The 57,671-nt window shown below is 40.4% G+C and carries 45 protein-coding genes (2 of these 45 cut by a window edge); 28 read left to right on the top strand and 17 right to left on the bottom strand.

What is annotated here, in order from left to right:
- From fmt to DFQ04_RS02260, 6 genes are all read left to right on the top strand, one after another.
- Positions 1-223: the final stretch of a methionyl-tRNA formyltransferase gene (gene fmt / locus DFQ04_RS02285; protein ID WP_262709419.1), read on the top strand. The gene continues 704 nt to the left of window position 1, outside the view; 223 of the gene's 927 nt are visible here — the last part of the coding sequence; its start codon lies beyond the left edge, outside the window; the stop codon is at positions 221-223.
- 77 nt (positions 224-300) lie between these two features.
- Positions 301-1,146: a DUF4412 domain-containing protein gene (locus DFQ04_RS02280; protein WP_133552275.1), complete on the top strand. Its 846-nt coding sequence runs from the start codon at positions 301-303 to the stop codon at positions 1,144-1,146.
- Between the two features lie 83 nt (positions 1,147-1,229).
- Positions 1,230-1,724, top strand: a complete 495-nt coding sequence (locus tag DFQ04_RS02275) for a dihydrofolate reductase (RefSeq protein WP_133552273.1) — start codon at positions 1,230-1,232, stop codon at positions 1,722-1,724.
- A 4-nt stretch (positions 1,725-1,728) separates the two neighbouring features.
- The gene (locus DFQ04_RS02270) at positions 1,729-2,514 is read left to right on the top strand and encodes an SDR family oxidoreductase (protein ID WP_133552271.1); all 786 of its coding nucleotides are present in this window, start codon (positions 1,729-1,731) and stop codon (positions 2,512-2,514) included.
- A 12-nt stretch (positions 2,515-2,526) separates the two neighbouring features.
- Positions 2,527-3,783: a competence/damage-inducible protein A gene (locus tag DFQ04_RS02265; protein ID WP_133552269.1), complete on the top strand. Its 1,257-nt coding sequence runs from the start codon at positions 2,527-2,529 to the stop codon at positions 3,781-3,783.
- A gap of 86 nt (positions 3,784-3,869) precedes the next feature.
- Positions 3,870-5,159: a dihydrolipoamide acetyltransferase family protein gene (locus tag DFQ04_RS02260; RefSeq protein WP_133552267.1), complete on the top strand. Its 1,290-nt coding sequence runs from the start codon at positions 3,870-3,872 to the stop codon at positions 5,157-5,159.
- Positions 5,160-5,191: 32 nt separating this feature from the next.
- On the opposite strand, the gene DFQ04_RS02255 is transcribed toward DFQ04_RS02260, so the two are convergent.
- From DFQ04_RS02255 to DFQ04_RS02235, 5 genes are read right to left on the bottom strand one after another with little or no spacing between them, the layout of a single operon-like run.
- Positions 5,192-8,041, bottom strand: coding sequence for a PAS domain-containing hybrid sensor histidine kinase/response regulator (locus DFQ04_RS02255; RefSeq protein ID WP_133552265.1), 2,850 nt, complete (start codon positions 8,039-8,041; stop codon positions 5,192-5,194).
- A complete protein-coding gene (locus tag DFQ04_RS02250; protein ID WP_133552263.1) occupies positions 8,041-9,045 on the bottom strand; it encodes a hypothetical protein in 1,005 nt (334 codons plus the stop codon). Before DFQ04_RS02250 ends, DFQ04_RS02255 begins: the two co-directional genes overlap by 1 nt.
- Before the next feature lie 23 nt (positions 9,046-9,068).
- A complete protein-coding gene (locus DFQ04_RS02245) occupies positions 9,069-9,308 on the bottom strand; it encodes a hypothetical protein (RefSeq protein ID WP_133552261.1) in 240 nt (79 codons plus the stop codon).
- Positions 9,308-9,724 (bottom strand): OsmC family protein, encoded by a 417-nt coding sequence (locus DFQ04_RS02240; protein WP_243739620.1) that lies wholly within the window; start codon positions 9,722-9,724, stop codon positions 9,308-9,310. The genes DFQ04_RS02245 and DFQ04_RS02240 overlap by 1 nt, the downstream gene beginning before the upstream one ends.
- Before the next feature lie 19 nt (positions 9,725-9,743).
- Positions 9,744-13,121 (bottom strand): methylmalonyl-CoA mutase family protein, encoded by a 3,378-nt coding sequence (locus DFQ04_RS02235; RefSeq protein ID WP_133552259.1) that lies wholly within the window; start codon positions 13,119-13,121, stop codon positions 9,744-9,746.
- Between the two features lie 290 nt (positions 13,122-13,411).
- Between DFQ04_RS02235 and DFQ04_RS02230 the strand changes: the two genes are divergently transcribed.
- Positions 13,412-14,755 carry a sugar porter family MFS transporter gene (locus tag DFQ04_RS02230; protein ID WP_133552257.1) on the top strand — a complete coding sequence of 448 codons (1,344 nt, stop codon included), beginning with the start codon at positions 13,412-13,414 and terminating at the stop codon, positions 14,753-14,755.
- Positions 14,748-15,626 carry a carbohydrate kinase family protein gene (locus DFQ04_RS02225; protein ID WP_133552255.1) on the top strand — a complete coding sequence of 293 codons (879 nt, stop codon included), beginning with the start codon at positions 14,748-14,750 and terminating at the stop codon, positions 15,624-15,626. The genes DFQ04_RS02230 and DFQ04_RS02225 overlap by 8 nt, the downstream gene beginning before the upstream one ends.
- Here DFQ04_RS02225 and DFQ04_RS02220 read toward each other — a convergent pair whose 3' ends face one another.
- Positions 15,627-16,094 (bottom strand): SixA phosphatase family protein, encoded by a 468-nt coding sequence (locus DFQ04_RS02220; protein ID WP_133552253.1) that lies wholly within the window; start codon positions 16,092-16,094, stop codon positions 15,627-15,629.
- A 156-nt stretch (positions 16,095-16,250) separates the two neighbouring features.
- On the opposite strand from DFQ04_RS02220, the gene topA reads away from it, so the two are divergent.
- A complete protein-coding gene (gene topA / locus DFQ04_RS02215) occupies positions 16,251-18,578 on the top strand; it encodes a type I DNA topoisomerase (RefSeq protein WP_133552251.1) in 2,328 nt (775 codons plus the stop codon).
- A 140-nt stretch (positions 18,579-18,718) separates the two neighbouring features.
- Here topA and DFQ04_RS02210 read toward each other — a convergent pair whose 3' ends face one another.
- On the bottom strand, positions 18,719-19,513 hold the full coding sequence (locus DFQ04_RS02210) for a hypothetical protein (RefSeq protein WP_133552249.1): 795 nt from the start codon (positions 19,511-19,513) through the stop codon (positions 18,719-18,721).
- Between the two features lie 241 nt (positions 19,514-19,754).
- Here DFQ04_RS02210 and DFQ04_RS02205 point away from each other — a divergent pair, with 241 nt between their 5' ends.
- The 6 genes from DFQ04_RS02205 (at position 19,755) to DFQ04_RS02180 (ending at position 26,557) form a co-directional block, all read left to right on the top strand.
- Positions 19,755-20,453 carry an SIR2 family NAD-dependent protein deacylase gene (locus DFQ04_RS02205; protein WP_133554316.1) on the top strand — a complete coding sequence of 233 codons (699 nt, stop codon included), beginning with the start codon at positions 19,755-19,757 and terminating at the stop codon, positions 20,451-20,453.
- A gap of 101 nt (positions 20,454-20,554) precedes the next feature.
- Positions 20,555-21,889 carry a flavin-containing monooxygenase gene (locus DFQ04_RS02200; protein WP_133552247.1) on the top strand — a complete coding sequence of 445 codons (1,335 nt, stop codon included), beginning with the start codon at positions 20,555-20,557 and terminating at the stop codon, positions 21,887-21,889.
- 5 nt (positions 21,890-21,894) lie between these two features.
- Positions 21,895-23,007, top strand: coding sequence for a serine hydrolase domain-containing protein (locus DFQ04_RS02195; protein WP_133552244.1), 1,113 nt, complete (start codon positions 21,895-21,897; stop codon positions 23,005-23,007).
- Positions 23,004-24,338, top strand: coding sequence for a YfcC family protein (locus tag DFQ04_RS02190; protein ID WP_133552242.1), 1,335 nt, complete (start codon positions 23,004-23,006; stop codon positions 24,336-24,338). Before DFQ04_RS02195 ends, DFQ04_RS02190 begins: the two co-directional genes overlap by 4 nt.
- Positions 24,339-24,362: 24 nt before the next feature.
- A complete protein-coding gene (gene mgrA / locus DFQ04_RS02185; protein ID WP_133552240.1) occupies positions 24,363-25,382 on the top strand; it encodes an L-glyceraldehyde 3-phosphate reductase in 1,020 nt (339 codons plus the stop codon).
- Positions 25,382-26,557 carry an MFS transporter gene (locus DFQ04_RS02180; RefSeq protein ID WP_133552238.1) on the top strand — a complete coding sequence of 392 codons (1,176 nt, stop codon included), beginning with the start codon at positions 25,382-25,384 and terminating at the stop codon, positions 26,555-26,557. The genes mgrA and DFQ04_RS02180 overlap by 1 nt, the downstream gene beginning before the upstream one ends.
- A gap of 45 nt (positions 26,558-26,602) precedes the next feature.
- Here the strand turns inward: DFQ04_RS02180 and DFQ04_RS02175 are convergent, their stop codons facing one another.
- On the bottom strand, positions 26,603-27,394 hold the full coding sequence (locus DFQ04_RS02175; RefSeq protein ID WP_133552236.1) for a hypothetical protein: 792 nt from the start codon (positions 27,392-27,394) through the stop codon (positions 26,603-26,605).
- 198 nt (positions 27,395-27,592) lie between these two features.
- On the opposite strand from DFQ04_RS02175, the gene DFQ04_RS02170 reads away from it, so the two are divergent.
- From DFQ04_RS02170 to pfkA, 4 genes are all read left to right on the top strand, one after another.
- Positions 27,593-28,717: a pyridoxal phosphate-dependent aminotransferase gene (locus DFQ04_RS02170; protein ID WP_133552234.1), complete on the top strand. Its 1,125-nt coding sequence runs from the start codon at positions 27,593-27,595 to the stop codon at positions 28,715-28,717.
- Positions 28,717-29,253 (top strand): GNAT family N-acetyltransferase, encoded by a 537-nt coding sequence (locus tag DFQ04_RS02165; RefSeq protein ID WP_133552232.1) that lies wholly within the window; start codon positions 28,717-28,719, stop codon positions 29,251-29,253. Before DFQ04_RS02170 ends, DFQ04_RS02165 begins: the two co-directional genes overlap by 1 nt.
- A gap of 131 nt (positions 29,254-29,384) precedes the next feature.
- Positions 29,385-29,765 carry a methylglyoxal synthase gene (locus DFQ04_RS02160; protein WP_133552230.1) on the top strand — a complete coding sequence of 127 codons (381 nt, stop codon included), beginning with the start codon at positions 29,385-29,387 and terminating at the stop codon, positions 29,763-29,765.
- Entirely contained in the window at positions 29,755-30,741 is a 987-nt protein-coding gene (pfkA, locus tag DFQ04_RS02155) for a 6-phosphofructokinase (RefSeq protein WP_133552228.1), read from the top strand. The genes DFQ04_RS02160 and pfkA overlap by 11 nt, the downstream gene beginning before the upstream one ends.
- 30 nt (positions 30,742-30,771) lie before the next feature.
- On the opposite strand, the gene DFQ04_RS02150 is transcribed toward pfkA, so the two are convergent.
- From DFQ04_RS02150 to DFQ04_RS02135, 4 genes are all read right to left on the bottom strand, one after another.
- Positions 30,772-32,325, bottom strand: coding sequence for an alpha-amylase family glycosyl hydrolase (locus DFQ04_RS02150; RefSeq protein WP_133552226.1), 1,554 nt, complete (start codon positions 32,323-32,325; stop codon positions 30,772-30,774).
- Positions 32,326-32,390: 65 nt separating this feature from the next.
- Positions 32,391-33,452, bottom strand: a complete 1,062-nt coding sequence (gene fbaA, locus DFQ04_RS02145) for a class II fructose-bisphosphate aldolase (protein ID WP_133552224.1) — start codon at positions 33,450-33,452, stop codon at positions 32,391-32,393.
- 18 nt (positions 33,453-33,470) lie between these two features.
- A complete protein-coding gene (locus DFQ04_RS02140; protein ID WP_133552222.1) occupies positions 33,471-36,269 on the bottom strand; it encodes an alpha-amylase family glycosyl hydrolase in 2,799 nt (932 codons plus the stop codon).
- A 77-nt stretch (positions 36,270-36,346) separates the two neighbouring features.
- Positions 36,347-37,381 (bottom strand): SusE domain-containing protein, encoded by a 1,035-nt coding sequence (locus tag DFQ04_RS02135; protein WP_243739619.1) that lies wholly within the window; start codon positions 37,379-37,381, stop codon positions 36,347-36,349.
- Positions 37,382-37,717: 336 nt separating this feature from the next.
- Between DFQ04_RS02135 and DFQ04_RS02130 the strand changes: the two genes are divergently transcribed.
- The 4 genes from DFQ04_RS02130 to DFQ04_RS02115 all read left to right on the top strand — a co-directional run bounded on the left by DFQ04_RS02130 (position 37,718) and on the right by DFQ04_RS02115 (position 43,657).
- Positions 37,718-38,749 carry a LacI family DNA-binding transcriptional regulator gene (locus tag DFQ04_RS02130; protein WP_133552220.1) on the top strand — a complete coding sequence of 344 codons (1,032 nt, stop codon included), beginning with the start codon at positions 37,718-37,720 and terminating at the stop codon, positions 38,747-38,749.
- 196 nt (positions 38,750-38,945) lie between these two features.
- Positions 38,946-41,384 (top strand): glycoside hydrolase family 31 protein, encoded by a 2,439-nt coding sequence (locus DFQ04_RS02125; protein ID WP_133552218.1) that lies wholly within the window; start codon positions 38,946-38,948, stop codon positions 41,382-41,384.
- A 27-nt stretch (positions 41,385-41,411) separates the two neighbouring features.
- The gene (locus DFQ04_RS02120) at positions 41,412-42,737 is read left to right on the top strand and encodes an MFS transporter (protein WP_243739618.1); all 1,326 of its coding nucleotides are present in this window, start codon (positions 41,412-41,414) and stop codon (positions 42,735-42,737) included.
- A gap of 71 nt (positions 42,738-42,808) precedes the next feature.
- Entirely contained in the window at positions 42,809-43,657 is an 849-nt protein-coding gene (locus DFQ04_RS02115; RefSeq protein WP_133552216.1) for a type 2 periplasmic-binding domain-containing protein, read from the top strand.
- Here DFQ04_RS02115 and DFQ04_RS02110 read toward each other — a convergent pair whose 3' ends face one another.
- The 5 genes from DFQ04_RS02110 to dnaG form a co-directional block, all read right to left on the bottom strand.
- Positions 43,658-45,517, bottom strand: a complete 1,860-nt coding sequence (locus DFQ04_RS02110; RefSeq protein WP_133552214.1) for a tetratricopeptide repeat-containing sensor histidine kinase — start codon at positions 45,515-45,517, stop codon at positions 43,658-43,660. It abuts the gene before it with no gap.
- Between the two features lie 162 nt (positions 45,518-45,679).
- Positions 45,680-46,462, bottom strand: a complete 783-nt coding sequence (gene surE, locus DFQ04_RS02105; RefSeq protein WP_133552212.1) for a 5'/3'-nucleotidase SurE — start codon at positions 46,460-46,462, stop codon at positions 45,680-45,682.
- A 6-nt stretch (positions 46,463-46,468) separates the two neighbouring features.
- Positions 46,469-47,104: a hypothetical protein gene (locus DFQ04_RS02100; RefSeq protein ID WP_133552210.1), complete on the bottom strand. Its 636-nt coding sequence runs from the start codon at positions 47,102-47,104 to the stop codon at positions 46,469-46,471.
- Positions 47,105-47,193: 89 nt separating this feature from the next.
- Positions 47,194-48,405, bottom strand: coding sequence for a bifunctional 3,4-dihydroxy-2-butanone-4-phosphate synthase/GTP cyclohydrolase II (locus DFQ04_RS02095; protein WP_133552208.1), 1,212 nt, complete (start codon positions 48,403-48,405; stop codon positions 47,194-47,196).
- An 80-nt stretch (positions 48,406-48,485) separates the two neighbouring features.
- Complete coding sequence (gene dnaG, locus DFQ04_RS02090; RefSeq protein WP_133552206.1) at positions 48,486-50,423, bottom strand: DNA primase; 1,938 nt, start codon at positions 50,421-50,423, stop codon at positions 48,486-48,488.
- Positions 50,424-50,577: 154 nt separating this feature from the next.
- On the opposite strand from dnaG, the gene DFQ04_RS02085 reads away from it, so the two are divergent.
- The 5 genes from DFQ04_RS02085 to DFQ04_RS02065 form a co-directional block, all read left to right on the top strand.
- Positions 50,578-51,672 (top strand): Mrp/NBP35 family ATP-binding protein, encoded by a 1,095-nt coding sequence (locus DFQ04_RS02085; protein ID WP_133552204.1) that lies wholly within the window; start codon positions 50,578-50,580, stop codon positions 51,670-51,672.
- Positions 51,673-51,678: 6 nt separating this feature from the next.
- Complete coding sequence (locus tag DFQ04_RS02080; RefSeq protein ID WP_133552202.1) at positions 51,679-51,927, top strand: NifU family protein; 249 nt, start codon at positions 51,679-51,681, stop codon at positions 51,925-51,927.
- 71 nt (positions 51,928-51,998) lie between these two features.
- Positions 51,999-55,022, top strand: coding sequence for a M43 family zinc metalloprotease (locus tag DFQ04_RS02075; RefSeq protein ID WP_133552200.1), 3,024 nt, complete (start codon positions 51,999-52,001; stop codon positions 55,020-55,022).
- A gap of 121 nt (positions 55,023-55,143) precedes the next feature.
- The gene (locus DFQ04_RS02070) at positions 55,144-55,899 is read left to right on the top strand and encodes a PASTA domain-containing protein (protein ID WP_133552198.1); all 756 of its coding nucleotides are present in this window, start codon (positions 55,144-55,146) and stop codon (positions 55,897-55,899) included.
- 4 nt (positions 55,900-55,903) lie between these two features.
- Positions 55,904-57,671, top strand: partial view of a T9SS type A sorting domain-containing protein gene (locus DFQ04_RS02065; RefSeq protein WP_133552196.1) — the 5' portion only. The gene runs 71 nt beyond the window's last position; only the first 1,768 of its 1,839 coding nucleotides appear in the window; the start codon lies at positions 55,904-55,906; its stop codon lies beyond the right edge, outside the window.

The following is a 57,671-nucleotide window of genomic DNA, read 5'->3' as shown; positions in this document are numbered from 1 at the left end:
TCCTGCTGCATGGACAGAATTTTTAGATAAAACCTGCAAAATTTTCAAGACAAAGGTTTCATCAAAAAATCTATCCGGAAAATCCCCAGGAGAATGGGAATCGGATGGAAAGTCGTTTTTAAAATTTCAAACCGGTGATGGGGTTTTAGAAATTTTGGAACTCCAACTCGAAGGAAAAAAACGAATGAAAACAGAAGAATTGCTTAGAGGACTCAAATTATGAGTCCTATTTTTTTACAATTGATTTTTATATAAATCTCATTTTTAGGAAATTGTAGCTGAATTTTTAAAGATACTATCATGAAAAAATCAATTTTAGGATTACTTGTTTTGGCTGCCGTTTCCTTTTCCACAACAGCACAAGCCCAACTATTAAAAAAAATCCAAAATGCGGCTCAGAATGCCGCTACCAATGCCGCAAGTTCGAAAGCCGAAAAAGAAAGTTCGGACAAAATGGGTGATCTGATTGGTGGGATGATGCAACCTGCTCCTACGGAATCTGCATACCAGTTTACAGGGTATATGGTTATGGAAGTGACCGCCACCGACAAAAAAGGGAAATCTGACCCTCCATCTCGGATCAATTATCTTTTAGGCGATAATGTGGAATTTATGGGCATGTCTTTTTCTGATCCTAAGACCCCACAAAACACCACAACAACTATCATGGACACCAAAAACCAAGCAATGGTGATGCTTTTGGACAATGAGGGTCAAAAGTCCAGTATGGCCATGAAAATGGATTATGACAAAATCCAGGATATGGTGGATGAAGAAGCCTCGGACCAGATGAAAACCGAAGACTATCAAATCACAAAAACAGGGAATACCAAAGATATCTTAGGCTATCCTTGCGAAGAATTTCTGGTCAAAACCGAAGACGGGGAAGGCAGATATTGGGTGACCAAAGAGCCGATTAAGGGTTTTTCCATGTTTTCTCCCCAAAGCAATCCTATGGTCTCCAATAAAACTGTGGAACGCTACAATTCATTCTTTTCCAATGCTCCAAAAGGGACTTTCCTGGAAATGATTTTCACCTCAACTGACGGCTCTGTCACAGACATGAAAGTCGTGGAGATTGAATTAAATTCTCCGCTAAAGTTCACCATGTCGGAATATCCCAACATGATGTCTGGCATGAATTAAATCCAAAAGAAAGGGCAGTTTTTCTGCCCTTTTTCATTTTTGAGTCCCAAAGACTGGTAAATTCAGGGCAAAGAAAATTCCCTGTGAAAATTATCCTTATTGCCGCTGTTGCAGAAAACCGAGTTATTGGAAAAGACAACCAACTGATCTGGAAGCTTTCCGCTGATTTAAAACGCTTTAAAAATCTGACTTCCGGTCATTACATTCTTATGGGACGGAAAACCTTTGAATCTTTAGGAAGGCCGCTCCCAAACAGAACACATCTCATTATTACCCGCAATCCTGATTTTGAAACACTGGAAGGTCATTATAGCTTCAGGACGATTGAGGATGCGATAATTTTTTGTAACAAAATCGAAGTGGAAAAGCTTTTCATCATCGGAGGCGGAGAGATTTACAGACAAACCATCGACCTCGCAGACGAATTGGAAATCACTGAAGTTAATACCGAACCCGAGGGAGATACCTTTTTTCCAGAAATCAAAGATTCACTCTGGATTGAAACCTACCGAGAGGAGTTTCCAGCAGATGAAAAGAATGAGTTTGACTACGCCTTTGTGACTTACGAGAAAAAATAATTTCATGACAAAACCGGTTATTTGGATCACTGGAGCATCCTCAGGAATTGGAGAAGCTGCTGCGAAAAAATTCTCTTCTGAGGGTTTTCGAGTGATTATCTCAGCCCGACGAGAAGCTGAACTTATCCGAGTTCAATCCGCCTGCGCCAATCCTAACTTGGTAAAAATCCTTCCATTGGATTTGGTAGAAATTGAAAGCTTTGAAACAAAAGCAAAAGAGGCGATCAGCTTTTTTGGACAGATTGACATCATGCTCCATAATGGAGGAATCAGCCAGAGGTCTTTAATTAAGGAGACTAGTCTGGAAGTCGACAGAAAACTAATGGAGGTCAATTATTTTGGAACCATTGCCTTGACCAAGGTTCTTCTTCCTCATTTCATCCAAAGAAAATCCGGTCACTTTGTGGTGATTACTTCTCTTGTCGGAAAATTTGCCTCGCCTTACCGATCCTCTTACGCTGCGTCCAAGCATGCTCTTCATGGATTTTTCGATACGCTTAGAGCCGAGCTTTTCCAAGAAAATATCCATGTAAGTCTGGTTTGTCCGGGTTTTATTAAAACAGAAGTTTCAATCAATGCTTTGACAGCCGATGGTACACCTTTAGGCTCAATGGATGAGGCCCAAGCGAAAGGAATGTCTGCTGAAAAATTTGCAGATAAACTATTCTCAGTCATTCAAAAGAAAAAACAAGAAGTTTATATCGGAGGAAAAGAGGCATTGGCTGTATACGTCAAGCGATTTTTCCCTGGATTATTTTCCAAACTCATCAGAAAAGCTAAAGTCAGATAATTACCCCTTGCTATGCAATTAGTCAAAGCTGAAATCATTGCCATTGGAGACGAACTGCTCTATGGACAAATTATGGACACCAACTCGCATTGGATCAGTCAGGAGCTGGATCTCATTGGCGTCAAAGTTGTCCATAAAACAACTGTTGGAGATAACAGGGAAGATATTCTAAAGGCTTTTTCTGATGCTGAGAAAAGAGCCCATATTATCCTTATCACTGGAGGCTTAGGCCCTACTCAAGATGACTTAACCAAGCCCTTGATGGCAGAATATTTTGGCTGCGAAATCATCGAATTTCCAGAAGCGGTGGAGGCTGTGTCGGAATTTTTCAAAAGAAGAGGACGTGAAATCACTCCATTAAATATTCTTCAAGGCCACCTACCTTCCTGTTGCACTTATGTTCCCAATGTAGTTGGAACCGCACCGGGGATGTGGTTTGAGAAAAATGGCACCTATTGGATGTCTATGCCAGGAGTTCCACATGAGATGAAAAAGCTGATGAAGGATTTTGTTCTACCAAAGCTTCCAAGTCTATTTGAATTACCTGTGATTTTCCACAAAGTGGTAAAAACCGTTGGAATAGGAGAAAGCTGGCTAGCTGATTTAATAAGAGACTGGGAAAATGCTTTGCCTTCACATATTCGTTTGGCTTATCTTCCTTCCCTTGGGCATGTTAAACTCAGACTCACGGCTTTTGGAACAAATAAGGCGGAGCTAGAAAAAGAGGTCGACCAGCAAATTCAAAAAGTAATGCCGTTAATCGAGAAATACGTTTACGGCTACGATGAGGAAACCCTTGAAGCTGCAATAGGCAAACTTTTGAAGAAAGCAGGGAAAACTTTAGCTTTAGCCGAAAGTTGCTCGGGAGGATACGTCTCCCATTTGGTCACCACTATTCCTGGTAGCTCCAATTATCTTCAAGGCTCGGTAATCCCTTATCACAATCAATTCAAAGAAAAGATTTTGGGAGTAAAAGCTGAAACCCTGGAGAATTTCGGTGCGGTCAGTGAGCAAACCGTAATAGAAATGGCCGAAGGTGTAAAGAACTTATTCAGTGCCGATTTTGGGATTTCCACTAGCGGAATAGCAGGGCCAGATGGAGGAACGGAAGAGAAACCAGTAGGCACAGTTTGGATTGCCTGTGCTGGTGAGGGATTTGTCGAGGCAAAAAAGCTCCAATTGACTCAGGACCGGATGCTAAATATTCAATTAACTGCCGTTTCCGTTCTGAATTTGTTAAGAATTTGCTTCGATCAGAATAACAAATAAAATTTTACAGTTAAGGTTTGGGTAGGTCTCCAATAAAATTTAATTTTAAATCTTGGATATAAACCCAATTTAATTACCGATTAACTATGGCAAGTATAGAAATGCTGATGCCCAAAATGGGCGAAAGTATCATTGAAGGAACCATCCTGACTTGGCTAAAAAAAGAAGGAGATACCATCGAGCAAGATGAATCTGTTTTGGAAGTAGCCACAGACAAGGTGGATACCGAGGTACCTGCAACTCATGCTGGGGTACTGAAAAAGATTTTAGCCAAAGAAGGAGAAGTCGTAGCCGTGGGTTCCGCTATTGCAATAATCGAAACCTCAGGAGAAGTTGAAAAAGCTCCAAAAGCTGAGGCAAAACCAGAAAAGTCTTCGAAAGAAGAATTGGTAGCCACTGCTCCTGCCCATACCCAAGAAATACTAGCTAAGCCTGAATCTGTTCAGGAAACTGCTGAAGACGGAAGATTTTATTCTCCGCTGGTAAAAAGCATCGCCAAAGAAGAGGGAATTTCTGCTTCTGAACTTTCTAAAATCCCAGGTACAGGAAAAGAAGGAAGGGTAACCAAGCAAGACATGCTGGATTATCTTAAAACCAGAGGAACTGCTCCAAGTCAAGTTAGCGCTCCTTCCATTTCCGAACCTAAGGTTCAGGTTAGCATTTCGGCAACCGACGAAATCATGGAAATGGATCGCATGAGAAAAATGATCGCTCAGCGAATGGTGGACTCCAAGCGAATTTCTCCTCATGTGACTTCCTTCGTAGAAGCCGATATGACCAATATTGTGCTTTGGAGAGAGAAAAATAAGGAAGCTTATCGAGCTAAATATGGAGAATCGATCACCTATACTCCTTTCTTTATCGAGGCTGTTTCTAGGGCCATTCGGGATTTCCCGATGATCAATATTTCCGTGGACGGGGATAGAATAATCAAGAAGAAAGACATCAACGTAGGTATGGCTGTTGCCTTACCTTCAGGAAATCTAATCGTTCCAGTAATTAAAAATGCTGATCAGTTGAATTTGGTTGGGATTTCTAAAAAGGTAAATGATCTCGCAAACCGAGCAAGAAATAATAAGCTCACTGCGGATGATTTGGCTGGAGGAACTTATACCGTTTCAAATGTGGGCTCTTTCGGCAATGTCATGGGAACTCCGATCATTATGCAGCCTCAAGTGGCTATTTTAGCTGTTGGAGCGATTGTTAAGAAGCCTGCCGTAGTTGAAACACCAACCGGGGACGTAATCGCAATTCGCCATAAGATGTTCTTATCCCATTCCTATGATCACAGAGTGGTAGATGGATCTTTGGGAGGAATGTTTGTAAGAAGAGTTGCTGATTACCTAGAATCCTTTGATATAAATTCTGCTTTATAAATAGAAAGCTCCGATAGTAATCGGAGCTTTTTTTATGAATTGTTTTCTCTTGTCTTTCTGAAATAATATTCCAGCTTATCCGCCAAAATAGCCAGTCTGATGGGCTTGGTCAGGTAGTCATTCATGCCTGATTGCAGCGCCTTTTTCCGATCTTCCTCAAATACGTTTGCAGAAAGCCCGATGATCACCAAATCCTCCTTCCCCGGTATTTCTCTGATTTTCCTTGTGGTATCCAATCCATTCATTACGGGCATTTGAACATCCATAAGGACAACATCAAAATCTGAGGATTTCACCTTTTCCAAAGCTTCCAACCCATTTTTTGCAATATCAAATTGGAAACCTAACTGCTCAAACATCAAAGTCATCAGTTGTAAATTCAGGTCATTGTCCTCAGCCAAAAGAATTTTTAATGGAAATGCCGCCCCCATTTCTTTCACATCTTTCCAGGTAAGCGGATGAGATTCGTTATGTTCTATTTTTTCATTGGACTTCCTTACCAAAATAGTAAAGCTAAATTCAGATCCTTTTTCAGGTTCACTTTCGATAATCAGTTCACCGCCCAATAACTCTACAATCTTTTTTGCTATGGCCAAACCCAAACCCGTGCCTTGAAAATTTCTGGAAATAGAACTGTCCACTTGATAAAAAGGCTTGGTAAGGTTTTTTAGATTTTCCTGTGAAATCCCAATCCCCGTATCCTTTACCTTATAAGACAAAAATGACAAGTTCTCGTCAAGATCATCCAGGTCCAACCTCACCTCCACTAAGCCATTTTCAGGAGTAAACTTAAGGGCATTACTTATCAGGTTAAGTAAAACCTGATTGATCTTATTTTTATCTCCTTCCAGAAAAACAGCTTCTTGAAGATTGTGAGCTAGGGTTAGCTGAATATTCTTCTTTTTTGCCAGACCGGATAAAATTTCAACCTGAGCATTTAATTCGGTTAAAGGATTGAAAACTGTTGTTTCAATTTCAATTTCTCCGGCTTCAATTTTAGAATAGTCCAAAATATCACGGATAATATTGAGCAAGGAGCTCCCAGAATTTTTAATAATTTCTACATACTGCCTTTGGATTTTATCCAGTTTGGTTCCTTCCAAAAGGTCAATGATCCCCAAAAGTCCATTCATCGGGGTGCGAATCTCGTGACTCATATTGGCCAAAAATTCAGACTTCGCCCTACTGGCTTTATCTGCAGCATTCATAGCTTCCACCAAACCTTTTTCCCAGATTTTTTGTCCAGTGATATCCTTTGAAATCGACATCACTTGATTTTCATCCAAAGGGAAAATCCTCATTTCTAGATGTCTTTCACCTTTTTCCCTAATTTTTGTGACCTCAATGGTCTGAATATTTTTATGCGTTTTGGCGTAATTAAATGCGTTTTTGAGCTCTTCAGCCTGTTCTTGAGGAACCAGATCGGATATTTTCTTTCCTATGGGATTATGAATTTTATACCAATTGGATTTTCCTTCCTGACTATGGAAGTCAATTACATTTCCTTCATAGTCATAGATGAAAATGGTATCAGGAATATTCTCAATCAAGGTTCGAAGCCTTTCTTCACTTTGAACAATTTCCTCTTGTGCTTTAAACTGTTCGGTGATATCGGTACATAAACCAAGCCCTCCTTCAAACCTTCCTTCCGGGGAATAAATAAGTTTAGAAAAGATCCTTAATCTGATCTTTTCGCTATTGGACCTAACGAAATCAATCTGGAGATCAAGTAAATCCTTTTTTTGAACCAAACTATCAATCACCTGATCTCTCAAAAAACTAGCCTCGGGATGCAGGTTATCTGGATTAAAAGCCTTAATAAAATCACTTTTTGGATAGCCTAAAATCTGCTCTACTTCATCACTTACCCGGATCATCCGACCTTTGTAATCATGGTAAAAAATAAAGCCCTTAAGTTCTCTCATCAATAGGCTTTGCTGTTCAAAAAGCGCTGAAATTTCCTTTAAATTCTCCTCACGGATTTTTTCAGATTGGAGATTATTACGAAGGGATATCACAAAAAACTCCACAATCCCAATCAGTAAAAGTGTAATCACGAGAAATGTGAAAAGGAAAGTAGAATAAATCCCTGAAGTAAGGCTTTCAGAAGGAACAATGAAGACCAAAGAGGTGGGACGCTTTGAAGGAGAAAAATTAAAAGGATATTGGACAAGAATCCCGGCTACAGGATCATCTTCATAATTGAGCCATGAGATTTCATGGAGCCCCTTAAGCCCCATATTGACTTCTCTTCTTACTTCGACTAAAAATTCATCGGGTATATTGGATGAATAAGGGCTTTCGCCTCGAGAGATGGATGATAAAGTATCATTGATCAAAAGGAATTTTCCTCCACCCGGATTGAGGTAAAAGTTTGCCACATAATCTGTTGCAAAACTTCTCAAGTTCAATAAATAGAGGATTTTAAACTTTCCATCTTGTAGAAAAATATAATCCAGATCATCGGAAAGAACAGGAAACCTATCTCTATTTCTCAGAAAGTCATTTCTTTCATTTTGTGAAAAAACCAAAACCGAATCCCCAAAATCAATCCAGATCTTTTCAAGCATTCGTGGATAGGAATTGAAAAATCTTCGGGTATAGTCTGTGAGTTCATCTCCAAAATCCTCGGGATCCATATCTGGATCAATAAGGTATTTCATTAGCGAACCAGATTCTGTTTGAAATCTCCCTACCTCAGTCTCAAGTCCTCTTGCAGCTAATGCTGTCTGTTGAGTTAAAAAATCCTTTCTGGATTCTATTTGAGTATTATAAATCGCATTAAAAAACCCAATACCCAACACAATCACTAAAATCAACAAAACCGAACCCGCTAAGGTAATCAGCCAAAAATTGCTTCGGTTTTTATAGTTGAAATTCATTATTGCTCTGGAAAAATTTGAATCAGATACCAATCAATACCCGGCACCATCTTACAAATTGCTTTATTTATCCCTTTCTCTTCTTCAAATTCAAATCTATCTTTTTTATTAAGCAGAAATTCCTGGGCCATTTTTCTTACCTCAAGGCTTTTGCTATTGAATAGATTAAAGTCGGAAATTCTGAATGACTCAGACTTGACAGTTTCTCTGTATACATGGTTTTTCAAGGCCGGCATACTCAATAGCTCAATAGCCCCATCTTCCCCTCCTATAATATCTCCTTTTCCATTGACCAAAAGGTAATCTCCTGGATATCTGTCAAAATATTCATAGATAAAATCATCGACTGTAAAATCAGCACCCAATACTGCAAAAAGTTTTTCTCCCTGATAAACCGGATGTATCAAGGAAAGTATCCAACCCTTGCCGGCAGGATCTATATAGGCATCTTGTATCCATACAATCCCTTTGGAAGGATTATTTATCTCATCCGCAGCATAGTAAAAATTAAAATCTTTTACATCAAGATTGGGTTCTACAATATTTTTATGATCAAAAGCTGGATAAACTCTACTTACCTGATTGGCAGAATTAGAATATACCTGAACAACTAGTGGGAAGCTCTTTTGAAATCTAGAAAAGAGAGAATCCAGAAAGTTGGTTGCCGCTGCCTCCTCTAAGGCCCTATCTCGATCTGGCGTAGTATTCAGAATCATTACAGAGCTCAAAGCTGAATCTTCACCTGGCAAATTGGTTGAATAGGCTCTAGTAAAGGTGTATTTGGAAAAATCAGCGGTTTCCCTCAGCGAATCGTAGCGATTGATATGATCAATGTATTGGTGTGCAATGGTATCCAATGCATCGCTTAATTCTTGACCTTGGCTCACCATTTCGGTAATCAAACGGTCAATCTCTTCGAAGTCCCTGCCATACTCTGATTCTGAGTCATTGCAGGAGAAAATGATTAAGAGAAATAAAAAAATACTAAATGATTTTACGCGCATAGGTTAGTTGATGTCCTAGAAAATTAAAGATTTTCTAGTTGTCTTCGAAAGGAAATTCCCATTTCTTCAAACCTATCTTTTACTTTTTGAAAAAAATCACCAATCAAAAAAGCATCCAATTCTGTCTCTTCCAGGACATCCATTTCACTGAGCTTGAAGGTTTGCTCTAAAGGTCCCAATTCAAATTTGAGGATGTATTTATTGTTCCAGGAGAATACACTGACTCGAATATCCTCCTGGACTAATTCTTTGACTACTCTCATTATGGCCTTTGGACTACTGCCTTGTAGGAAATATTCGATTTTAAGGAAGAAGCTACCGAACAATATTTATCGACGGATAGAGCCACCACTTTTTCAAATTCCTCCTCTTTTGCATTTGGAGAAACCAAGACAAATTTCAATTCTATATCTGTGTAAAATGCCGGAACTCCATCATTTCGGTTTCCTTCCACTTCCACATAAAAATCCAAAATCTCTCTTCGCTTCTTTTTCATCATCAATACGGCATCTACCGAAGCGCATCCACCCAAAGCCGAAAGCAGCAAATCCATGGGAGACTGTGCGTGCTTATGCTCAGGATCATACATGTCAATATTCACCACATTCCCCTGAGGGTTTCGGGCTTCGTATTCCAAGTCCGCTTTCATTCGGACAGTTACATTTCGCTTATTTGCCATATTTCTAATGAATTCAATACTACATGTTTCTTCTATACTGACCACCTACCTCATACAAAGCATTGGTGATTTGGCCTAAAGAACAATATTTCGCAGCTTCCATCAAACGCTCAAAAACGTTCTCATTCTTCACTGCTGCCTTTTTTAAAGCCATTAACTGATTTTTCTCCAAACCAGCATACGCTTGATGTAAGTTCCTTAAGGTTTGAATTTGATCTTCTTTTTCGTCTACTGTCGCCCGGATTACCTCTCCAGGAATGATCGTTGGTGAGCCTTCGGAAGAAAGGAAAGTATTCACCCCGATAATAGGATATTCTCCAGTGTGTTTCAGCATTTCGTAATGGAGACTTTCTTCCTGAATCTTTCCGCGTTGATACATCGTCTCCATCGCTCCTAAAACTCCTCCCCTTTCGGTAATTCTATCAAATTCAGCATAAACTGCCTCTTCAACCAAATCAGTCAATTCCTCGATGATGAAGGAACCCTGAAGCGGATTTTCATTTTTCGCCAATCCCAACTCCTTATTGATAATCAACTGGATGGCCATCGCCCTTCTCACAGAAGCCTCTGTCGGGGTAGTAATGGCTTCGTCATAAGCATTGGTATGAAGCGAATTACAGTTATCATAAATCGCATACAAAGCTTGTAGCGTAGTTCGGATATCGTTAAAATCAATTTCCTGAGCGTGAAGGGATCGTCCTGAAGTCTGGATATGGTACTTCAGCATTTGAGAACGCTCATTTGCTCCATACTTTAATTTCATGGCTTTCGCCCAAATCCTTCTTGCCACTCTTCCAATCACTGCGTACTCTGGATCAATCCCATTGGAAAAGAAGAAGGAAAGATTAGGAGCGAAATCATCCACTTTCATTCCTCTGGAAACATAATATTCTACATAAGTGAAGCCATTGGAAAGTGTCAAAGCCAATTGGGTAATTGGATTGGCACCCGCTTCTGCAATGTGGTATCCAGAAATAGACACAGAATAGAAGTTCCTGACTTTATTTTGAATAAAATAGTCCTGAACATCTCCCATCAATCTCAAGGAAAATTCAGTGGAGAAAATACAGGTGTTTTGAGCCTGATCTTCTTTAAGAATATCAGCTTGAACTGTTCCCCTTACTTTTGATATCGTATCAGCCTTGATTTTTTGATAAACTTCCTGCGGCAAAACCTGATCACCGGTTACTCCCAAAAGCATCAATCCCAAACCATCGTTTCCCTCAGGAATTGGCGCATTGTATTTAGGTCTTGGTAAACCCTTTTCTTTATAAATCGCCTCGATTTTTGAGTTTATTTCCTCTTCCAATCCATTTGCCTTGATGTATACCTCACACTGCTGGTCAATGGCAGCATTCATGAAAAACGCAGTCATTGTCGCCGCCGGACCATTGATAGTCATGGAAACTGAGGTCATCGGATCCACCAGATTAAACCCAGAGTAAAGCTTCTTGGCATCATCCAAGCAGCAGACATTCACCCCTGAGTTACCGATTTTGCCATAGATATCAGGTCTATAGTCTGGATCTTCCCCATACAAAGTCACCGAGTCAAATGCCGTTGACAGACGCTTTGCAGGCATGGATTTAGAAACGTAATGAAACCGCTTGTTGGTCCGCTCTGGGCCACCTTCACCGGCAAACATTCGAGTTGGATCTTCCCCTTCTCTTTTGAAAGGGAAAACTCCAGAGGTATACGGGAATTGTCCTGGAACATTTTCTCTTAAACCCCACTTGAGCAATTCTCCCCAAGCCTCATACTTCGGCAAGGATACTTTTGGAATTCGGGTATTCGCCAAGGAAGAGGTAAACGTCTGTACTTTGATTTCTTTGTCCCGAACTTTAAAAACATAAAAATCCTCAGAATACCTTCCCGATTCACTAGCCCAGTCCTCCAACCACTTTTTGTTTTTGGGATCAAGATTCAATTCTACCTGAGCAAAAACCTCCTGAAGTTCTTTAATCAGCCTATCCTTATCAGCAACTTGGGTACTTTGGATGGCTTCGATAGATTTATTGATGGAGTATAGTTGCTGGGCAATTTCCTTTTGCTCCTCAACCCACTTGTCATAGTTTCTATTGACTTCAGAAATCTCGCTGAGGTATCTTGTTCTCGCTGGCGGAATAATATAAATCTTCTCCGAAGTCCCTGCAGTCAATTCAAATCCGCTTTGCCAATTCCCGAACTTCTCATTTACTTTCCCAATGATAGCTCGGTACAATTGATTCATTCCTGGATCATTGAATTGAGAGGCAATAGTGCCATACACAGGAATATCTTCATCAGAAATATCCCACAAATTATGGTTGCGCTTGTATTGCTTTTTGACATCTCGGATTGCATCCAGCGCGCCTCTTTTGTCAAACTTGTTCAAGGCGATGACATCCGCAAAATCAAGCATGTCAATCTTTTCCAATTGAGAGGCAGCTCCATATTCCGGAGTCATCACATAAAGAGAAAGGTCAGAGTGTTCGATGATTTCGGTATCAGACTGCCCAATTCCGGAAGTTTCCAAAATCACCAAGTCAAACCCAGCTGCTTTAACGGTATCCACCGCATCCTGCACATATTTAGATAGTGCCAAATTGGATTGCCTGGTGGCCAAGGATCTCATGAAAACTCTTGGATGATTGATCGAATTCATTCTAATCCTATCTCCAAGCAAGGCTCCACCGGTTTTTCTTTTTGAAGGGTCGACCGAAATGATTGCCAAGGATTTATCAGAAAAATCTATCACAAATCTTCTGACTAATTCATCAACCAAGGAAGATTTTCCAGCCCCACCTGTTCCTGTGATTCCTAGTACTGGAGTTACCTGAGCCTTACTTTTTGCCCTTACTTCATTCAATAAACCAGAGGATTCCTCAGGGAAATTTTCAAAAGCAGAAATAGCTCTGGCTACATGTCCTTTTTTATCTTTATTCAGGTCAAAATCTTCAGGAAAACTATCTCCAACAGGGAAATCACACTTTTCTACCAAATCATTGATCATCCCCTGCAAGCCCATAGCACGCCCATCATCTGGAGAATAAATCCTTGAAATTCCATATTCATGCAATTCCTTGATTTCATCCGGAAGGATGGTTCCACCTCCTCCACCAAAAATTCTGATATGGCCTGCCCCTTTTTCTTTCAACAAGTCAAACATATATTTAAAAAATTCCACGTGACCACCTTGATAGGAAGTAATCGCAATAGCCTGAACATCCTCCTGAATGGCGCAATCCACGATTTCTTGTACGGAACGGTTATGTCCCAAGTGAATCACTTCACAGCCTGTAGCCTGAATGATCCTACGCATAATATTGATTGCCGCATCATGTCCGTCAAACAATGATGCTGCTGTTACGATTCGGATGTGGTTTTTGGGTTTGTAAATCTCTGTTGGGTTAGTCATGACTTTGGGTTTGTAATCTGCAGACTTTGAAATTTTAGCCGAATTTTATTCAATTCTGTGCCTGCGAATATAAGAAAAATAGTGCTCTAGAAGCCGATCCATCCCAAGTAGACAAAATTTTATTTGGCAAATAAGAAAGATGTTTTCTGGTTTTTGACAAACAGAAAAGGACATTCTGATAGGATTAATTTTGGCAGAATCTAGTTCTTTAAATCATGGAATAATCCTGCAGGTATTTTGAAATGAATTCCTTCTCTTTAGTTTAGTGATTCATTCTACCCGAATAACCTATGTCCACAAAGAGCTACGCATTTTTTGTCTCCATTACAGCCGCACTGGGAGGCTTTTTATTTGGTTTTGACACTGCAGTAATCTCAGGAGCGGAAAGGGCAATACAAGAAGTCTGGCAACTCAGTGATTGGACACATGGGTTGGCCATTGCATCGGCACTTTACGGAACAGTAATCGGAGCTCTTTTTGGAGGAATTCCTGCTGATCGATTTGGAAGAAAGAAAAGCTTGCTTTGGATTGGCCTTTTCTATTTCATTTCAGCTTTAGGATCCGGAATTGCCTGGGATGTGACTTCATTTACCTTTTTTAGATTCTTGGGAGGTTTGGGAGTAGGTGCCTCTTCGGTGGTTGCTCCCATGTATATTTCTGAAATTGCCCCAGCCAAAAACAGAGGACTTCTGGTCGCTCTCTATCAATTTAACATCGTCTTTGGGATTGTGGTCGCCTATGTTTCCAACTATCTGATCGGAACAGCAGAATTACCAGAGGATTGGAGATGGATGCTGGGTGTCGAAGCTGTGCCTGCTTTGATCTATAGCGTAATGATCTTCAGCATTCCTGAAAGTCCACGCTGGCTAATTGCCAAATTCAACAACCAAATCCTGGCAAGGGAAATCCTCACCAAAACCGATCCTGTAGGGGTGGATGAAGCCATACAACTAGCCATTGAGGAAGAAAAAAGTATGAAAAAGAAGACCGGATTTGGAGTGCTCTTTAGCCCAAGGTTTTTCTCCAGCACTTTTCTGGCTGTTTTGATCGCATTTTTCAACCAAGTTTCTGGAATCAATGCCATTATTTATTTCGCTCCTAGGATCTTTGAAATGGCAGGAATCTCAACCGAAAATGCCCTGATTTCTACGATTGGAATTGGCTTGGTGAATTTGGCCGCGACCTTTTTTGGACTATACCTCATTGACCGATTAGGAAGGAAAAAGCTAATGTATATAGGTTCATTTGGCTATATCATTTCTCTGAGTTTAATGGCGTATAATTTTCTTGGGCCAGGAATCCCTGCTTTTTGGCTTCCGATTTTCGTGTTTGGATTTATCGCCTCGCATGCTGTAGGCCAAGGATCTGTGATCTGGGTTTTCATTTCAGAAATGTTCCCCAACGAACTCCGGGCTTCTGGACAATCCTTGGGTTCATTTACCCATTGGATTCTTGCTGCAGTAATTGCGAATGTTTTTCCTTTTTTCGCAAATACCTTCGGCCCGGGCTATATCTTCGCATTTTTCTGCTTAATGATGATTCTTCAGTTAATTTGGGTAAGATTTAAAATGCCTGAGACCAAGGGAAGAACTTTGGAAGAAATTCAAAAAGACTTACAAAAAAACCATGCGTAATAACGTAGTACTCTTCGGAGAAATGCTTTGGGATTGCCTGCCAACCGGACCTGTAGCCGGAGGCGCTCCTATGAATGTAGCGCTCAACCTCCACCAATTGGGTCTAACCTCAAAACTAATATCAGCAGTAGGGATTGATGAAGATGGGAAAAAACTATTATCCTTTTTAAGTGATTTTGGTCTTCCTCTTGACCTGATTCAGACAACCGAAGAACACGAAACTTCCAAAGTCTTGGTGGACACTTCTGATCCAGAAAACATCAAATACACCATAGTTTCTCCTGTTGCTTGGGATTTTATAGAATGGACAAAGGAGCTTGACAATGCCGTAGAAGAAGCGGATGCATTTGTTTTTGGCACCTTGGGAGTCAGAAATATTCAGAGTTTAAAAACATTGCTCAAACTTCTACATCATCCGACTTTACGGATCTTCGATGCCAATCTCCGCCCTCCATTCTATGATTTCGAAGTGATTGAGACTTTGCTGGGCTTTGCTGATATTCTAAAAATCAACGAGGACGAACTGGAAATTTTCGCAGATTACTTTGAAACAGAGCCTACCATTGAAGGGCTTTGTCATTTTCTCGATCAGCATTTTCCCATGGAAATCATTTGCATTACCCGAGGGTCAAAAGGAGCTATTTTGTATCAAAAGGGAAAAATCACCGAACACCCAGGCTACAAAGTCAAATTCCAAGACTCAATCGGAGCAGGTGACGCATTTTTAAGTGGATTTATCAAAACCTACTTGGAAGAAAAATCTCCTGAGGAGATTTTGGACTTTGCCTGCAAATTGGGAGGATATGTGGCTACCCAAAAAGGAGCAACTCCAAAATACACCGAGGCAGATGTCCATCGGGAAATCCAGTAATTATTGAAGAACCTCCTTAAGTGTAGCTGTATTGTGACCAATTAGGTACCAATCGGAAATTTCAAGTTCCAAAATTCCCATCATTCCGGGCTGAAGCCCAACATAATTTCCGTCAGTAAGGTGAGCCATAAGCAAACTTATGGTAGGATTATGGCCTACAAGGATACAGGAATTGACATGACTTGGGGTTTCTTCCAAAATCTCCAAGAGGATTTCCAGATTGGCTGAATAGATTTTCTTTTCAAAAACCTCCTCCGCAATTGGTACATATTTTTTGATGATTTCTGCAGTTTCTTGGGTTCGGGTAGCCGAAGAACACCACATATAGTCTATCTCCATCCCTTTATTTTGGAGAGTTTGACCTAATTTTTCCAAATTTTCCTTACCTCTAAAAGTCAATTGGCGCTGGAAGTCTATCCCATCCGAAAATCCTGCTTCACCGTGTCTTAAAAGAATTAATTGTTTCATTTGCGTAATCGATTTAGCTCAAAAATTCAGGTATATTTCATTCAAAAATCCAACCAATTAAAAAAGTATCGGGAAAGTTGGATTTGGAGGAGAAAACAATGCCCTCTATTTTTAGCTTCTCATTAACGGCAATTGTGCTCGTAAATATTGTTTTTTATGTCAAAAAATCTAGTAATCGTCGAATCTCCAGCAAAGGCCAAAACTATTGAAGGCTATCTGGGGAAAGATTTTAAGGTAGTTTCCAGCTACGGCCATGTCCGGGATCTACCCAAAGGCGATAAGGCAATAGATATCAAGAACCGATTCAAACCTACTTACGAAGTCACTCCGGATAAGAGAGAAGTCATCAAAAATCTAAAATCATTAGCCAAAGACGCCGAAACGGTCTATCTGGCAAGTGATGATGACCGTGAAGGGGAAGCTATTTCCTGGCATTTGAAGGAAGTTTTGAAGTTGGAAGAAGATCGAACCAAACGAATCGTATTCCGGGAAATCACCAAAAATGCCATTACCAAGGCTATTGAAAATCCAAGGGGAATTGATTACGACTTAGTCAATGCCCAGCAAGCCAGAAGGATTTTGGATCGATTGGTGGGTTTTGAGCTCTCTCCAATTTTATGGAAGAAAATCAAAACTGGACTTTCTGCCGGACGTGTTCAGTCCGTTGCGGTAAGATTGATTGTTGAGCGAGAAAGAGAAATTGAGGCATTCAATTCCAAATCAAGCTTCAGGATAACTGCCCAGTTTGAAGTAGAGGGAAAAACTTTCCAGGCTGAATTGCCCAAAAAGTTTGAGACCAAAGCAGAAGCAGAAGAATTTCTTAAAAACTGCCTGAATGCCAACTTCGCTGTTGGTAATCTGGAAAAGAAACCAGCTAAAAAATCTCCTGCACCACCTTTCACTACTTCTACTTTACAGCAGGAAGCATCCAGAAAACTTTACTTTTCTGTGGCCCAAACCATGTCTGTGGCTCAAAAGCTTTACGAAGCGGGAAAGATCACTTACATGAGAACTGACAGTACTAACCTCTCTCAGGAGGCTTTGGGTGCTGCAAAAAATGCGATTGATTCCTCATTCGGATCCAATTACCATAAATCCAGACAATACTCCACCAAAAACGAAAGCGCACAGGAAGCTCACGAAGCGATCAGGCCAACTGATTTTGCTCAAAATCATATTTCCGGAGACAGAAATGAGCAGCGCTTGTATGAATTGATCTGGAAAAGAGCAATCGCCTCACAAATGGCGGATGCGGAACTTGAGCGAACCGTAGTAACCATAGATATTTCCAACTCCAGCCAAAAGTTGGTAGCCAATGGAGAAATCATAAAGTTTGATGGTTTTTTGAAGGTATATCTCGAAGATACCGATGATGAACCAGAGGAGGATGAAGAAGGTGGAAAGGCCCTATTACCTCCGATGACAATTGGTCAAGGTCTTTCTTTAAGAGAAATGAAAGGAAGAGAAACCTTCAGCAGACCAGCTCCAAGATATACAGAAGCTTCTTTGGTTAAAAAGCTAGAAGAACTTGGGATTGGCCGACCTTCCACTTACGCTCCCACCATTTCTACCATCCAAAAAAGAGATTATGTGGTTAAGGAATCCAGAGATGGAACTCCTAGAAACTACATGGAAATGACTATTTCGGGAGGAAATTTCAAAGAAGTTACCAAAACCGAAAACACAGGAGCGGAAAAAAATAAACTCTTCCCTACCAACATTGCCATGGTCGTCAACGACTTCTTGGTAGAGCATTTCCCTAATGTGATCGACTTTAATTTTACAGCCAAAGTAGAAAAGGAGTTTGACGAAATCGCTGCAGGAAGTCAGGATTGGCAGGATATGATCGATGGATTTTATGGAAAATTCCATCATAGCGTGGAGGAAACAGAGCAAGTTTCCAGACAAGACGTCAATAGTAGCCGATTAATTGGTAAGCATCCTGAGAATGGAAAAAATGTCTATGCTCGCCTTGGACGATTTGGGCCACTGGTTCAGATAGGAGAAAATGAGGATGAGGACAAGCAATTTGCTTCGCTGAAAAAAGGCCAGTTTATTGAAAATGTCACCATGGATGATGCCTTGGAACTTTTCAAACTTCCTCGTGAAGTCGGCTTTTTTGAGGATAAAAAGATGACTGCGGCGATCGGAAGATTTGGCCCATATATCCGTCATGACAATGCTTTTTATTCTTTGCAAAAAGGACAAGACCCTATGGCAATTTCAGAAATAGAAGCCATTGAGCTAATCCAGGCAAAAAGAGAAGCTGACGCGAATAAGCATATCAAAACATTTGAGGAAAATCCTGAAATCCAAATCCTAAATGGAAGATGGGGTCCTTATATCAAATTCGGCAAAAACAACTTCAAAATTCCAAAAGGTAAGGAAGCTGAAAAACTCAGCTATTCAGAGACGATAGAAATTATCGAATCCCAACCGGATGCTGGAAAGAAAAAAGGAAGATTTGCCAGTAAAAAGAAATAAAAATAGAGGCTCAGAATTCTGAGCCTCTATTTTGTTTATGCAATGTTGAAACAATATAAAAATTGATTTCCTTCTTAGATTGCAGATAAGGTTTTTAGGCATTTATATTATTAAATAAAACTCTTTTCTCAAATGGAATACTATTTTGGAAAAAGAAGGACAAATACCGCCCTCCATCCCCAATCAGCTTTTCCTCCCTCCGGAGCAGCTAAATTTAATCGTGGTCCCAAGCCAAATGAAGCTTTTTGTTTTCCAAGCGAAGTGACTGCGCTCACTGTAGGATTGAGCCAGATGGTCGTAGTCGAAGATTTCCAGTTTTGGGTGATTTCCATATTGGCACCAATCCCTGCTCCTGACTTCCAGTTGTATGCAAAAAAAGGTTGAATAAACATCTGGCTAATATCCGGTCGTTCCTCTGCTCCAGCCACTGACCAGATTTGATTAATCAATCCTCCTACTGTCCATCCATTCATTTGCTTAAGAGCTACAGCTGTTGGCCCCATTCCAAATTTTTTGGTGGTTAAAAAATCATTGGTTCCAATAGGTACAAGTAATGCTGGCCCTACGCCCCAGGTCAATTTTTTAGAATTAGTTGGTGAAAAAAATGCGGAAACCACCGCATCACCCAAACCACCCTGCTGTTCTCCACGACCCGTGATATTGTACTGGCTGACAATAGGCAGCACCACCCGGGTAATCATGTTTAAGTTTTCATTGATTGAGATGGGAATTACAGGCTGGAAATTCAAGGTGTTTCGAGTTCCTTTCAATTCACCAATCCCGTAGTCTGTATTATTTTGAAATGGTACCGAAATCAGGGATGCGATTGGATTGGCAAGTTTTTTCGCTAATTCTGCCGCATCATCCTGAGCGACCACTTGCCTAGAAAAACCTATCAGAAATAATAGGATTGCTAAAGAGTAGATATTTTTCATTCAATAGAATAATTGTTCATAAAAATCAAAAATACGAAAGAAAGCTAACCCAAAACATTGATTTTGCTTTAATAAATTACTTATTCCTTCAAACTAAACAAAGCTATTTTATCCAAAATTCTAAAAGATTAATTTTTCTAAAGCCTTTCAACTTGGAGGCGGAAATCCTATCTATAGATTAGTTTTATTTTTGATTTACCAAGTAATCTCTCAAACCTATTAGACCATAATTAAAGTGACTATAAAAAAGTTAATCGTCCTTTCTGGAGCAGGAGTTTCGGCTGAAAGTGGCATCAGTACCTTTCGAGATAGCAATGGACTTTGGGAAAATCATGACGTAATGGAAGTGGCTTCTCCAGAAGGTTGGAGAAGAAATAGAGCTTTGGTTCTGGATTTTTATAATCAAAGAAGAAAGCAAGCGAGAGAATGCCAACCCAATGCAGCCCATCTTGCTTTAGCTGCACTTGAAAAATATTTTGAAGTACAAATCATCACACAAAATGTAGATGATCTTCATGAGCGAGCCGGATCCACCAATGTCCTTCATCTTCATGGGGAACTAAGTAAAGCCCAAAGTACTGCAGACCCAAAGTTGATCTACCCTTTAGATCATTGGGAAATCAAGGAAGGGGACAAATGTGAGAAAGGAAGTCAATTGAGGCCTTTTATAGTTTGGTTTGGGGAAGCTGTACCCATGATGATTCCTGCCATGAAACTAGCTAAGAAGGCAGATTACTTTTTGATTCTTGGAACTTCCTTACAAGTTTATCCAGCGGCGGGATTGATTGATTATGTCCCTCAAACCAGCAAGAAATTTCTTATTGATCCGGGATTCTCCGAAAATCATTTTGGCGGAAAAATCCATTGCATCCCTAAAAAAGCAACTGAAGGCATGGGGATTTTCACCGAATTATTGCTTTCCGAAATCGAAGAAAAATAAGGATAAATAGGAATTCCAATCGCCAATTCAGGAATTTATCCTAGATTAATAGGCTAAAATTAGCATACCAATACACCCAAAATAACCTTTCATTAGTTTCAATGAAATTAAAAGTAGCAGTCATCGGAGCAGGTCCTTCAGGCATTACCGCTTTAAAAAATTTAGTCGACCAAGGAATAGAAGCAATCGCTTTTGACCGCAATCAGAATGTAGGCGGCAACTGGATTTATACCGAAGAAGAAAGTCACTCGAGTGTTTTTGAAACCACTCATATTATTTCTTCCAAAACTCTCTCGCAATACGAGGATTTCACCTTTGATGAGTTTGAGGACAATGTTCCGGACTACCCTTCTCATGATACCCTGAGAAGATATTTTCAGGCCTATGCCAGAAAATTCAACTTGTACCCCTCTATTCGTTTTGGGACAATGGTGAAGCATTGCCAATACGTCAATGAATCTTCGTGGGAAGTAACCACTGAGAAAGACGGAATTGTCTCAACCGAAAATTTCACTCATTTGGTCGTGGCCAATGGTCATCACTGGAAACCCCGCTATCCTCACTATCCCGGAGAATTTTCAGGCGAATTTTTGCATTCTCATCAATTCAAAAAAGCTTCCCCTTTCGAGGGAAAGCGAGTTTTGGTAATTGGAGGCGGCAACTCTGCCTGCGATGTGGCGGTGGAAACCAGTCGAGTTTCTGCTAAAACTTCAATTTCCTGGAGAAGAGGCTACTGGATTGCGCCAAAATTCTTTTTTGGAAAACCTTCAGACGTAATCGCCGAAGGCACCAAATGGCTACCGGTAAAAGTCAGATCATTTTTCAATGAAATTCTCTTGAAATCCTATTGGGGAGATTACAAAAAATATGGACTGAGACCGATAACTCTTCCTTTTGGATCCACCCACCCCACCATCAATGACGAATTGATGCATAAAATCCGCCACGGGAAAGTTCAACCCAGAATGGATATTAAGCGATATGAGGGCAAAAAGGTTGTTTTTGAAGATGGAAAAGAAGAAGAATACGACACCATTATTGCTTGCACCGGCTATTGGCTGAGTCATCCTTTTTTTGATAAGGAGTTCATCGATTACTCCAAAGGCCCTGTTCCGCTTTATCTCAAGATGTTTCATCCCAAAATCACCAATCTCTACTTTATCGGGATGTTTCAGCCTTTGGGATGTATTTGGCCAGGGGCTGAATTGCAAAGCAAACTTATGGTAAGGGAACTCACCGGAGAGTGGAAAAGGCCTAAGGATATTGAAAAGCTTTGCGAAATGGAAGTAAAAAAACCTCATTATCAGCAAATTGATACACCAAGGCATACCATCACTGTGGACTACCATCTTTTCATCAAGGATTTAAAGAAGCACCTACCAAAAAATTACGTGTCGAAAAATCCTCGAATAGTAAAGGAACTCACTTCCTCTTAAAACTTATGAACCGAAAAATCCTCTATGGACTATATGGCCTGATTTTTTGGTTCCTGATTTTTCTGGGATGGGAATGGTATAAAAGCCACCCCAAAGTTCGTTTGGACCCAATTTCAATTCCAAAAACCCAAGCTGAAAAAATCGATTCCATTTTGATTCAAAGTCTTTCGGATTTTCTAATTCCGGGAATTTCTGTCGGGATTGTTCAAAATGGAAGGGTGACCTATCTCAATTCGTTTGGCTTTCAAAATCTGGCATCAAGGGATTCCATGACAATAAAAAGTCAAATTCCGGTTGCCAGTGTATCCAAATTATTCACGGCCCTAAGCACCGCTAATTATTTTTCCGAGACAGAAATTTCCCCCAGCACGAGTCTTGGAGAAATTTTTTCGAAAAAAAATGACCTTCCCACTTCTTTAAACTCGCTGTCGATTGCTCAACTTCTTTCCCATAAATCCGGTCTTAGGGATTCTGGTCCAATTGAGTTGATTTTGAGAAGGGAAAATCAAAAGAAACTGGATAGGATTTTACAGCAGATAGACAAACCCAAATTTGCCGCCGACTCTTTCCACTATGCAGACATCAATTATGATTTATTGGGATTTGCGCTTCAGGATCATTCTAAAAAACCCTTTGAGGAGTTGGTAAAGGAAACTGTTTTAGAAAAATCTGGCATGAGTTCGTCAGAATTTGTGACTTCCTGGCCACAGGAAAATAATTCCATGCTGGGCTATGCTAAAACCTTCCTTTGGAAAAGGATTGAACCCAAGCCGATTCAACTGGAAAGGTTCCCCTCCCCATCCTCAGGATTGGTTACCACTCCGGAAAATTTAGCAATGGCTCTTGTTCATTTGGGAAGAGGGCCAATGGGTGATTTCCAAAAAGAAATGGATTGGCTTAAATCGGGTTCCGACCATCCCCTTGGTTTCCAGAAAATTCAAATCGATGGACATAATTTTATTGGACACTTTGGAGGACAAGCTGGATATAGTTCGATTTTCCTTCTTTCTGAAGAATTAGAAATCGGCTTTTTCATTCTAACCAATGCGAGAGATAGTTATGACCATAGAAAAAATATCGCATCCGCAATTCTTTCGACCCTAATTTCCAAACCATGAAAATCACATTTCCTCATCCATTAATCATCCTCCTCGGATTTATTTTTTTAGCTGCTATTGCCACCTATTTGATTCCGTCTGGAAGTTTTGAGCGGGTACTCAATGAAGAAACAGGCCGGGAGGTGGTAGTACCCGGAAGTTTCCAATCTATTGAGGATATCAATCCAACTTTGAACGAAATCCTACTGGCCATTCCAGAAGGAATTATAGCTGGAGCAGATATCATTGTATTGATCCTGTTTATTGGAGGCGCTTTTTATGTGGTTGAAAAAACAGGAGCTCTCCAAGCTGGAATTGAAGCCTTGATATATCGATTTAGAAATTCCAGGTATTTGCTTTTTTATTTATTAGGAACCGTGTTTGCCTTTGGAGGAGCAACCATGTCCATGCAGGAAGAAATCATTCCCATGGTACCGATTTTGGTAATTTTGGCTTCAAAGCTCCATTATGATCTACGAGCCATTGTAGCCATCACTTTGGGATCTGCACTTTTAGGTGGTGCATTTTCCCCCATGAATCCATTTGTTTCTCTTTTGGCCCAGAAAGTAGGAGAAGTAGAACCCTTTTCAGGAGCCTTGTATAGATCTATATTTTTCTTAATTGCACTGGGTAGCTGGATTACTTTTCATATGGTCACAGGTAAAAAATCTAAAGCAACTCAAGAAAATATAGAATTCAAACCTAGTCCAATTTCCAACAGACAACTCCTGATTTTAGCGATTTCATTTGGGGGAATTGGCTTTATGTCTTACGGAATTACATCTCTGGACTGGGGCTATAATGAGATGTCTGCCCTGTTTTTTGTAATTGGTATGACATGCGGTATAATTGGAAAAATGGGCTTGAATGGTACTTCCAAAACCTATGTTCAGGGATTTGGAGAAATGATTTTTGCGGGAATCATCGTCGGTTTAGCGAGAAGTATATACCTGGTTTTGGAAAAAGGAGCGGTCATTGATCCGATTATCCAAGGACTTTTTTCTCCACTCGAAGACCTTCCAAACTCCCTTGCTGTTACAGGAATGTTCATCAGCCAGGCTTTAATCCACATTCCCGTTCCCAGTACTTCAGGACAGGCGGTTTTGACTATTCCCCTTGCCGCACCATTGACGGATTTATTGGGAATTGGAAGACAGGTTGCAGTTTTAGGCTATCAATATCCAGCTGCTTTGATGGATATGCTGACTCCGACCAATGGTGGAATGATGGCTGTAATCGCCGCTGGTGGAATAAACTATAAAGATTGGATTTCCTACATTTGGAAAAGTTGGGTGGTTTTGGCCATTTTCGCTTTAGGAATCACCCTGCTCGGAATCCTTTGGTTCAGTTAAACCCATCTCAAAACCTAATTAACCATGCATATCAACGATCACAATCCATTACCACCTTATTTTCCTGCATCAGATCGCTATGATCAGATGAAATACCGCTATTGCGGAAACTCCGGACTTCAATTGCCTGAAATTAGTTTGGGCCTTTGGCATAATTTCGGCCATAATGCAGATCTTACCTTAGGCAGAAAAATCCTCCGAAGAGCATTTGACCTCGGAATTTGCCATTTTGATTTAGCAAATAATTATGGGCCTCCTTTTGGCTCTGCTGAGGAAAATTTTGGAAGAATCCTTCAAAAAGATTTTCTCCCTTACCGAGATGAATTACTGATTTCCTCCAAGGCAGGCTGGGATATGTGGCCGGGTCCTTATGGCAATTTCGGTTCAAAAAAATATCTGATCGCTAGCTGCGACCAAAGCCTAAAGCGAATGGGACTGGATTATGTGGATATTTTTTATCACCACAGACCTGATCCAAATACACCTTTGGAAGAAACCATGGGCGCTTTGGCTCAATTGCATAGACAAGGCAAGGCACTTTATGTAGGTATTTCTCAATATTCTGCTGAGGATACAGCCAAGGCTTATGCGATCTTGAAAGAAATGGGCGTACCTCTTCTAATCCATCAACCAAGATATAGCATGCTAGATCGTTGGGTTGAAAATGGATTGATGGACGTTCTGGGAGATAAGGGAATCGGAAGCATTGCTTTTTCTCCATTAGAACAAGGTCTACTCACTGATAAATATCTAAAGGGAATCCCTGCTGATTCCCGAGCTGCAAAGGATGGTCGCTACTTAAAACCAGAACAAATAGCTCCGGAGAAACTAGAAATGATCAGCAAGCTAAATGACATTGCAATTCGAAGAGGACAGACTTTGGCTCAAATGGCCATTGCCTGGTTACTGAAAGATCAGCGAATCACTTCAGTTTTGATCGGTGTTTCCAAACCAGAACAATTGGATGACAATGTTGCGGCAGTAAAAAATTCGAATTTCAGTTCGGAAGAATTATCCCAAATCAAAGCTATTCTTCCGGCTTAATGGCTAAGCAGATTTCTTCTCAAAGTGCCCTGATATTGATCGTTATCGCTCAATTTCTGGGCACTTCGCTTTGGTTTGCGGGAAATGCAGCAGCCATCGAATGGGAAGAATTACTCGGAAAGGAAGGGATTATCCCCATGCTGACTTCTGTAGTTCAGTTGGGCTTTATTTCTGGAACTTTACTTTATGCCTTTTGGTCTATTCCAGATCGTTATTCACCTTCGGAAGTATTTTTTTTCAGTGCGATTTTGGCCGCATTAAGCAATCTGGCCATTTTGATTTTGCCATTGAGTTATGGATCGTTGCTCACCTTCAGGTTTTTGGTAGGGTTTTTTCTGGCAGGAATTTATCCTGTAGGGATGAAAATAGCAGCCGATTATTTTGAAAAAGGATTGGGATCTGCTTTGGGATTTTTAGTGGGAGCTTTGGTTTTAGGCACAGCATTTCCTTTTCTTATCAAGGCACTTGGGCTGGCATTTTCTTGGAAAATTATCCTTTTCACCACTTCCGGACTCGCTTTAATCGGAGGAGTATTGGTAGGTTTTTTTGTACCTGATGGGCCTTTCCGAAAAATCAATCCGAAATTTGACTTGGGACTTCTACCCAAACTATCCAAAAACAAAGCTCTAAAGGCAAGTGCAAGTGGTTACTTTGGGCACATGTGGGAGCTCTACACCTTTTGGGCTTTTTTACCCGCCTTAATTTCCTTTTTGGTAAAAGAAAGCACACCCAATACCCAATCGCTTTGGACTTTTTTCATCATTGCTATTGGGGGAGTTTCTTGTGCTGTGGGTGGATTTATCGCCTCGAAAAAGGGTAGCGATAAAGTAGCTCTTTGGAGTTTGACAGGATCAGGCTTATGCGGATTGATTTTGCTTCTTGTTCCTAATTTCCCCTTAATATTTGTTCTTCCATTCCTTTTAATCTGGGGGATTTTAGTCACGGCCGATTCTCCCCAATTTTCCACCCTGGTGGCTCAAAGTGTAAATCCCGAACATCGAGGCACTGCACTAACCTTGGTGAATTGTATGGGTTTTGCACTGACAGTGGTCAGCATTCAATTCACCAGATATTTGGGTAATTTTCTTGAGCCAAAAATCTATTTAGGATTACTTTTCTTGGGGCCATTACTTGGTGTTTTGCTTTTCAAAAAATTCAAAAACCAAAAGGCATAAAAAAGGGCCCCGAAAGGCCCCCGTAGTAACAGTCAAACCGGACTATCATCTAACTACATTTTCTAAGGTTGCTAAGTAAATCCATTTTTGATCTCTAGAGTTCAATCCAGCATTCACGGCTGCTCTTTGTTCAGCTGTTTGGTTCATATCTTCATAGGCCTGCGCATTGAAAAACTGCATGTAATCCTTGTACAAATTCACAGTTAAGTGAGTGGAACCAGCCTCAGAACCTTGTGGTAAAGCAGCTCTTAAAAAGGACCAGTGCCCCATTAATCCATGCTCGATTCTGCTCTGATGGATAGGCTTAAACACCTCGATTTCTGATTTTTCATAATCACTGTACATACCTTCTACCGCTTTCATCAAGTCAAAAGAGGCCAAGACTCCTGGTTTAAATTGAAAATTATCCTCTGTCGCCGCTAAAACCTTCATGTAAAGCCTCATTGGGAGCTCTCTCATAGCCAATGATTGCTTGAATAATTCACGAACCTGAGAATCTGAAAGATGAGGATAGGCAATTTTGGTATACTGAATCATGGCCTCCTCATCCACTCCATTCATCATTTTTACAGGATCATTGTAATAAGTAACCATGATGTACTGAAAATCACCTCCATCTGCACCATTCTGAAGAGACCAAAAATCCCATCCATTGATTTGCTTATCGTTAAGCGCCTGACGGTAAACTTTTTCCAATAAATCCTTGAACTCGATGTAATCAAACAGTTGATCTTTTTCAACCTTGATAAAATCGAACACCATGTATTGAGTTTGCTGGGCTTGAAGAACTCCTGCCCACAGCATCCCAAAAACCAATAGCATTTGAAGCTTTTTCATAATATTCTGGGTTTAGGGTTAAATGTGCTTCAGATAATTTAAAAATATATTTTGAAAAAAAAGGATTTTCAGAATAAAAATATATTTATTCGAATTTTAGAGCTAAAATCAGAACGTAAACAAAGTATTACGAAAAATGAAATTTTTCTAAAACTCTTGGCAAAACCTTAGTATTTTACCAATCAAAACGAACGAATAATGAAAGGAATATCAAGAAGAGAATGGTTAAAATCAGCTTCCTTGGGAAGTGGAATTGCGCTGCTTGGAGCCACTGGAATTACTTCATCTCTTAGCGCAGAAGAAATCAGGAAGTTTAATCCCCGCCCTTTAGCTGGCCCAATCCGACTTGGATCGAATGAAAATCCTTATGGCCCATCTGAAAAAATGAGAAAGGCAATGACTGCCGCTTTTGATGATGGCTGTAGATATCCTTGGTCATACAATGCCTCTTTGGTCAAGATGATCGCTGAAAAAGAAGGTGTTCCAGAAGATCATATTGTTTTAGTTGCCGGTTCTACAGAAGGACTAAAAGTAGCCGGAATCACTTTCGGAAAAGGTGGGGAGATTATCACCTGCGCTCCTACTTTCCTCTCCATGATGGAATACGCAGAACTTTGGGGCACAGAAATCAATTGGGTTCCTTTGACCAAAGACCTTGATTTCGACTTGGATGAAATCGAAAAAAGGGTTTCCCACGAGACTAGGCTGGTTTTCCTTTGCAATCCTAACAACCCAACGGGAAAATTACTTCCCGCTAACCGCGTGATGGATTTCTGTGAAACAGTGAGCAAAAGAGCTGTAGTATTCAGCGATGAGGCCTACTACGATTACATCACCGAGCCAAACTATCCTTCCATGGTAGAGCTGGTAAAAAAAGGTCATGACGTGGTCGTTTCCCGTACCCTATCCAAGGTTTATGGATTGGCAGGAATCCGCATGGGCTACCTTATTGCCAAGCCAGAATTGGCAAAGAAACTTTCTGAGAGGGTAGTTGCGAATACCAATATCATGGCAATTGAAGCAGGAAAAGCCGCACTTCAGGACAAAGAGTTTTATCAGTTTTCCTTGAAAAAAACAGAAGAAGCCAAGGCGCTTTTAACCCAAACTTTGGATGAATTGAAATTGCCATATCTTGATTCTCATGCCAATTTCATCTTTTTCAATTCCGGCAGGGACATCAAGGAATTGAATAAAACCATGGCGGATAAAGGCTTTATTATCGGCAGACCTTTCCCTCCTTTAAATGACTGGTGTAGAATTTCTACGGGTACCATCGAAGAAATCAACCTTTACAACCAGGCAATCAAAGAAGTTTTGGGTTGATGGTTCCAAGAGATTTAATTCTTCAAAATGAAAAAGTCCTGCTGAGACCTATGACTCGGCAGGACTTTCCTTTGCTTCAGAAACTTACACAAGATCCCGAAAGATGGATTTATTTCACTCAAGATCTCAGCAAACCAGAGGAATTTGAAATCTGGGCCTCTGGGCATTTTTCCGGAGAAAGATTTCAATTTACGGTGATCGAAAAAGCAACTGGAAAAGTAGCTGGCGCGACCGCATTTGGAAGTTTTTCTCCAAGAGATGAACGCTTAGAAATTGGCTGGACTTGGCTAGGAAAAGATTTTCAGGGAACTGGAATCAATCAAGAAATGAAAAAGCTGATGCTGGATTATTGCTTTCAGCAGCTAAAAGTAAAACGCGTAGAAATCAAAACTGATGTTTTGAATATTCCTGCCAGAAAAGCCTTACTAAAACTAGGAGCCAGAGAAGAAGGAGTTTTAAGAAGTCATACCCTGATGACCAGAGGAAGAAGGAGAGATACTATTTATTATAGTTTTTTGGAGGGAGAATGGGTTTGAATAAACCTTGGGTTCCTTAAATGGTTAAGTATTTTCTTCCGAATCCAATGAAAAAGGGCTTAAATCTTTTTCATCAGAATGGAAAAAAAGAATTTTCCCTAACTTTGACCCGAACCTATTAAAACCTGATTATGAAAATCGCTCTAATCGCCCATGATGGCAAAAAAGCCGACATGGTTCATTTTTTAAGCGGATTTCGTGATGCTCTTCATCGAACTGATATTGATCTTGTTGCTACCGGCACCACCGGATCGCATATAGAAAAAGCAGGATTTGAAGTGGAAAAATTACTCTCCGGACCTTTAGGTGGAGATGCTCAAATTGCTGCGTTAGCCGCCGAAAAGAAACTAGCCGCAGTGATTTTCTTCCGAGACCCACTAGACAAACACCCTCATGAGCCAGATGTACAGATGTTGATGAGAATTTGTGACGTTCACAATATTCCTTTGGCAACCAATCCCGCATCTGCCGAGCTCATGTTTAAAGCCTTAACACAAACCTATGGAACCTAAGAATATCAAAAAAATCGGTGTCCTCACCTCCGGTGGAGATGCCCCTGGAATGAATGCGGCCATCCGCGCTGCAGTCAGAGCAGGATTTTATTACGGATTGGAAATGTATGGGATCTACCGAGGATATGAAGGAATGATCCAAAACGATATCAAAAAGCTGGATTCAAAAAACATCACCCACGTCTTGGAAAGAGGGGGGACATTTTTGAAATCAGCAAGAAGTGAAGAATTCAGAACTCCGGAGGGCCGTAAAAAAGCCTATGAAAATTTGAAATCTCATGGAATAGATGCTTTGGTAGTCATTGGCGGAGATGGTTCCTTGACAGGAGCTCATTTATTCTATCAGGAATATGGAATACCTGCGGTAGGATTACCGGGCACAATTGACAACGACCTCTCAGGAACAGATTCTACTATTGGCTTCGATACAGCCTGCAACACAGCCATTGAGGCAATTGATAAGATCAGAGATACGGCTACTTCCCATGACCGTTTGTTTTTTGTGGAAGTTATGGGTAGAGATGCAGGATTTATCGCGATTAATGCTGGAATTGGCAGTGCCTCTGCGGCAATTTTGATTCCTGAAAGGAAAACCCAGATTGAAAGTCTGGTTGAAAAACTAAAATCTAGAACCAAAGCAAAAAAGACTTCTAACATTGTCATCGTTGCAGAAGGTGGAAAAAGTGGTTCGGCACAAGAAATCGCAGATAAGGTGAAAAAACACCTCCCGTATTATGATATCAAAGTGACTATTTTAGGTCACTTACAAAGAGGTGGAGCTCCAACTTCATTTGACCGCTTACTTGCTTCCAAGCTTGGTGTCGCCGCTATTGAAGGCTTAATGCAAGGCAAATACGATGTAATGGCAGGTTTGATCAATAATAAGGTGGTCTACACCCCTATTGTCAAGGCAATTGTCGGAGATAAGGAAATTGATGACGAAGATTTAAGAGTTGCGAATATTCTTTCTACATAAAAAAAGGAGCCTTTCCGCTCCTTTTTCTTTTTATTCTTTTAAATAAACTCTAGATGAGTTTCCGGAGAGCTTTAATTTTCCATTCGTATTCACTCCATCACCCAATCCAAAAATCACCTCTTCAAATCCAACCGGAAGCTCAAGTTCCACCTCTTCTTTTCCGACATTGTGAACTATGAAAATTTCCTGTCCTGCCGTCTTTCTAAAATAAGCCATAATTGACTTTGGGTATTCTTGATCAGGTAATTCCAATTTTCCCACAGCTAAAGCGGGATGAGAATTTCTCAAGGCAATCAAAGTCTTATAGTGGTTGAAATAGCTTTTTGGATCAGCTTTTTGCAAAGCCAAAGGAGTAACCGTTTCATCTGTAGAGTACTTTGATTCAATCCAGGAAGCTCTTCCTGTGTCCTTTTCCTTTACGTCCCAAAGAAAAGGCTCTCGAATATTTTCATCAGGCTTTAATCCAAGCATTCCAATTTCCTCCCCATAATACAAATAAGGGGCTCCCGGCATAGTTAATAGGACCGAAATAGCTTGCTTGTATTTTTCAGGATCTGATCCAAGTTCATTGAGAAGTCTTGGTTGATCATGATTTGACGAAATTGTCGCATCAATAAAATTCGGGGTGATTCCTTGGTAAAAGTCCAAAATCTCTTTCTGCTTTTTAGCTAAAAGCATTCCCTCTCCAGTATTCATGGTCTCCAATAAGGTATAATGGAAATCAAAATTGAATAATGCCGGAAGTCCCGGAAGATAAGGAGCGACAACTTCTTTCTTGTCATAGACCTCTCCTACCAAATAAATATCTGGTTTGATTGCTTCCATTTTTGCCCGGAATTCCTTCCAAAACTCATGATTATCCAATGGTCGGTCATCCGGAAAAATATGCTTGGCAGCATCCAATCTAAATCCATCTACTCCAACTTCTTCTAACCAAAACCTGCCAATCTCGAAGATTTCTTCTCTCACTTTTGGATTGTCAAAATTCAGGTCGGGCATGCCTCCCCAGAAAAACCCGTAATAGAAATCCTCTCCGATTCCCGGGTCATGCCATTGTTGGATATTATCCGAATCAAGGGTAATCACCTTTTTATTCAAAAAATCCGCAATGGTGTCTTTTTGAGCCCATACATAATAATCTCGATAGGGATTATCTCTGGAAGACTTTGCTTCTAAAAACCAGGGATGCTGATTGGAAGTGTGATTGATGATCATATCGATCACAATTTTGATATCTCGCTTGTGGGCTTCTTCAAGTAATTTTTTAAAATCCTCCAGCGTACCATAATCCGGATGAACAGCCTTGTAATCGGTGACATCATATTTGTGATAGGTAGGAGAAGGCATAATCGGCATAAACCAAATTGCGTTGGCTCCTAATTCTTTCACGTAGTCCAGTTTCTGAGTGACTCCATTGAAATCCCCTATTCCGTCTCCATTGGAATCATAAAAGGACTGAACAAAAATTTCATAGGTAACTCCAGCCTGCGGCCAATAATTTTTCACCTCAGGAGTTTCCTTTTTGGCACAGGAAGAAAGTAGAGAAATTGCCAAAATTGATGCAGTTAGTTTGGGAAAATTCATGATCAAGGAAGTAAAAGAAAAAGTCACCTCGACAGTGACTTTTTCCAGTTATAAATCAAGTTTCTTTAGTTTCTGTTGATTGCGTTAAGCATGTCAAAAGCCAATTCAAGTCTTTTCACAAAACTCTCTTCTCCTTTTCTCAACCAAGCTCTAGGATCGTAGAATTTCTTGTTTGGAGCGTCTGGTCCTTCAGGGTTTCCTAATTGGCCTTGAAGGTAGGCTTCATTCTTCTTGTAGTAATTCAAAATACCTTCCCAAGTTGCCCATTGCATATCGGTATCAATATTCATCTTAATTGAACCGTAGCTATTGGCTTCTCGGATTTCCTCAACTGAAGAACCTGAACCTCCGTGGAAAACGAAATTCAAAGGCTTGCCTGTAGTTCCGTATTTCTTGTTGATGAAGTCCTGAGAGTTTTTCAAAATGATTGGTTTCAAGCTTACGTTTCCTGGCTTGTAAACACCGTGAACGTTTCCAAAAGCAGCAGCGATAGTGAACAAATCATCGATTTTCTTCAAATGCTCATAGGCATAGGCTACTTCTTCAGGCTGGGTATATAGTTTTGAAGAATCCACATCAGAGTTATCCACTCCGTCTTCTTCTCCACCAGTTACTCCCAATTCGATCTCGATAGCCATTTCAAGCTTACTCATTTGCTCGAAATACTTGCAAGAAATCTCCACGTTTTCATGAAGTGGTTCCTCAGAAAGGTCAAGCATGTGAGAACTATATAAAGGCTTTTTGTGCGTAGCGTAGTAAGCTTTTCCAGCTTCCAAAAGACCATCGATCCAAGGAAGTAGCTTCAAGGCAGCATGGTCAGTATGTAAAATAACTGGAACTCCATAAGCTTCAGCCATCATGTGTACGTGATGTGCTCCTGAGATTCCACCTGCAATACTGGCTTGTTGCTTATCGTTTGGAAGGCTCTTTCCTGCGAAAAACTGAGCGCCTCCATTGGAGAATTGGATGATTACGGGTGAATTAACTTTCTTGGCTGTTTCCAAAACGGCATTTACCGAATTTGTACCAATAACATTCACAGCCGGAAAAGCGAATTCGTTTTCTTTAGCATAAGCATAAAGGTCACGCAACTCATTCCCGTACTTTACTCCAGGTTTAAATTTCATAGTTTGAGATAGGTTAGATTAATTTTTAATGAAGCGTTTTTGAATCCAACGCTTGGTGTCATAAGCCTCAAAGATATAAATCCCTGCTTGAATTCCACTTAAGTCTAAATTCAAAATCTGGTCATCTTGAGAATACCTCCCATCAAAAACAACTCTTCCGGTCATATCCACCACCCGATAATTAGCCACTGCCATCTCTTGAGGAAGTTGTACCGAAATCGCAGAACTACTTGGATTGGGGTAAATTTTAAAAACTCCTTGAGGGCCAGTTTCTGGAATGGAAGTCACAAAATCTTCTTGCAAAATCCCTGATTCTGGCTTGGGCAAAGGTTTATCTGTAAACAAGTAAAATTCATTTGGACGAAGTCCGAAAGAAACTTGGGCTGAGTTTACAGTAAACTCTTCCCCTGTAAAGTAATTGTACCATTTTCCTGTTTTAGGAAACTGAACCTGAATATTTCCGACAGTGGTCAATCCAAAGTTTCCAAAAAGGAAAACATCCAAATCTGCGTGATCCAAATAAATAGACTTAAATGCAGCACTTAGGTTAAGGACAGCATTGGTAGGATTAGTAAACGCTGGATATTTACTTTTCAACTTGATCATTTCCTGATACAATTTGAAAAGTCTAAGACGGTCAGGATTGTCTAAATATTGCCATTTAGTTGGCTTGATACCCAAACGATCATTATTGAGCTCCTGATCATATCCAAACTCACCAAACTGCCAGATCATTTTTGGGCCAGGGATGGCAAAATAAAATGCAGTCATAATCTGGTTTCGATTGACAGCATTTTCCAAACTCTTCAAATTCAACGGAGAAGTCACTCCAAAATTGAGTGTTTCCCACATCACCCGTTCTTCATCATGGGATTCTTGGTAAGCGATTAGGCCATTTTTACCCCAATCCCTTCTCTTGTAATAAGCCCAATCTATGTTATCATTTTGTCCTTTGGCCAAATTTCGGGAAGCTCCGTTCATATTTCCCCAAAGCATCATTCCGTAATTCGCGAGTTCTTTCTCCTCGTCATTAACTGCCAAATGCTCCAAAATCACATAAGCATCCGGATGGTGAGATTTGATTTTGTCGTAGTAGTGCTTCCAGATTTTAACCCGAGATGGATCGTATTGTGACCAAAAATTCACATTGTCTCCCGAGTTAACCTGAGTAAATCCCTTAGATAAATCGAATCTAAATCCATCTACCTTATATTCTTTTAACCAATAATGATTAACAGAATCAACCAAGGCTTGGGTGTATTTGCTTTCGTGATTGAAATCATAGCCCACGTTAAAAGGATGCTTTGCCACTCGATTAAACCAAGGGTTATCCAAAGTTGGTGCACCATAATCTCCGTCATTGTATAAACGAACCATAGGATTTTGGCCAAAAGCATGGTTCAACACCATGTCCATAATAACCACCATTCCACGACCATGCGCTTCATCGATAAGCTGCTTCAGGTCATTTTTGGTGCCGTAATATTTATCCGGAGCAAAAAAGAAACTTGGATTATACCCCCAGGAAAGGTTACCTTCAAACTCTCCCACTGGCATTAACTCGATCGCATTGATTCCCAGACTTTTTAAATAATCTAGCCTTTCGGTAACAGCCTTGAAAGTCCTTCGGTCGTCAAAATCCCTAACCAGCAATTCATAAACCACCAATTCCTCAGGTTTAGGTTTTGAATAATTCAAGTTTTTCCAAGGGTAAGGATCCTGAGAGGTTTGCAAATAGGTAGCTTGAAATTGGGTTTTCCCGGTTGGAAAAGGCTTCAACCCAGGATATCTATTTTGGGTAATAATTTCCTGATCATTAAATGGATCCGAAGTTTTATCAGCAAAGGGATCTCCGATTCGGATTTCACCATCTACCAGATATTGAAAAATGTATTCCTTCTTGGGTTCCAGTCCGCCGATTTTTAACCAAAATATCTCCTTATCGGGAGTCCTTTTCATTTGATATTCTGGAGACACTTTCCAGTCATTGAAGTCTCCGATGACATGGACAATATTCTTTCCTGGCGCCAAAAGTGCTAAAATCACTTCTTCTCCAGACAAGTAATTAATGCCTAATCTTGCGCCAGCTGGTAAAGCAGCGGTTTCAGAGGGGGCAAAAACAGTAAGGTTGACTGTTTCAGTATCTGATAAAGTGCCTTTTGTAGCCTTTGCGGTAAAATTATAATTCCCTGCTGCCGTGGCTGTGAAAACATAATCGATTGAAGTAGAATTGGCTTTTTCAGCCACTTTTACCCCATCTAATTCAAAACTTAAGTCAGCTGCTTCAGAAGAAGCAGCCTTAAATTCATAGGAACCCCCTACTTCCAAAGAAAGAGAATTGGTCTGGGGTTGTGAAAAAGTAATTTGGAATCCTTGAGCCAGATTGATAAAAAAGTCACTATTCGAAGAAGTTTTTCCCTCTTTGGTTCCATCTGCATTTCTAAAAACTAATCCCAAACGATAAATCGTAAGCCCGTTGGGATTGGTGAAAAATTCATTCGGTTTTAATTCAAAGGTGTATTTATTGGCCTCTCCGGCCACTTTAGTCATTTTAGCTTTGGGATCTGCTGTACCCCACTGAAAAGGGACGATAGACCAGGTCGTGGAAGCAGGCCCTTCTGTCACTGCACCTATGTGGATATACACATCGCAATTGCAATCTTTCAAACCAGTTGTTCCTAAGGAAGCATCGTAAATGATTTTTACAGAATTACTGGCATTGGGAACAGCCGGATCTGTAGTCACTTGAGCGAAGGAAAAATTTGCCCAGAAGGCAGCTAAAATCAGAAAAAATAGGTTGCGAAAATGGATAAGCATGGTCATCGGGTTAAGTAAGAAAACCGGGCTGGGAATTCCAAGTCCGGTTTTCTTTATAAAATATCAAGAAATTACGCTTAGTTTTTAGTCAAGGTGTAAGTTACTTTTTCTGCTCCAAAATTGAGGGTGATGGTGTAATTACCTGCTGAGGCCACCGCAATATTTGGACCTCCAGCTGTTAGTTCTCCATTGGCTCCACCAAAATTGTCATCCCAGTTGTTATTGGCTCTAAATTTCATTTCTCCTGCTTTCAAGTCAGTGGTAATTTTAAGGGAGTTGGTTGCCTTATCAAAAACATTCATAGGAGTATCGGCATCCCATCCTCCAGCTGTGGCACTACCTACAATTCCCCAACGTTTAACAGCTCCGATGGTATAAGTTTTGGCAGGTAGATTCACATTGATTTCATAAGTACCGTCAGCAGCTACTTTGATGTTTGCTCCATCCTTCTCCAAAGTTCCATTCGCTCCATCGTCACCATAGTTGATGTCCCAGCTTGGAGTTTCATTGATTTTGAATTCTCTGGATCCACCTAGGATATGCACATAACCTTTAAACTTGTTATCAAATTTTACAGAATACAAAACGGTTTTGGCATTGGCGGGATCCCAACCCTGATAATCACCAGGCACATACATCACAGGAAAAGCAACTGTAGCGTCATAAGGAGTAACTTTATACACTGTCTTCTCACCATAAACCGGATTTAAAGGAAGATTGATTGTGGCTTTTACTCTAAACTCTACATCAGCAGCTTTTTCAAAAGGCAATCCTTTTGCAAGTAATGCTTCGTTGAATTTAGCCACATTGACTGGAATGATATTGGAATCAGATTCACCTAAAGTGACTGGTGCCTTAAAATCTGCGCCAGGAAGATCCATCTCTAGGAAATATCTAATACTTCCAGGAGTGCCAAAATCAGCAGCTGTGACTGTAAAATCAATTTTTGATTTATCCGCATCCTGCTTTTTCAGGACAATCGAGGCTCCAGCAGCAGGATTGGATAACACAGCTCCAGTCTGGGGAATGATTGGAGGCATTTCATAATTTTCACAAGCCCAAAGAGCTGGAATAAAAGCTATCATCCAGCCGATTAAACGCATTCTTTTCATAAGGTAATTTTGAATTTAAGTTATTTGAATAGTGATATTTTGGATAAGGCTATTGACGGCTATTTTTTGCTGGGTTAAGATCAATTTTTAGCCATCTGAACTACACCCTATCGAAACATAGAGGGAAGGCATGGTTCTGTCAAGGCTCTTGATTCAGATTTTTTTGAAAAAAATTATGCAGACGTTTGCGGCATCGATTGCACAAAACCAAAAAATTTGAGCATTCGAAAGATTTATTTTTTCGGTTTAGATAAGTGGATTAAAAACAGTTTATTTAATTTGGTTTTACTACCAAAGACCCATTTATAACCAACATCTTGGAATAGTTCAATTTTTATGAAACTAGAACAGGCCACTATCAAGGACATTGCCAGGGAATTGAATGTTTCCTCCTCTACCGTTTCAAGGGCCCTGAAAGACTATCCGGGAATCAGTGATGAAACCAAACGAAAAGTGAAGGAACTGGCGGAAAAAATGAATTATCGCCCCAATGCTATCGCCCTATCTCTTCGAAAAAGCAGGTCATTCACCATAGGGGTAATTATTCCAGAAGTGGTTCATTTTTTCTTTTCTACAGTAATTAGCGGAATTGAAGAAGTTGCATTTTCCAGAGGGTACAATGTGATTTTGACTCAAACCAATGAGAAACTAGCAAGGGAAAAATCAAGTGTAGATACCATGCTATCTAACCAGATTGACGGATTTTTGGTAAGCTACTCTAAAGAGACTACAGATTTCAATCATTTCAGCAGGCTCTTGGATCAGGGTTTTCCAATCGTCTTTTTTGACCGGGTTCCCGAAATTGAAGATTCTGTCAATGTGGTAGTGGATGATTTCAAAGGGTCTTACGAAGCTTCTAAGCATTTGATCCTCCAAGGGTACCGAAGGATTTATCATATTTCAGGTCCTGTTCAGCTTAAAATTTCAAAGGAAAGACTTCGTGGCTACCAAGCTGCTTTGGAAGACCATGGAATTAAATTTGAAAATTCCTGGGTGATTGAATGTCCAAGAGGGGATGAAAACGAGGCAAAGGAAATCACTCTTGAAATTTTAAAAACCAACTCAGAAAAACCCGATGCCTTCTTTTGTCATAATGATATGGCGGCAGTGGGAGTCATGATGGCCTGCAAAGAAATGGGATTAAAAATCCCTCAAGATATCGGTGTAGTTGGATTTAGTAATTGGCAGTTTTGTACTATGCTAGATCCAAGCTTATCCTCAGTAGCTCAACCCGGGTTTAAAATGGGAGCAAAAGCGACTGAAATTTTATTGGATATCATCGAGAAAAAAATCAACACAAAAGAAACCCAAAACACATTTGTATTGGATACAGAACTCTTGGTGAGGAAATCTTCTGTTAAAATTTAAAATTCAGCTAGAAAAATTGATTTTTTTTTAACCTGGGATTGCAATCGATTGAATAGGGCTTGATTTTAAAATTAGCCCTATTTCTCATTTAAACACCCTTTAATTAAGGCTCATGAGGCTTCATTCCTGATTTTTATCCTTGTTATTGATTCCTAATTTAGCAGAGTTTCTATCCGATTTAAGCCTAGATTTACCCATGAGTAGTGAGATTTCAACTCCAATAATTTCCCAAAACTCCCATCGAAGCCAAACCTTTGGAAAGGTTCTTTCTTGGGAATTGAACCAACATGTTTTGGAAGGGAGAAGCGAACTGGCAAAATTCAGAATCTCGGTACTTGAAGAGGGGATTTTTAGAATTCAGGCATCTCGGTTTGACGAATTTGAATCCAACCCTTATTCAGTAATTGCTCAACCTGAAAATCAGCAATTTGATTTTGTTGAAGATCATGGTTATCTCAAAATTGAAACTTCCCAGGTAAAACTGGAATTGAATCTGGAAAACTTCGCGCTATCCTTTTTTGATCATTCGGGAAAACTCCTAAATGCTGATGATCCACTTTCAGTTTCTTGGATAGGCTCGGAAGTAACCAATTATAAGCAAGTTCAACCGGATGAAAAATTTATAGGACTTGGAGAAAAAACCGGAAATCTAGATCGCAAAGGAAAAGCCTATACCAACTGGAATACGGATTATTTCGCATACGGAACTGGAGATGATCCACTTTACATGAGTATTCCATTTTATTTGGGAATTCATTCTGGAGGTGCTTACGGAATATTTTTCGACAATACCCACAAGTCGGTTTTCAATTTTGGCGCCTCTACCAACCGTTTTATTTATTTCAGTGCAGAGGATGGTGATTTGGATTATTATTTCATACACTATCCGACTGTGGCAGAAATTATTCAAGCCTATACCCGCTTGACAGGACGGATGCAGATGCCTCCAAAATGGGCTTTGGGCTTCCAGCAATGCCGCTATTCCTACTATCCAGACTCTGAAGTTTATGCAGTTGCTCAGGGTTTTAGGGATAAAAAAATGCCCGCAGATGTGATTTACCTGGATATCCATCATATGGAAGCTTACAAGGTTTTCACTTTTGACGGAGAAAAGTTCAAAGATCCAAAAGCCATGATTGCCCGATTAAAAGAAAAGGGCTTCAAGGTGGTGGTCATCATGGATCCGGGAATTAAAACTGAAAAAGGATATCTCCCTTTTGAAGAAGGACATGAAAAAGGCCTTTTTGTGAATTATCCTGACGGGAAAACCTATGAAGCGCAAGTTTGGCCAGGATGGTGTGCATTCCCTGATTTCACCAAAGAAGAAACTCGAAAGTGGTGGGGAGAAAAAATGGCTTTCTATACCGAAGCTGGAGTGGATGGATTTTGGACTGACATGAATGAACCGGCTTCTTGGGGCCAGTTTACTCCTAATTTGATTGAATTTGAATTTGAAGGAGAAAAAGCCTCCCATAGAAAAGCCAGAAATATTTACGGGATGCAAATGGCCAGAAGTGCTCAGGAAGGTTCAATTTTCCAAGAGCCCAATAAAAGGCCTTTTGTATTAACCCGATCAGGCTTTGCCGGAATCCAGCGTTATGCGGCTGCTTGGACAGGTGATAATGTCGCTTCAGAAGAACATATGCTCGCTGGAATCAGACTTGTAAACAGCTTGGGATTGAGCGGGGTGGCTTTCTCCGGATATGATGTGGGTGGCTTCGCAGGAGAAGCCTCCAAATCCTTATTTGCCAGATGGATGAGTATTGGCGCGTTTGCACCATTCTATCGAGCTCATTCCATGATCAACACCAAGGATTCAGAGCCATGGGCTTTCGGAGAAGAAACGGAAGAAATCAGCCGAAATTACATGAAGCTGAGATACAGGCTACTTCCTACGATTTATAGTTCCTTTTACCAAAGCTGTTTAACCGGACTTCCTCTTTCAGCGAGTTTGGCTGTGGATTATGCACAAGATGATAAAATCTACCAATCCGCCTTTCAGAATGAATACATCTTCTGTAATTCCTTTTTAGTAGCTCCTGTAGAAAGTTTTAGGGAAATCACCAAAGTCTACCTTCCAAAAGGAGAATGGTACTATTTGTATTCTGACCAATATCACTCTGGAAATCATGTGATTTATCAAGACTCTCCTATTAACTATTTACCTGTTTTTGTGAAGGCAGGGCAGATTTTCACCATGCAATCCGATGTGAATCATACGGAGGAAAAACATGATGGCACACTAAGGATTCATCTTTACAAAGGAAAAAATGGTTCAGTTTTCCACCATTATGAAGATGCAGGAGAAGGTCTAAACTACCAAAAAGGAGAATTTTACTCGAGAACTATTGCCTACAGCCCGGAAACTGGTAAGCTGGAGTTTTCTAAATCAGAAGGAAGCTATTCCTCGGACTTTTCTAAGCTGAAGATTTATTTCCATGGTTTTGAACTTAGTCAGGTAGATCTACTTGGAAAACCTATTCTTGTGAAACATGAGGATTATGCATTTTTGGGAAAATTGACCGAATTTGATCCATTACCTGAACACGATCATCCATACTTCGAAATCAAGGATCTGAGATATATAGAGATCCCTAATAGTTCAGAGGCCTTTACGATAACAGGACTTTGCTAATCCTTCACCCAAATTAACCCTACCCAAATGACCGAACACAAAAAGAGGCTGAGTTTCTGGCAAATCTGGAATATGAGCTTTGGATTTTTAGGAATCCAATTTGGCTTTGCCCTTCAGGGCGGATTTATGTCAAGGATCTTCCAAACCCTTGGAGCCGACAAAGACGCTATCCCCTTTCTTTGGATTGCCGCACCCTTGACCGGTTTATTAGTTCAGCCTATAGTTGGATACCTCAGCGATAGAACCTGGCATCCGAAATTTGGGAGGAGAAAGCCATTTTTCTTTATCGGAGCGGTTTTAAGTACAATAGCACTATTCTTGGCCCCCTACTCCTCCGCTCTTTGGATGGCGGCTGGAGCTCTTTGGATCTTGGACGCCTCAATCAATATTTCCATGGAACCATTCAGGGCCTTGGTTGCCGACAAGCTTCCAGATTCCCAACGGTCCTATGGCTTTGTGGTACAAACCCTGATCATTGGCGTAGGAACGTGGATTGCTTCGAATTTGCCATGGCTAATGACTCAAATGGGAGCTTCCAATACCGCTCCGGAAGGGGTTGTTCCTGATTCGGTGAAATTTGCATTTGGGATCGGAGCCTTGGTTCTATTCAGTTCTATACTTTATACAATCCTAACTACTGATGAATATCCTCCGGAAAACATGGAGGAATTTGAGCAGGAGAAAAAAGCCAAAAAGGGAGTATTCCATGGATTAAATGAAATATTCCAGAATATCTCAGGAATGCCCAAGGTAATGAAGCAGCTAGGAGTAGTTCAATTTTTCTCTTGGTTTGCCTTTTTCACCATGTGGAGCTTTGCGACGCCTGCAATTACCGAGCATGTTTTTGGAGCAACAGACACGAGTTCAGCCGCCTACAACGATGCTGCTGACAGCGTGGGTAACTATCTGGGTACCTATGGTTTGGTTTCTATGTTTTATGCATTGATCCTTTCCTTTGTTGCCTCAAAAATTAAAATCAATCGTAAGCTCCTTCACCTTGTCAGCTTAATTGCCGGAGGCTTCGGCTTTATTTTAATTTATTTCATTACTGAGACTTGGATGCTGCACTTGTGCTTTTCTTTGGTAGGAATTGCCTGGGCAAGTATTTTATCCATGCCGTATGCTATGCTTTCCAGCTCGGTGGAACCCAAGAAAATGGGAGTTTACATGGGTATTTTCAACATGTTCATCGTGATTCCACAAATTGTGGCAGCTCTGGGAGGAGTGAATTTTCTATACAAATTGATTTTTGGAGAAGCCGTAATCAACACCATGCTTTTAGCTGGGACGCTTTTGATATTGGCAGGATTTTCCAATCTCTTCATCACTGACCCAAAAGCCACTCACGACTGATTCAGGCCAGTATACATAAGCCAGTTCGATAAAGAGCTGGCTTTTTTTATTTTTATCGCAAATACCTAGAAATGGAGACTTTTAGAATCATCGGAGTGCCTGAGCATTTCAATTATCCCTTCAGAATTTTGGCAGAATCTCAGCCATTTAAAAAAGATGGAATCTTGATTTCCTGGAAAGAAGAATCCCGAGGATCGGGACAAATGGCTTTGGATCTGAAAAACGGCGAAGTGGATATGGCTCTTCTACTGACAGAAAGTTTCATGAAAGAGTTTGATGCTGGAAGTCCGTTCAAAATGTTGGGGCTTTACGTGGAATCTCCACTGGTCTGGGGCATCCATGTCAACCCAAATCATCAGGCTGATCAAATCAATGAAATTGAAAGTCGGCATTTTTTAGTCAGCAGGATGGGTTCTGGCTCTCATTTAATGGCTTTGGTTTTGGCAGATTCCTTGGGTTGGGAAAAAGAATCTTTGACTTTTGAAATCGTAGGAAATCTGGATGGAGCAAAAAAAGCATTTCAGGCAGGAAATCCTGGTATTTTTCTTTGGGAGAAATACACCACCTCACCCGAGGTAAAAGCCAATCATATGAAACGTGTGGGTGAAATCCCGAGCCCCTGGCCATGTTTTGTAATGGCAATCAGTAAAGAGACCATTGAAAAGTTTCCGAAATTCATTTTCCAGCTGAGAGAGTATATCTACTCCATCACCTCAAATTTGAAAACTGAGACTACGCTTTCTCAAACCTTAGCAAAAGAGTACCAGCTTGATCCCGAAGATGTAAAATCATGGCTGAATCAAACGGAATGGGCAAAAAGCCCTGAGATCTCTTATGAAGATTTTGACCGAAATATTCTAAAAATGATGGGATTCGAGATTATTTCTAAAAAAATAAACCCTAAAAATCTTCTCGTCTAATCAGGAGATTTGACTCTTTAAAAGGGGAAGTTTTAGACAAAACTTAGTACCATGTCCCGGATGGCTTTCGATCTCGATTTTGCCATCGTTCATTTTCACAAACTCCTTCACCAATTGCAATCCAAGTCCGGATCCTTTTTCTTTTTGGGTTCCAAGATTTGATTTGGTGATTACATAACTTTCAGAAAGGATCTCCTCAATTTGTTCCTGCTTCATCCCAACTCCTTGATCCAAAACAAATAGGTTTAACCAATCTTCTTCGATTTCAGAATAAATTGTAATCGCATCACCAGGATTTGAGAACTTTATAGAGTTGTTGATCACATTTCGGATCACCACTTCAATCAAATCCGGGTCACCGAAAACATTGATTTTTTCTCCAAGCTGATTGAAAATCACCAGATTTTTCTCCTTGATGGAAGCCTGCAAAAGGTCTAACGTGTTTTTGACTGACTCAAACAAATTAAACCCAACTGGATTGATTTCAAATCCTTCCATCTGAGCCATTGACCATTTCAAGGTATTATTCAATGTGAAGTAAACTGAGTCAATATCCTTTTTCAAAAAGACAATCAATTCAAAAAATTCCTCTTTGTCCAATTGGTTTTTCAGAACCAGATCAAAAACAGATTTGATTTGCCCAATGGGCCCTCTCAAGTCATGACCTAGAATGGAGAACAACTTATTTTTCGTCTCATTAATCGCCTTCAACTCGAGGGATTGGCGCTCAAGCTCCTGATTTTGCTCCTCAATCTTACTCTGTTGGTCTAGCAGGTCATGGTTGATTTTAGAGACATTTCTATGCAGGAAAAACATCCTCATCCCCAAACCTGCAATGATCAAAGCAGTAATTCCAATAATCCACGCGTACCTATTGGTCGCTTGCAAGCGCAAGGATTGATTTTCATTTTGGGCTTTCAGAAGTTCCAGTTCAGAGTTTGCAAGGTCCTGCTCAAACATCCCTTGTAATAAGATCAACCGATCCCTGTTATTTTTATTGACCAAGGAGTCATTGAGAACCAAAAATTCAGATTGATGGTAAAATGCGTCTTTTAGATTTCCTTTTTTGGTATAAACCTGAGAAAGGTATTTATGGCTCTTGGAAAGTTCGTCTAAATACCCATTCTCCCTACAGAAATCAATAGAGTATTGAAGAGTTTCTTCAGCTTGAGTGAGTTTATTGTCTAGGAGATAGGAATTTCCTAATCTATGTAAAATACCAGCTTCAAAAGACTTGATACCTTGTGTTCTAGCCATATCCAAAGCTTTGGAGTAAATGACTTGGGCTGTATCATACCTTCCTTTTGCCAGATAAACATCCCCAATCACTCGATGTGCAAAAGAGGTCAGATAAGGAGAACCTGCATCTTTATTGAGGTTAATGGAAATAGTGGCGTAATATAATGCCGAATCTTGCTGTCCACTTTGGGTAAAATTCAGCGCCATGTTGTTGAGGCTTCTGATTCTTGTTGCCAGATCATTTACTTCGGTAGCAAGAAGATATCCTTTTCGAAATTGCTCAATGGATTTGGGATGATTTTGCTGCTCATAATAAAGCGCTCCCATATTATTCATCAGTCGGGCAGCCTGAAGTTTATCATTTTCCTTTATGGCCAACTCATAGGCTGAACTTGAATAATCAAATGACTTTTGCCAATTGCCTTTTCGGTAATAAATCCATCCGATGTTTTCAAGCGCCCTACTTCTCGCAGAATTGTTACCAAGTTCTTTGGCAATGGAATCTGCTTCAAAAGAATAAGTCATGGCTTTATCCTGCTCAGACTCTCGTAATTCGGTAGCTATTTGATTTAAAAATTCAACTCTTTTTTCGCCATTTAGCGTGGAGAGTATAGAATCCACCTCTTTTTCTTGGAAGGAAAAAGCTCGAATACCAATTAAAAAGAATATGGAAAAAAGAAGGATTTTGTGCCTATTCACTTTACAGAGATGCAAATCGGACGCAAAATAAGAATTATCCTAAAAAACAAAGAAATTTTCTTATCGTATCCTGAACCCAAAAAATTATTTCAATTGATCCCAGTCCCATTCTTTATTCATTTGGGAAATGGCATGATGTGCAGTTAAATCATATTGACATGGGACAATGGAAACGTAATTATTGGCAATTGCCCATTCGTCATTGTCCTCTCCTTTATCAAAATTCACAAAATTCCCTGCCATCCAGAAATACTTTCTACCGGTGGGATCAAATCGCTCAGAAAACTCTTCCTGCCACTTGGCATCTGCCTGCCGGCAAAGTTTAATCCCTTTGATAGGTTCATTTCTTTTGGGAGGGAAATTAACGTTCAAAGCCACTCCTTTTGAAATTCCTTTTTCCAGAACTTGTCTTGCGATTTTTTCTACCCATTCCTCTACATGTGAAAAATCTGCTTTTGAAGAATAATCACAAAGACTGAAACCAATGGAAGGATACCCCTCCAAAGCGCCTTCTATAGCAGCAGACATGGTTCCTGAGTAAAGAACAGAAATAGAAGTATTCGAACCGTGATTGATTCCGCTAACTACTAGATCGGGAGTCCTGTCTTTAAGCACATAGTGCTTAGCCAATTTCACGCAATCGGCTGGAGTACCGCTGGATTTGTAGGCTAAAACATCCTCAAAAATCTCCTCTTCATACAATCGCAAGGTTTCACCGATAGTAATTGCATGGCCCATTCCTGACTGGGGACTATCGGGTGCTACCACCACTACGTCTCCCAATTTTTTCATTACTGATACTAAGACACGAATTCCTTTAGAGGTAATTCCGTCGTCATTGGAGACGAGAATAAGAGGTTTGGACATGGAAAATTAATTCTGCAAATCGTTGTAATAAGCGGTAATTCTGAGCAAATCACCTCTTTTGTCGTGTTCTAATCTGTTTTTACGCATAAAAAGATCAATCTCCTCATCATGCCCAGGAAGCATGGTGAACAGATCTTTTTTCTTGAGGCTATATCTTTCTATACCCCCATTTTTGAAAAAATAGTAATTGAATGCGAGTCTATAGCCAGCAACCATAGTTGGACCCCAAAATGGATTCATAGTTGTAGGCCCCCAGTTATTCATGCCTCGGTTGTCTGTTGCGATATATTCTCTGCAAAGAAGTGCGATGTTATCCCCTTGCGTCAAAACTTCGAAAAAGATGGGCGTTTCATAATCTCCATTCAAAGCATAGGGAAGGCTGTAGAACTTCCTTAATCCTCCATAAGTCTCATCAAATATTTCAAAGTTGGAAACATTGGAAGCAGTGAAGGTGATGATCGTTTCATTCTGGAGTTGGACTACATTATTTTCCAAATCGTACTTCAACAACCCGGAAATAGTCTGTCCATCGGTCAGAAATATATTTCCCTTATGCCAAATTTGAGAAGGGAATTGATTTTGGGCCTCTACAGTGTAGAAAGCGAAAATGACAAATAGGATGCTGAATATTGCCTTTTTCATGATACACATCTTTTTCAAAGTAAACGCTTCCAACTCGAAGAGGTTTTGTTTAAGAAAGACTCTCTTTCCTTTAAGATAATAAATCCTACTTATTTTAGGATGTTATGGCCCATCTTATCTCTTTTGGTTTTTAGATATTTCTCATTGTGAGGGTTGGGAGTGATTTCTATAGGAACCTGCTCTACGATCTCTAACCCATAGCCAAGCAGCCCCACTCTCTTTTGAGGATTATTGGAGATCAATCGGATTTTTCTGATTCCCAAATCACGAAGGATTTGAGCTCCCACTCCATAATCTCTGCTATCCATAGGCAGTCCCAGCGCCAAATTTGCTTGAACCGTATCCATACCTTGCTCTTGAAGTTTATAAGCCTTCAACTTATTGATCAAACCGATTCCTCTCCCCTCCTGATTCATGTACAAGACCACTCCTTTTCCTTCTTTTTCCACCATTTGCATGGCAGAATGAAGCTGAGGCCCACAATCGCAACGGCAGGATCCAAAAATATCTCCCGTAGCACATGAGGAATGTACTCTGACTAAAACCGGTTCATTTTCTTCCCAAGTGCCTTTGATTAGGGCTAAATGAATTTCTTGGGTATTGGTTTGTTTGTATGCAATCAGATCAAAATCTCCCCAGCTAGTCGGCATTTCCACTCCGATTTCTCTTTTGATAAGAGATTCATTCTTCAATCGGAAAGCAATCAAATCTTTAATCGAAACCAATTTTAACTTAAACCGCTCTCTTACTTTGAAAAGATCTGGAAGTCGGGCCATAGTTCCGTCTTCATTCATGATTTCTACCAAAACTCCTGCTGGAGCTAATCCTGCCAATCTTGCAAAGTCAATAGCGGCCTCAGTATGACCTGCTCTACGGATCACTCCTCCTCTTTTCGCTTTAAGCGGGAAAATGTGTCCTGGCTTACCTAATTCACTGGGATGGATTGAATCGTCAATTAAGGCTTTGATGGTTTTGGCTCGATCTGAGGTCGAAATTCCAGTGGTACACCCATGCCCTATCAAATCTACAGAAACCGTAAATGGAGTTTCATAGGCGGCTGTATTCGTGCCTACCATCAGCTCCAACCCCAATTGATCACAACGGTCCTCAATTAGCGGAGCGCAAATCAGCCCCCGGCCATGAGTTGCCATAAAGTTGATGATCTCAGGGGTTACTTTGTCGGCGGCGCAAATGAAATCCCCTTCATTTTCACGGTCCTCATCATCTACAACAATGATGACTTCACCGTTTTTTATGGCTTCAATAGCTTCCTCGATGGTGTCTAACTGATAGTTTTCCACAGGATTTTCTGGTAATGATTTAGGGAACAAAGGTAAATGCTTTCCAACTTAAAACAGGAGTAAACCAAAGAAAGTTTGGATTAGCCAATCACTATTCCCAGTTCTTTGTCAATTTCAAGCTGCACCTTTTTTAACTCAAAAAATACTTGTTGCAATTCAAATATCTTATCCGAATCCTCTCCTGCTTCCTCCCCCAATTTGATTTTATTCTTCGCTTCCTCCAGCATCTTATGGATTAACCTGCGCTTCAGTCTTAATATGCTCTTAAAAGCTGTTGCAGACAAATCATCTGATTCCCTGTTGATAAAAATTTGAAAGCGCTCATGCCAATGGGTGCTGACCTCGTGTCTTGGGGTGACCAGATCGATGATGACTTTCTTAACCTCCGGATCTGAGTGACCAATAAAATATTCAATACTTGGGATTTCTCCCTTGGCAAGCTTAGAGCGGTATTCAAATAGAATTTTCTTGAAAATCGGAGTTTTAAAATCAACCTCCTGAGTCTCTTCCAATAGATATTGGGATAACAAGAAATCTTCCTCACCCAGCTTTTCCAATCCATAATTGATTAAAAGCCTTACCAATTCCTTTTCCTGGATTTCCAAAACTTCATCCAAGGAAATCGCTTGGGGCTGAATCGGAATTAGTTCTTCAATTCTCTCCTCTGCCTCTTTTTCTTCTTGAGCTTTCTGAAATCTGTCCTTTTGGCCTTTTAACAAAGACTTATTGAGCTCAGCGAAAAGAATCTCTTCCTCAATCTGCAATAAGCCTGAAGCCTCTTTGGTGTATACCGAGCGAATAATCGGATCTGGAATTTTGCCTATGCTTTGAACTACTTCACGGATAATCTCAGCGCGTCGAATCGGATCTTTTGCTATTTCATCCTGATAAAGCCCAATCTTAAATCCAATAAAATCCCGGCTATTGGCTTCTAAATAATCTTGAAAGGCCTGCGAGCCAACTTTTCTGGAATAACTATCAGGATCCTCTCCATCTGGAAAAACAACAGCCTTGACATTCAATCCTCCTTCAAGCAATAAGTCTATCCCTCTCAAAGAAGCTTTGATCCCTGCCGAGTCACCATCATAAAGCACAGTGACATGATTGGTAAATCGCTTGATCAACTTGATTTGCCCTTCCGTCAAAGATGTACCGGAAGATGCCACCACATTCTCGATTCCCGAAAGGTGCATAGAAACTACGTCCGTGTACCCCTCTACCAAGTAGCAATTATCCTGATCTCTGATCGCCTTTTTTGCCTGAAAGATCCCATAAAGCACATCGCTCTTGTGGTAAACTGGGGTTTCAGGCGAATTGATGTATTTAGGCTGATTTTTATCCTTGGTAAGAATCCTCGCGCCAAAAGCTATGGGTTTGCCACTGATATTGTGTATCGTGAACGTTACCCGATTCCTAAAGCGATCATACAATCGGCTTGGATCTCCTTCTTTTTGAAGGACTAATCCAGCTTTTAACAAAATATCTTCCTGAAAACCAGAAGACTTAGCCTCTTTGAGTAAATTATCCCATCCATCAAGAGCATATCCCAAATCGAATTTTTGGATGATCTGGGGAGTAAATCCCCTTTCCTTGAAATAGCTCAAGCCAATGGATTTACCTTCTTCGGTATTTAGGTTTTTGACGAAAAAATCCTTGGCGAAATTCAGGGCTATAAACAAACTCTCCCTTTCGTTTTGCTCTTGGTTTTGCTCAGGGGTAAGCTTTTCATCCTCCTCTACCTCGATCCCATACTTCCCTGCCAAATGCCGAATTGCTTCCTGGAAGCCAATCCCTTCAATATCCATGATGAATTGAATAGGGTCACCGGCTTTCCCACATCCAAAGCACTTGTAGATTTGCTTGGCAGGAGAAATGGAAAATGATGGAGTTTTTTCCCCATGAAAAGGGCAACAAGCCCAGAGGTTCTGTCCCTTTTTCTTCAATTGGACATAGTCTCCCACTACTTCCGTAATATCGGCGCGTTCTTTAACTAAATCGGAGGTATGCTTGCTGATCATAAGATGGGGAGAGAGCAAATTTATACGCTGAGATCGGAAAAGGAAGAAGAATCTTTAGAACTATTCAATTCCTTTTTGAGTTTGACAACTAAGAAAAATAGGGTTTTTCTAAGCGACAATCTTAGGTTACCTTGCGCAAAAATTAAAGAACTACATGCTTTTGACAGCAGAAGATATCAAAAAGACACTTTCAAGAGTTCAGGATCCAGATCTGAAAAAAGATTTGGTGACCTTGGGAATGATCCAGTCCATTCATATTGAAGGCAAAAAAGTAAGCTTTAAAGTAGTCCTTACTACTCCAGCCTGTCCGCTTAAAGAGGTAATTAAAAACAATTGCATGGAAGCATTGGAAGAGGACTTTGGAAAGGAATGGGAATGGGACATTTTTATGACTTCACAGGTCACCACCGTGAGAGATGCTGCTCCTATTTTGCCAGAAGTAAAAAACATCATAGCCATAGCATCAGGGAAAGGAGGAGTAGGGAAATCTACAACCTCAGTCAATCTTGCAGTGGCCCTTGCTAAATCCGGAGCAAAAGTTGGACTAATCGACGCAGACATTTCTGGACCTTCCATTCCTACCATGTTTAATGTGGAGGGAGAGCAACCTGCAGTGAAAAAAGTGGGGGATAAAAATGTAATTATTCCAGTCACTCAATATGGAGTAAAGCTCATGTCTATTGGTTTTCTTACTCCAACAGAAAGCGCTGTGGTTTGGAGAGGTCCAATGGCGAGTTCTGCACTTAGGCAGTTTATATCAGATGTAGAATGGGGTGAATTGGATTATTTACTCATCGATTTGCCTCCTGGTACTTCTGATATTCACTTGACCATGGTACAAACTGTTCCGGTTACAGGTGCGGTAATTGTGACAACACCTCAAAAAGTTGCCCTAGCAGATGCAAATAAGGGTCTTTCTATGTTCAGACAGCCACAAATTAACGTTCCTGTCTTAGGTGTTATTGAAAATATGGCTTATTTTACGCCGGAGGAATTACCTGAAAACAAATATTATTTATTTGGAAAAGAAGGGGGTAAAAAACTGGCCGAAAAGTATCAGGTCCCGTTTTTAGGAGAAGTTCCAATCGTTCAAAGTATTCGGGAAAGTGGAGACACTGGATATCCTGCAGTTTTGAAAGTTGGACCTACCCAAGACGCCTATCTTGAACTTGCAGAATCTGTTGCAAGACAGATTGCCATCAGAAATGCCTCAGCCGATAAAACAACTATTGTAGAAGTAAAAGCATAAGTATACATGGAAACTGGACTACGAGAAAAAATAGAATTTGCATTGGATACAATCAGACCTTATTTGGAAGCTGATGGTGGAAATGTCCGAATTGTAGAGCTGACCGATGATTTTGTCCTTAAAATTGAAATGACCGGAAACTGCGGCTCTTGCCCCATGTCCTCAATGACTTTGAAAGCGGGTGTGGAAGAAGCGATCAAAAGAGCAATTCCTGAAATCACCCGAGTAGAAGCAGTAAACCTCACTTTAGCCTGATTAGTATTCCCTGAATGAAAACAGGCTTCCGATCCCTCCTTATTTCGTCATTTTTCCTTTTTGGTTTTTTGATGACCCCAATTGCCTTTAGCCAAAAAATAGAGCTAAAGGCATTTGATTCTTCTTTTGTGTCCTCCTCATCCAAATCACATTCTCATTCTGAAAAATGCGGACATACCGTTTTGGAATCCATGTTGGAAAAGGAAATGGGCTTTTTCGGAAGCAAGGATTTTTTTGAAAACTGGATTGACAAGAAAATTGAGGAAAAAAGAAACGCTCCTCAATTCTTAAGAACTCTTGAGGAAGAGGTGAGGAAAATTCCTGTTGTAGTTCATGTAATTCATAATGGAACTCCAATTGGGTCGGGAACCAATATTCCAGATTCTCAAATTCTTGATCAGATTAGAATCCTCAATGAGGATTTTAGAAGGCTGAATGCGGACGCAAACAGAACACCTGCGGAATTTTTACCGGTTGCAGCAGATTCCAAAATTGAATTTGTTTTAGCTAAGCAAGATCCAAATGGGCTACCTACCACGGGTATCGTAAGAATTCAAGGCCCCAAATTGACTTATGCACCTGAGGATGCTACCTTAATTGGTCAAGTCTCCCAATGGAATCCTAGTGAGTACATGAATATTTGGGTAGTGCCTTTGGTTTCTCCATACATTGGATATGCCTCATTTCCAGTTTCAGATTTACCAGGATTAAATTTTTCACCAGTACCTGCCATTACTGACGGTGTGACCATTGACTACAGATTTTTTGGTTCAATAGGAAATGCAATTGCTGCATCAAAAGGTAGAACAGCAACTCATGAAGTTGGACATTATTTTGGCCTGAGACATATCTGGGGTGACGGAGGCTGCGGAGTGGATGATTTTGTAGCTGATACTCCTGAGCAAGACAACTCAAATACCATCTGTAACGCAAATCCTTCAAGATTCTCCTGCGGTTCTCAGGATATGATCCAAAACTATATGGATTATACGCCGGATGCCTGTATGAACATATTTACCAAAGGTCAGGTAGATCGATTCAATGTGGTATTAGCCAATAGTCCAAGAAGGGTCACTTTAGTAAATAACCGTGCTACCCAAGAGCCCCAACTTCAGGACAGAGACTTGGCGATAGTCAGAATTATCGAACCTTCAACCGCAATTTGTGACTTAACTTTCTCCCCTTCCATCGAAGTAGGAAATGCTGGTAAATTAAATATCACTTCTGCAAGGATAGAGTTAATCAGAAATGGATCATTAGTAGAAAGCAAACTGGTTTCCACCAATCTCAAAACAGGTGAGGCCGCAACAGTAGTTTTCCAGCCGATCACTGTGCCAGCTACTGGATCAAATGAATTTACTTTCACCATCACTCAGGTAAATGGCCTCCCAGATCAAAATGGAGAAAACAATACCCGTACCTCCAGACCAATTATTCAGGGAGAGATCCAATTACCTTACACCTACAACCTTTCAGCATTTCCGGGTGATTGGATAGTCCAGAATTCGGACCAGAGCTTCACATGGGAAAAAACAAATATTACCGTTTCAGGTCAGGCACAAGAAGCTATTTTCGTGAGAAACTACGAATACAACGGACCTGGGGCCTTAGACTTATTTTATTCTCCGGCTATTGATTTGACAAAGTATCCGAATGCACAATTGGTGTTTGAGGTAGCTCATGCCCCATATGACCAATCTGGTTTTCAAGATCAGTTGATTGTTGCTGTTTCTCAGGATTGTGGACAAAACTTTGATATTGCAGGAGCCAAATACAACAAATCAGGAACAAGACTCCAAACTTCCAATCCTACATTGGATGAATTTATCCCTGTGAATTCAAATCAATTCCGACTTGAATTAGTCAACCTATCCAAATACAAGGATTTAGGAAAAATCAGGGTGGCCTTCATTAACAACAATGCCTACGGGAACAATATTTATATCCGAAATATCAGAATTCTTCCAACTGAGGAATTTAAATATGAAGTGGGTATTACCCGACTTGTAGCACCAGAACCAATCAACAGCGGAGATCACCAAGAAGAAGAAATAGCTTTAAAAAACACCGGGAACCTTCCTGTAACTGGATTCTTCTTTACAAGAACTACGAATTCGGGGGCAGCTCAAACTTTCGTAGCTAGTGGAACAACACTAAATCCAGGAGATGAAATCACAGTTGGGTTAAACAACTCCACGGCTGATGGAAATAATCGTCTTGCCTATCGATTGAGCGAACCAAATTTTGATCAAAATGCTGACTCCTACCCTACTTTCACCAGATACATTGTGGAAAGTAATCGAAGAACAGAGGTTCCGTGGAGACAAAATTTCAATAGTAGCACTGACCTTACCCCATGGACCACTGTAAACACAGAATCAAATGGAGTAAGCTGGACTATAAATCCTGTTTCTACAGGAAGCGGTCCAAATAACGTGGCAAGATTGAGTACTGGAGTAGACGGAAACTCCTACTGGTTAGGTACACCAATTTTTGATTTGTCGCTAAGTAGTCAAGCCAGTATTTTCTTTGATATTGCGGCAGGTCAAGTTAACCCTCAAACCAAATTAAGAGTATTGGCAAGTACAAATGGTGGTACTACCTATACCCAAATTTGGTCAGCGACTGGTGCAGAACTTTCCACAGTCACTGTAGGAGAAGCCAATCCATCCGCTCCGGGTGATTATAGAAGAAAGTATGTGAACCTGACAGAATTTGCGGGCTCAGGTAAAAATAACATCCGACTGGCCTTTGTCCTTGAAGTTAAAGGTTCTGGCAACAGTCCTGTTTATTTGGATAATCTGGAGCTGTTTTTAAGTGCAAACCCAGATCCCGTCATTCCTGGTGAAGGAAGTACCGTATTATTCCCTAACCCGACTAGTGGCAATTTCAATCTGGCCTTTAATCTTCCAAGAAGGGAAAATGTGAGAATTCAGATTATTTCTTCCACAGGGGCCATCATGCAGGACGTCCTTTACGATGGAACGCTAAACCAGACTTATACTTTTTCCAGAGAGCTTTTTGCTCCGGGGCTATATATCCTAAAAATCAATTCCGAGACCCTTCAGGAATTAAAACGATTGATCATAAATTAACTTAAAACAAGCCGAAGCAAACCCTTCGGCTTGTTTTTTGTACTTACTGGTTTTGAAATAAGAATTAAAAATTCCACGGATTTTTAATATTCACCTTATCTTTCAGGTACAAATTTTACCCATGAGTTCAAGCATAAGTTCCTTCAAGAAAATTATTGTCACCATCCTGATCATCTTCGGGCTATCGGTACTGTTAGGCTTTTTGTTTTTAAAAATCTACTTACCCCTTTACACCAATCATGGTGAAACTGTGTCCGTACCGGATCTTTCAGGTTACACTTTCGAGGAAGCAAGCAGCTTACTTGAGTCAACTGGACTTCAGTACGAAGTGTCAATAGATTCAGGTTTCAACGCTGAATTACCTACCCATGCTATTCTAAAGCAGATCCCGGAAGCCAATGCGCAAGTTAAGAGTGGTAGAAAAATCTATCTGACGCTTAATGCACAAAATGCACCCATGCTCAAAATGCCAAACTTGGTCAATTCACTTTTGAAGAATGTGCAAGAAACTTTGGCGAATATGGGTCTACAGCGAGGAGACATAATTTATGTTCCAGATATCGGGATCAATGTTGTCTTAGAACAGCGATACCGAGGAGTCAGCATTCCTGAAGGCTTTGAGGTTCCCAAAGGTGCTCGTATAGATTTGGTTGTAGGCGATGGACTTGGAAATCAATACCTACAAGTCCCAAACTTGATAGGAATGGGTGAAGATGAGGCAGAATTTGTTATTTTAGGTTCAGGCTTACGGGTTGGAAATAAGAATTTTTCCTCCAATGATACCATTCCTGCCGGTAAAGTTTTTCTACAAACTCCAGCAGCAGGTCAGGAAGTAAAAACCGGAGAGCCTATCGATATTTGGATCTCTAAGGATTGAAATTTTGAAACGAGGTAAACTACTTTTCATTTGTGCCGTGTTCTTGGGACTCCTATTCGGGAATCAGTTTCCCGTTTTTTCCCAGTTCAAGGAAATTGCACCGATCGAAAAAATAAAATTCAGACCTCAAGATTCTTATTCAAACTTTCGAACTCAGGCAGGAAATCTCGTCCCATTTTGGGATGACTTTTCCAAAGGAATTGATACCTTAAAATGGGTACTTGGCGGAGTTTCTTACACTGAAACTATAGGAAATCAGGCCCCATCGATCGGAATGATCCTTTTTAATGGGGTAGATGAAAATGGACGACCTTACTCCAACCAGATTAGAGATATTGGAGAAAGCGATTTTCTTACCAGCAAACCATTTGACCTAAGTCTCCTTACTTCAGCTGAAAAAGACAAACTCTATTTGAGTTTTTATTGGCAGGCCGGAGGAAAAGCAGAAGCACCGGATATCAATGATGAATTGACTTTACAAGTCTTTAAACCTGATGAAACCTGGCAAACCATATGGTCTCAATCAGGCGGAAATCAAGTTGACAGAACTAAATTTTTCCAGGAAAACCTCCAAATTTTACCGGAATGGCAACACGCCGATTTTCAGTTTAGATTCATCTCTCAAGGAAGAAAAAGTGGTCCTTTTGATAGCTGGCTGATCGACTACGTGTATCTCAACACTTTGGCTACTTCAGCAAAACCTACTTTTCCTGACCGGGCTTTAACTCAAACCAATCAGTTTAGAATCGGAGATTATGGAGCCTATCCTTTGGAATTAATTGGAAAGTACCAGAAAGGAGAATGGAGTACCGTCAAAAATGAATTTCTAAATCTTGAAAACAGATTTCGGGCTATGGAATATTCCATTTCCGTTATTGATTCATCTGGCAGACTTCAAACCAGTATTAATCAAAACACCCCATTCAATCCGGTCCCAAATGCCCTGGAAAGAAGGACTTTCGTAAGCCGAACTTTTGAGGAAATCACCATTCCAAGCGAGGAATCTGATCTTTTCTTTTTAAGCTCACTTACCTCCGGAGATGGCCTACTATTTACAATAGCCAATGGAGATACTACCCGATATGCTCAGGTGAATTTTGCTGATAATGACACTGTTCGAACTCAATTTCCCCTTCGGGATTTTTTTGCCTATGACAATGGATCAGCTGATTATTCCGCGGGAATAAATCAAAAATCAGGACAGTTGGTGGTGAGCTATTTTACTCCTGAACCAGTTTTTTTAAAAGGAATATCCATCAATTTCACTAATCCAAGCCAAGCCAATCAAGCTATAGATCTTGTGGTTTACGAAGACCTTTCAAGAAAACCGATTTTTGTAAAGGAAAATGTCATTCCAGTAAAAAGCCCCGGTGAAGACTTCCTTTACTTTTCTTTAGATACCAATCTTAGGGTTTCGGACGAATTTTTTATAGGATTCACCCAATTCACCAATGACTTTATCCATGTGGGTTTGGACAAAACAAATGACTTAGGGGATAAAATTTACTACAATATTGGAGGTGGCTGGGTGCAAAATGAGGAGGTGAAGGGATCTCTGATGATTAGACCACATGTATCTATCAATCAGCCATTTGAGGAAGCTATAATTCCTGAATCTGGATTTAGAATTTATCCCAATCCTGTTCAAAACCTCCTGACCATAGATGGGGAATTCGAAGATCTTGTAATTTATGATTCTTACGGTAGACAGATTTTGTTACCACGCGAAAGCCGTCTTCAAGGGGAAATTGTTAACTTTGAAAATCAAAAGC

It is taken from the genome of Algoriphagus boseongensis, assembly GCF_004362805.1.
In the GTDB taxonomy this organism is placed as follows: Bacteria; Bacteroidota; Bacteroidia; order Cytophagales; family Cyclobacteriaceae; genus Algoriphagus; species Algoriphagus boseongensis.
Note: the sequence above shows the minus strand (reverse complement) of the source record. Positions and strands in the feature narration are given on the sequence as shown.

What these genes read in the sequence shown, in the direction of transcription:
- DFQ04_RS02280 (WP_133552275.1), top strand. Translation starts at nt 301, where the DNA reads ATGAAAAAATCAATTTTAGGATTACTTGTTTTGGCTGCCGTTTCCTTT.
- DFQ04_RS02270 (WP_133552271.1), top strand. Translation starts at nt 1,729, where the DNA reads ATGACAAAACCGGTTATTTGGATCACTGGAGCATCCTCAGGAATTGGA.
- DFQ04_RS02265 (WP_133552269.1), top strand. Translation starts at nt 2,527, where the DNA reads ATGCAATTAGTCAAAGCTGAAATCATTGCCATTGGAGACGAACTGCTC.
- DFQ04_RS02260 (WP_133552267.1), top strand. Translation starts at nt 3,870, where the DNA reads ATGGCAAGTATAGAAATGCTGATGCCCAAAATGGGCGAAAGTATCATT.
- DFQ04_RS02255 (WP_133552265.1), bottom strand. Translation starts at nt 8,041, where the DNA reads ATGAATTTCAACTATAAAAACCGAAGCAATTTTTGGCTGATTACCTTA.
- DFQ04_RS02250 (WP_133552263.1), bottom strand. Translation starts at nt 9,045, where the DNA reads ATGCGCGTAAAATCATTTAGTATTTTTTTATTTCTCTTAATCATTTTC.
- DFQ04_RS02245 (WP_133552261.1), bottom strand. Translation starts at nt 9,308, where the DNA reads ATGAGAGTAGTCAAAGAATTAGTCCAGGAGGATATTCGAGTCAGTGTA.
- DFQ04_RS02240 (WP_243739620.1), bottom strand. Translation starts at nt 9,724, where the DNA reads ATGGCAAATAAGCGAAATGTAACTGTCCGAATGAAAGCGGACTTGGAA.
- DFQ04_RS02235 (WP_133552259.1), bottom strand. Translation starts at nt 13,121, where the DNA reads ATGACTAACCCAACAGAGATTTACAAACCCAAAAACCACATCCGAATC.
- DFQ04_RS02230 (WP_133552257.1), top strand. Translation starts at nt 13,412, where the DNA reads ATGTCCACAAAGAGCTACGCATTTTTTGTCTCCATTACAGCCGCACTG.
- DFQ04_RS02225 (WP_133552255.1), top strand. Translation starts at nt 14,748, where the DNA reads ATGCGTAATAACGTAGTACTCTTCGGAGAAATGCTTTGGGATTGCCTG.
- DFQ04_RS02220 (WP_133552253.1), bottom strand. Translation starts at nt 16,094, where the DNA reads ATGAAACAATTAATTCTTTTAAGACACGGTGAAGCAGGATTTTCGGAT.
- topA (WP_133552251.1), top strand. Translation starts at nt 16,251, where the DNA reads ATGTCAAAAAATCTAGTAATCGTCGAATCTCCAGCAAAGGCCAAAACT.
- DFQ04_RS02210 (WP_133552249.1), bottom strand. Translation starts at nt 19,513, where the DNA reads ATGAAAAATATCTACTCTTTAGCAATCCTATTATTTCTGATAGGTTTT.
- DFQ04_RS02200 (WP_133552247.1), top strand. Translation starts at nt 20,555, where the DNA reads ATGAAATTAAAAGTAGCAGTCATCGGAGCAGGTCCTTCAGGCATTACC.
- DFQ04_RS02195 (WP_133552244.1), top strand. Translation starts at nt 21,895, where the DNA reads ATGAACCGAAAAATCCTCTATGGACTATATGGCCTGATTTTTTGGTTC.
- DFQ04_RS02190 (WP_133552242.1), top strand. Translation starts at nt 23,004, where the DNA reads ATGAAAATCACATTTCCTCATCCATTAATCATCCTCCTCGGATTTATT.
- mgrA (WP_133552240.1), top strand. Translation starts at nt 24,363, where the DNA reads ATGCATATCAACGATCACAATCCATTACCACCTTATTTTCCTGCATCA.
- DFQ04_RS02180 (WP_133552238.1), top strand. Translation starts at nt 25,382, where the DNA reads ATGGCTAAGCAGATTTCTTCTCAAAGTGCCCTGATATTGATCGTTATC.
- DFQ04_RS02175 (WP_133552236.1), bottom strand. Translation starts at nt 27,394, where the DNA reads ATGAAAAAGCTTCAAATGCTATTGGTTTTTGGGATGCTGTGGGCAGGA.
- DFQ04_RS02170 (WP_133552234.1), top strand. Translation starts at nt 27,593, where the DNA reads ATGAAAGGAATATCAAGAAGAGAATGGTTAAAATCAGCTTCCTTGGGA.
- DFQ04_RS02165 (WP_133552232.1), top strand. Translation starts at nt 28,717, where the DNA reads ATGGTTCCAAGAGATTTAATTCTTCAAAATGAAAAAGTCCTGCTGAGA.
- DFQ04_RS02160 (WP_133552230.1), top strand. Translation starts at nt 29,385, where the DNA reads ATGAAAATCGCTCTAATCGCCCATGATGGCAAAAAAGCCGACATGGTT.
- pfkA (WP_133552228.1), top strand. Translation starts at nt 29,755, where the DNA reads ATGGAACCTAAGAATATCAAAAAAATCGGTGTCCTCACCTCCGGTGGA.
- DFQ04_RS02150 (WP_133552226.1), bottom strand. Translation starts at nt 32,325, where the DNA reads ATGAATTTTCCCAAACTAACTGCATCAATTTTGGCAATTTCTCTACTT.
- fbaA (WP_133552224.1), bottom strand. Translation starts at nt 33,452, where the DNA reads ATGAAATTTAAACCTGGAGTAAAGTACGGGAATGAGTTGCGTGACCTT.
- DFQ04_RS02140 (WP_133552222.1), bottom strand. Translation starts at nt 36,269, where the DNA reads ATGCTTATCCATTTTCGCAACCTATTTTTTCTGATTTTAGCTGCCTTC.
- DFQ04_RS02135 (WP_243739619.1), bottom strand. Translation starts at nt 37,381, where the DNA reads ATGAAAAGAATGCGTTTAATCGGCTGGATGATAGCTTTTATTCCAGCT.
- DFQ04_RS02130 (WP_133552220.1), top strand. Translation starts at nt 37,718, where the DNA reads ATGAAACTAGAACAGGCCACTATCAAGGACATTGCCAGGGAATTGAAT.
- DFQ04_RS02125 (WP_133552218.1), top strand. Translation starts at nt 38,946, where the DNA reads ATGAGTAGTGAGATTTCAACTCCAATAATTTCCCAAAACTCCCATCGA.
- DFQ04_RS02120 (WP_243739618.1), top strand. Translation starts at nt 41,412, where the DNA reads ATGACCGAACACAAAAAGAGGCTGAGTTTCTGGCAAATCTGGAATATG.
- DFQ04_RS02115 (WP_133552216.1), top strand. Translation starts at nt 42,809, where the DNA reads ATGGAGACTTTTAGAATCATCGGAGTGCCTGAGCATTTCAATTATCCC.
- surE (WP_133552212.1), bottom strand. Translation starts at nt 46,462, where the DNA reads ATGTCCAAACCTCTTATTCTCGTCTCCAATGACGACGGAATTACCTCT.
- DFQ04_RS02100 (WP_133552210.1), bottom strand. Translation starts at nt 47,104, where the DNA reads ATGAAAAAGGCAATATTCAGCATCCTATTTGTCATTTTCGCTTTCTAC.
- dnaG (WP_133552206.1), bottom strand. Translation starts at nt 50,423, where the DNA reads ATGATCAGCAAGCATACCTCCGATTTAGTTAAAGAACGCGCCGATATT.
- DFQ04_RS02085 (WP_133552204.1), top strand. Translation starts at nt 50,578, where the DNA reads ATGCTTTTGACAGCAGAAGATATCAAAAAGACACTTTCAAGAGTTCAG.
- DFQ04_RS02080 (WP_133552202.1), top strand. Translation starts at nt 51,679, where the DNA reads ATGGAAACTGGACTACGAGAAAAAATAGAATTTGCATTGGATACAATC.
- DFQ04_RS02075 (WP_133552200.1), top strand. Translation starts at nt 51,999, where the DNA reads ATGACCCCAATTGCCTTTAGCCAAAAAATAGAGCTAAAGGCATTTGAT.
- DFQ04_RS02070 (WP_133552198.1), top strand. Translation starts at nt 55,144, where the DNA reads ATGAGTTCAAGCATAAGTTCCTTCAAGAAAATTATTGTCACCATCCTG.